52 protein-coding genes, 1 tRNA gene and 1 riboswitch (1 of these 54 running past the window's edge) are annotated in these 57,671 nt (G+C 43.3%); of the genes, 29 read left to right on the forward strand and 24 right to left on the reverse strand.

The annotated features are described in order from the left end of the window. Positions 1 to 194: 194 nt before the first annotated feature. The 7 genes from B3763_RS04470 to rfbC form a co-directional block, all read right to left on the reverse strand. On the reverse strand, positions 195 to 938 hold the full coding sequence (locus tag B3763_RS04470) for a shikimate dehydrogenase family protein (protein WP_286744139.1): 744 nt from the start codon (positions 936 to 938) through the stop codon (positions 195 to 197). Between the two features lies 1 nt (position 939). Further along, positions 940 to 1,878: a DUF368 domain-containing protein gene (locus tag B3763_RS04475; protein WP_286744141.1), complete on the reverse strand. Its 939-nt coding sequence runs from the start codon at positions 1,876 to 1,878 to the stop codon at positions 940 to 942. A gap of 3 nt (positions 1,879 to 1,881) precedes the next feature. Next, positions 1,882 to 2,649 carry a phosphosulfolactate synthase gene (locus B3763_RS04480; RefSeq protein WP_189628556.1) on the reverse strand — a complete coding sequence of 256 codons (768 nt, stop codon included), beginning with the start codon at positions 2,647 to 2,649 and terminating at the stop codon, positions 1,882 to 1,884. Beyond that, positions 2,650 to 4,053, reverse strand: a complete 1,404-nt coding sequence (locus B3763_RS04485) for a tetratricopeptide repeat protein (RefSeq protein ID WP_189628555.1) — start codon at positions 4,051 to 4,053, stop codon at positions 2,650 to 2,652. A gap of 104 nt (positions 4,054 to 4,157) precedes the next feature. Next, positions 4,158 to 5,144 (reverse strand): NAD-dependent epimerase/dehydratase family protein, encoded by a 987-nt coding sequence (locus B3763_RS04490; RefSeq protein WP_286744144.1) that lies wholly within the window; start codon positions 5,142 to 5,144, stop codon positions 4,158 to 4,160. A gap of 1 nt (position 5,145) precedes the next feature. After that, positions 5,146 to 5,883, reverse strand: a complete 738-nt coding sequence (locus B3763_RS04495) for a tyrosine-protein phosphatase (protein ID WP_286744145.1) — start codon at positions 5,881 to 5,883, stop codon at positions 5,146 to 5,148. Then, positions 5,880 to 6,425 (reverse strand): dTDP-4-dehydrorhamnose 3,5-epimerase, encoded by a 546-nt coding sequence (rfbC, locus tag B3763_RS04500; protein ID WP_189628552.1) that lies wholly within the window; start codon positions 6,423 to 6,425, stop codon positions 5,880 to 5,882. The genes B3763_RS04495 and rfbC overlap by 4 nt, the downstream gene beginning before the upstream one ends. A 154-nt stretch (positions 6,426 to 6,579) precedes the next feature. On the opposite strand from rfbC, the gene hflX reads away from it, so the two are divergent. Both hflX and B3763_RS04510 read left to right on the forward strand, forming a co-directional pair. After that, positions 6,580 to 7,776, forward strand: a complete 1,197-nt coding sequence (gene hflX / locus B3763_RS04505) for a GTPase HflX (RefSeq protein ID WP_286744147.1) — start codon at positions 6,580 to 6,582, stop codon at positions 7,774 to 7,776. 69 nt (positions 7,777 to 7,845) lie between these two features. Further along, a tRNA-Arg gene (locus B3763_RS04510) sits at positions 7,846 to 7,917 on the forward strand. A 64-nt stretch (positions 7,918 to 7,981) separates the two neighbouring features. Here B3763_RS04510 and B3763_RS04515 read toward each other — a convergent pair. Both B3763_RS04515 and B3763_RS04520 read right to left on the reverse strand, forming a co-directional pair. After that, positions 7,982 to 8,878, reverse strand: coding sequence for a nucleotidyl transferase AbiEii/AbiGii toxin family protein (locus B3763_RS04515; RefSeq protein ID WP_189628550.1), 897 nt, complete (start codon positions 8,876 to 8,878; stop codon positions 7,982 to 7,984). Beyond that, complete coding sequence (locus B3763_RS04520; RefSeq protein ID WP_286744152.1) at positions 8,862 to 9,638, reverse strand: type IV toxin-antitoxin system AbiEi family antitoxin; 777 nt, start codon at positions 9,636 to 9,638, stop codon at positions 8,862 to 8,864. The genes B3763_RS04515 and B3763_RS04520 overlap by 17 nt, the downstream gene beginning before the upstream one ends. 252 nt (positions 9,639 to 9,890) lie before the next feature. Between B3763_RS04520 and B3763_RS04525 the strand changes: the two genes are divergently transcribed. Then, positions 9,891 to 11,372: a hypothetical protein gene (locus tag B3763_RS04525; RefSeq protein WP_286744154.1), complete on the forward strand. Its 1,482-nt coding sequence runs from the start codon at positions 9,891 to 9,893 to the stop codon at positions 11,370 to 11,372. Between the two features lie 291 nt (positions 11,373 to 11,663). Beyond that, positions 11,664 to 11,945, forward strand: coding sequence for a hypothetical protein (locus B3763_RS04530; protein ID WP_189628548.1), 282 nt, complete (start codon positions 11,664 to 11,666; stop codon positions 11,943 to 11,945). A gap of 6 nt (positions 11,946 to 11,951) precedes the next feature. Here B3763_RS04530 and B3763_RS04535 read toward each other — a convergent pair whose 3' ends face one another. Beyond that, positions 11,952 to 12,599 carry an FKBP-type peptidyl-prolyl cis-trans isomerase gene (locus tag B3763_RS04535; protein WP_286744156.1) on the reverse strand — a complete coding sequence of 216 codons (648 nt, stop codon included), beginning with the start codon at positions 12,597 to 12,599 and terminating at the stop codon, positions 11,952 to 11,954. A gap of 26 nt (positions 12,600 to 12,625) precedes the next feature. Beyond that, a riboswitch (cobalamin riboswitch) is annotated at positions 12,626 to 12,824 on the forward strand. Between the two features lie 28 nt (positions 12,825 to 12,852). Here B3763_RS04535 and B3763_RS04540 point away from each other — a divergent pair. The 8 genes from B3763_RS04540 to B3763_RS04575 all read left to right on the forward strand — a co-directional run bounded on the left by B3763_RS04540 (position 12,853) and on the right by B3763_RS04575 (position 21,664). After that, entirely contained in the window at positions 12,853 to 14,052 is a 1,200-nt protein-coding gene (locus B3763_RS04540) for an ABC transporter substrate-binding protein (protein WP_286744159.1), read from the forward strand. 17 nt (positions 14,053 to 14,069) lie between these two features. After that, positions 14,070 to 15,122, forward strand: a complete 1,053-nt coding sequence (locus B3763_RS04545; RefSeq protein WP_229838489.1) for a FecCD family ABC transporter permease — start codon at positions 14,070 to 14,072, stop codon at positions 15,120 to 15,122. Then, positions 15,122 to 16,132 carry an ABC transporter ATP-binding protein gene (locus B3763_RS04550; RefSeq protein WP_286744163.1) on the forward strand — a complete coding sequence of 337 codons (1,011 nt, stop codon included), beginning with the start codon at positions 15,122 to 15,124 and terminating at the stop codon, positions 16,130 to 16,132. Before B3763_RS04545 ends, B3763_RS04550 begins: the two co-directional genes overlap by 1 nt. Further along, entirely contained in the window at positions 16,119 to 17,990 is a 1,872-nt protein-coding gene (locus B3763_RS04555) for a TonB-dependent receptor plug domain-containing protein (RefSeq protein WP_286744166.1), read from the forward strand. Before B3763_RS04550 ends, B3763_RS04555 begins: the two co-directional genes overlap by 14 nt. Further along, positions 17,991 to 18,659 (forward strand): diphthine--ammonia ligase, encoded by a 669-nt coding sequence (locus tag B3763_RS04560; RefSeq protein WP_229838488.1) that lies wholly within the window; start codon positions 17,991 to 17,993, stop codon positions 18,657 to 18,659. It abuts the gene before it with no gap. Between the two features lie 12 nt (positions 18,660 to 18,671). Further along, positions 18,672 to 19,376 (forward strand): diphthine--ammonia ligase, encoded by a 705-nt coding sequence (locus B3763_RS04565; protein WP_286744169.1) that lies wholly within the window; start codon positions 18,672 to 18,674, stop codon positions 19,374 to 19,376. A gap of 124 nt (positions 19,377 to 19,500) precedes the next feature. After that, on the forward strand, positions 19,501 to 20,271 hold the full coding sequence (locus B3763_RS04570) for a DUF547 domain-containing protein (protein ID WP_189628542.1): 771 nt from the start codon (positions 19,501 to 19,503) through the stop codon (positions 20,269 to 20,271). 106 nt (positions 20,272 to 20,377) lie between these two features. Further along, positions 20,378 to 21,664, forward strand: a complete 1,287-nt coding sequence (locus B3763_RS04575) for a serine hydrolase domain-containing protein (RefSeq protein WP_189628541.1) — start codon at positions 20,378 to 20,380, stop codon at positions 21,662 to 21,664. A 61-nt stretch (positions 21,665 to 21,725) separates the two neighbouring features. Here the strand turns inward: B3763_RS04575 and B3763_RS04580 are convergent, their stop codons facing one another. From B3763_RS04580 to B3763_RS04590, 3 genes are all read right to left on the reverse strand, one after another. Beyond that, complete coding sequence (locus B3763_RS04580; RefSeq protein ID WP_286744174.1) at positions 21,726 to 22,145, reverse strand: hypothetical protein; 420 nt, start codon at positions 22,143 to 22,145, stop codon at positions 21,726 to 21,728. Positions 22,146 to 22,429: 284 nt separating this feature from the next. Beyond that, the gene (locus B3763_RS04585; protein ID WP_189628539.1) at positions 22,430 to 23,779 is read right to left on the reverse strand and encodes a PhoH family protein; all 1,350 of its coding nucleotides are present in this window, start codon (positions 23,777 to 23,779) and stop codon (positions 22,430 to 22,432) included. A gap of 736 nt (positions 23,780 to 24,515) precedes the next feature. Continuing rightward, the gene (locus tag B3763_RS04590) at positions 24,516 to 26,579 is read right to left on the reverse strand and encodes a sodium:solute symporter family protein (RefSeq protein ID WP_286744259.1); all 2,064 of its coding nucleotides are present in this window, start codon (positions 26,577 to 26,579) and stop codon (positions 24,516 to 24,518) included. Positions 26,580 to 26,784: 205 nt separating this feature from the next. Here B3763_RS04590 and B3763_RS04595 point away from each other — a divergent pair, with 205 nt between their 5' ends. The 4 genes from B3763_RS04595 to B3763_RS04610 are packed head-to-tail and all read left to right on the forward strand — an operon-like array spanning position 26,785 to position 29,611. Beyond that, a complete protein-coding gene (locus B3763_RS04595; protein ID WP_286744177.1) occupies positions 26,785 to 27,675 on the forward strand; it encodes a nucleotidyltransferase family protein in 891 nt (296 codons plus the stop codon). After that, a complete protein-coding gene (locus tag B3763_RS04600) occupies positions 27,672 to 28,685 on the forward strand; it encodes a phosphotransferase enzyme family protein (protein ID WP_286744179.1) in 1,014 nt (337 codons plus the stop codon). Before B3763_RS04595 ends, B3763_RS04600 begins: the two co-directional genes overlap by 4 nt. 50 nt (positions 28,686 to 28,735) lie before the next feature. Beyond that, the gene (locus B3763_RS04605; RefSeq protein WP_286744181.1) at positions 28,736 to 29,242 is read left to right on the forward strand and encodes a cupin domain-containing protein; all 507 of its coding nucleotides are present in this window, start codon (positions 28,736 to 28,738) and stop codon (positions 29,240 to 29,242) included. Positions 29,243 to 29,287: 45 nt separating this feature from the next. After that, positions 29,288 to 29,611, forward strand: a complete 324-nt coding sequence (locus B3763_RS04610) for a heavy metal-binding domain-containing protein (protein ID WP_189628535.1) — start codon at positions 29,288 to 29,290, stop codon at positions 29,609 to 29,611. 117 nt (positions 29,612 to 29,728) lie between these two features. Here the strand turns inward: B3763_RS04610 and B3763_RS04615 are convergent, their stop codons facing one another. Beyond that, positions 29,729 to 30,280 (reverse strand): YSC84-related protein, encoded by a 552-nt coding sequence (locus tag B3763_RS04615; protein WP_286744184.1) that lies wholly within the window; start codon positions 30,278 to 30,280, stop codon positions 29,729 to 29,731. Positions 30,281 to 30,283: 3 nt separating this feature from the next. Further along, positions 30,284 to 30,931, reverse strand: a complete 648-nt coding sequence (locus B3763_RS04620; RefSeq protein WP_286744186.1) for a helix-turn-helix domain-containing protein — start codon at positions 30,929 to 30,931, stop codon at positions 30,284 to 30,286. Between the two features lie 157 nt (positions 30,932 to 31,088). Here B3763_RS04620 and B3763_RS04625 point away from each other — a divergent pair, with 157 nt between their 5' ends. Continuing rightward, entirely contained in the window at positions 31,089 to 32,483 is a 1,395-nt protein-coding gene (locus B3763_RS04625; protein WP_286744187.1) for a TlpA family protein disulfide reductase, read from the forward strand. 125 nt (positions 32,484 to 32,608) lie between these two features. Here the strand turns inward: B3763_RS04625 and B3763_RS04630 are convergent, their stop codons facing one another. Together B3763_RS04630 and B3763_RS04635 are read right to left on the reverse strand one after the other, a co-directional pair. Then, positions 32,609 to 34,132 (reverse strand): magnesium chelatase, encoded by a 1,524-nt coding sequence (locus B3763_RS04630; protein WP_286744189.1) that lies wholly within the window; start codon positions 34,130 to 34,132, stop codon positions 32,609 to 32,611. 1 nt (position 34,133) lies between these two features. Then, complete coding sequence (locus B3763_RS04635; protein ID WP_286744191.1) at positions 34,134 to 35,231, reverse strand: vWA domain-containing protein; 1,098 nt, start codon at positions 35,229 to 35,231, stop codon at positions 34,134 to 34,136. Between the two features lie 229 nt (positions 35,232 to 35,460). On the opposite strand from B3763_RS04635, the gene B3763_RS04640 reads away from it, so the two are divergent. From B3763_RS04640 to B3763_RS04665, 6 genes are all read left to right on the forward strand, one after another. After that, on the forward strand, positions 35,461 to 36,024 hold the full coding sequence (locus tag B3763_RS04640; protein ID WP_286744193.1) for an RNA polymerase sigma factor: 564 nt from the start codon (positions 35,461 to 35,463) through the stop codon (positions 36,022 to 36,024). After that, positions 36,021 to 36,767, forward strand: coding sequence for an energy transducer TonB (locus tag B3763_RS04645; RefSeq protein ID WP_286744195.1), 747 nt, complete (start codon positions 36,021 to 36,023; stop codon positions 36,765 to 36,767). The genes B3763_RS04640 and B3763_RS04645 overlap by 4 nt, the downstream gene beginning before the upstream one ends. Before the next feature lie 73 nt (positions 36,768 to 36,840). After that, complete coding sequence (locus B3763_RS04650) at positions 36,841 to 37,734, forward strand: MerR family transcriptional regulator (protein ID WP_286744197.1); 894 nt, start codon at positions 36,841 to 36,843, stop codon at positions 37,732 to 37,734. A 47-nt stretch (positions 37,735 to 37,781) separates the two neighbouring features. Next, complete coding sequence (locus tag B3763_RS04655; RefSeq protein WP_286744200.1) at positions 37,782 to 38,228, forward strand: hypothetical protein; 447 nt, start codon at positions 37,782 to 37,784, stop codon at positions 38,226 to 38,228. 26 nt (positions 38,229 to 38,254) lie between these two features. Then, the gene (locus B3763_RS04660; RefSeq protein ID WP_189628525.1) at positions 38,255 to 38,677 is read left to right on the forward strand and encodes a DUF1761 domain-containing protein; all 423 of its coding nucleotides are present in this window, start codon (positions 38,255 to 38,257) and stop codon (positions 38,675 to 38,677) included. A 152-nt stretch (positions 38,678 to 38,829) separates the two neighbouring features. After that, on the forward strand, positions 38,830 to 38,985 hold the full coding sequence (locus B3763_RS04665) for a hypothetical protein (protein ID WP_189628524.1): 156 nt from the start codon (positions 38,830 to 38,832) through the stop codon (positions 38,983 to 38,985). Here the strand turns inward: B3763_RS04665 and B3763_RS04670 are convergent. The 3 genes from B3763_RS04670 to B3763_RS04680 are packed head-to-tail and all read right to left on the reverse strand — an operon-like array spanning position 38,982 to position 43,868. Next, positions 38,982 to 39,767, reverse strand: coding sequence for an NAD(P)H-binding protein (locus B3763_RS04670; RefSeq protein WP_286744204.1), 786 nt, complete (start codon positions 39,765 to 39,767; stop codon positions 38,982 to 38,984). The genes B3763_RS04665 and B3763_RS04670 overlap by 4 nt on opposite strands. After that, on the reverse strand, positions 39,764 to 40,906 hold the full coding sequence (gene bshA, locus B3763_RS04675; protein WP_189628522.1) for an N-acetyl-alpha-D-glucosaminyl L-malate synthase BshA: 1,143 nt from the start codon (positions 40,904 to 40,906) through the stop codon (positions 39,764 to 39,766). Before bshA ends, B3763_RS04670 begins: the two co-directional genes overlap by 4 nt. A 43-nt stretch (positions 40,907 to 40,949) precedes the next feature. Beyond that, on the reverse strand, positions 40,950 to 43,868 hold the full coding sequence (locus B3763_RS04680; RefSeq protein WP_286744205.1) for a glycoside hydrolase family 3 N-terminal domain-containing protein: 2,919 nt from the start codon (positions 43,866 to 43,868) through the stop codon (positions 40,950 to 40,952). 82 nt (positions 43,869 to 43,950) lie between these two features. Here B3763_RS04680 and B3763_RS04685 point away from each other — a divergent pair, with 82 nt between their 5' ends. From B3763_RS04685 to B3763_RS04700, 4 genes are read left to right on the forward strand one after another with little or no spacing between them, the layout of a single operon-like run. After that, positions 43,951 to 44,307, forward strand: a complete 357-nt coding sequence (locus tag B3763_RS04685) for a hypothetical protein (RefSeq protein ID WP_189628520.1) — start codon at positions 43,951 to 43,953, stop codon at positions 44,305 to 44,307. A 13-nt stretch (positions 44,308 to 44,320) separates the two neighbouring features. Next, positions 44,321 to 46,165, forward strand: a complete 1,845-nt coding sequence (gene mutL / locus B3763_RS04690) for a DNA mismatch repair endonuclease MutL (protein ID WP_286744207.1) — start codon at positions 44,321 to 44,323, stop codon at positions 46,163 to 46,165. Between the two features lie 5 nt (positions 46,166 to 46,170). Continuing rightward, complete coding sequence (locus tag B3763_RS04695; RefSeq protein WP_189628518.1) at positions 46,171 to 47,007, forward strand: rhomboid family intramembrane serine protease; 837 nt, start codon at positions 46,171 to 46,173, stop codon at positions 47,005 to 47,007. Between the two features lies 1 nt (position 47,008). Then, positions 47,009 to 47,917, forward strand: coding sequence for a rhomboid family intramembrane serine protease (locus B3763_RS04700; RefSeq protein WP_286744208.1), 909 nt, complete (start codon positions 47,009 to 47,011; stop codon positions 47,915 to 47,917). A 119-nt stretch (positions 47,918 to 48,036) separates the two neighbouring features. On the opposite strand, the gene rlmN is transcribed toward B3763_RS04700, so the two are convergent. Next, complete coding sequence (rlmN, locus tag B3763_RS04705; RefSeq protein WP_286744210.1) at positions 48,037 to 49,083, reverse strand: 23S rRNA (adenine(2503)-C(2))-methyltransferase RlmN; 1,047 nt, start codon at positions 49,081 to 49,083, stop codon at positions 48,037 to 48,039. A 17-nt stretch (positions 49,084 to 49,100) separates the two neighbouring features. Further along, positions 49,101 to 49,523, reverse strand: a complete 423-nt coding sequence (locus tag B3763_RS04710; RefSeq protein ID WP_286744213.1) for an acyl-CoA thioesterase — start codon at positions 49,521 to 49,523, stop codon at positions 49,101 to 49,103. A 153-nt stretch (positions 49,524 to 49,676) separates the two neighbouring features. Here B3763_RS04710 and clpB point away from each other — a divergent pair, with 153 nt between their 5' ends. After that, positions 49,677 to 52,292 (forward strand): ATP-dependent chaperone ClpB, encoded by a 2,616-nt coding sequence (gene clpB, locus B3763_RS04715; RefSeq protein ID WP_286744215.1) that lies wholly within the window; start codon positions 49,677 to 49,679, stop codon positions 52,290 to 52,292. A gap of 305 nt (positions 52,293 to 52,597) precedes the next feature. Here clpB and B3763_RS04720 read toward each other — a convergent pair whose 3' ends face one another. Continuing rightward, positions 52,598 to 54,400 (reverse strand): M61 family metallopeptidase, encoded by a 1,803-nt coding sequence (locus B3763_RS04720; protein ID WP_286744216.1) that lies wholly within the window; start codon positions 54,398 to 54,400, stop codon positions 52,598 to 52,600. 145 nt (positions 54,401 to 54,545) lie between these two features. Further along, a complete protein-coding gene (locus tag B3763_RS04725; RefSeq protein ID WP_286744217.1) occupies positions 54,546 to 55,052 on the reverse strand; it encodes a RidA family protein in 507 nt (168 codons plus the stop codon). Positions 55,053 to 55,152: 100 nt separating this feature from the next. Between B3763_RS04725 and B3763_RS04730 the strand changes: the two genes are divergently transcribed. Further along, positions 55,153 to 57,671, forward strand: partial view of a VPS10 domain-containing protein gene (locus B3763_RS04730; protein WP_286744220.1) — the 5' portion only. Its footprint extends 601 nt past the window's final position; the window shows 2,519 of its 3,120 coding nt (coding positions 1-2,519); its start codon is at positions 55,153 to 55,155; the stop codon falls past the right edge of the window.

Consider the following 57,671-nt stretch of genomic DNA (forward strand, 5'->3'; position numbering starts at 1 on the left):
CTGTTAAAAGACGCTGTGAGGACATAGCTTGTGGCTAATAGCCTGAATTGTTGATAGTTCTCTTCCTCAATAATATTCTCGAAAAAATAGTTCAATGCCAATTGTTCATACTTTGTCTCTTGGCATGTCGAATTTTTTTCAATCAGAAATCCAAATAGAGTAAGAAGTAGGGCTCTCTTCATGGCAGAAGATACTTAGGAATTCCAAACCTCCCAAGCCGCTTCTGCCTGTCCGTGGAGCATTTCCAGTCCGTTTTTTACCCAGCATTTGGCATCAATTCCTTTTTGCATAAAAGCAGTTTTTAGCGGATTATAAACCAGATCATAAAGAAAGTGTTCTTTGGTAAGTTGTTCGTATGGTAGTGGTGGTAATGTGTCCGTATTGGGGGCCATGCCCAGCGGGGTGGTGTTAATAATGAGCTTCGTAGTATGGAGTATGGAGTATTGAGTATTGAGAAGGTCATAGCTCAATTGGCCTTCCTTAGGATTTCGGGACACAAACTGGTGTTCGATGCCCAGGTTTTCTAAAGCAGCTTTTACTGCTTTAGATGCTCCGCCTGTTCCCAGAATCAATGCTCTTTCAGGCATTGGGTTAGGGCCTACAAATTTGACAAGTGACTCTTTAAAGCCGCTATAGTCGGTGTTATAACCTATCAGTTTTTTCCCTTGAATTTTAATGCAATTGACAGCGCCTATTCGCTCGGCTTTTGGGTCTATTTCGTCCAAATATGCAATTACCTGCTCTTTATAAGGAATGGTAACATTTAAGCCGGAAAGCCCTTTCTCCGATTTGATAAGTTCCGGCAACTCTTCAATTGACTCTATGGGGTAGAGCTCATACTCAAGGTTTTGCAGGCCTTCTTTCTCAAACTTTTCACTGAAATACTTTTTGGAGAAAGAATGACCTAGTGGATAGCCAATCAGTCCAAAACGTTTCATATCAATTACCGGGTTTTAAATATGCTGCTACTCTGTCTATAGCCAAAACAAGCAGAAAACCACCTGCTGCGAAGCCAAGAGCTTCAACAAAGTGAGGCTCCATACCGGTTTGGGCCAGATAGTCGTTAGGCATTACGTTTATTTCATAGAGCGGTTTAATCTCACCGTGCCTGTCTACATAAGTTTCTACGGCTTTTTTCCATGGCCAGACTTTATAGAGAGAACCAATCATAAAGCCTGATAGTACGCCTACCGTAATGTTGTGAAACTTATTAAAAAGCCAGCTTACCAGGCGTGCAAAGCTTAGGAGTCCAACAATGCAACCTAAGGCAAAGATGATAATGTCTACCACCTTAAATTCCTTTATGGCCGTGAGCACGTATTCATATTTGCCAAATAGCAAGAGAATAAATGATCCGGAAATTCCCGGTAAAATCATGGCGCATATAGCCACCGCACCGGCTATGAATAAAAACCACTTTCCTTCAGGGGTTTCAGCCGGGGTAGAAGATGTGATTAGATAGGCAATACCAATACCAATAACGATGGCAATGGCCACTCCAAAACTCCACTGTTTTATTTCTCTCAGAATAATGAGGGCTGAAATAACAATGAGTCCGAAGAAGAAAGACCATACCTGTATGGGACTGTCGCTAAGCAAATGCGTAATAACCTTGGCTAAGGTGATTACGCTGGTGAAGATACCAACTAACAGGGTGAGCAAAAAAGAGCCGTTTATGTATTTCCAAAGCCCTTTAATGTCCATCCGTCTAAGGTAGCCAAGCGCGGTTGCATCCACTCTTTTAATACTAGTGAGCAATTGCTCATAAATTCCTGTGATGAAAGCTATGGTGCCTCCGGAAACTCCCGGAACCACATCTGCTCCCCCCATGGCTAGTCCTTTGAGGTAGAGGGTAATGTAATTTATGAGCTTGCTCATGGGTTAAACTTTGCGATCGAGAAAATGATCGAACGTGTCGCCCCGTAGTCCCAAACGCAGGGTTTCTAAAGGGATAACTTCCTCAGGAGCAATATTACCGAGGTTTACGTTGGCTCCCATTAGTTTAATGAAATATACCTGTTGGGCTTTCTGAGGTGCTTCCCAAATAATTTTTTCGAAAGGAATTTTGGTAAGGATTTCCTGTACTAGGCCGGATCTTACTTCGCCTGTAGATCTAAAGAGGCCTACATTGCCACTTTCTCTGGCTTCGCCAATTACCTTCCATGCTCCTGCATCCAGCTCTTTTTGCATCAGTTCTATCCACTTGTAAGGAGGGATAATTTTTTCAGCATCCTTGGAGCCTACTTCGGAGAGAACGGTTACTTGTTCTGCCAGTTTGGTTATGTATTCGCATTTTACATCATGGTCCAGCTCAATGGAGCCATCAGAAACTTCGGCAAAGGGCATATTGTATTTGTCGAGCACTTTTCGGTAATCATCAAATTGATTCCTCACAATGAATGCTTCGAACAGAGTTCCTCCAAAATAGAAGGGTATACCTGCTTCTCTATATACGTTGAGTTTAGCGTCTAAATTAGGTGTCACATAAGAGGTGGCCCAGCCCAACTTCACAATATCTACATAGTCACCGCAAACGCTGATGAAATCCTCGGCCTGTCTCACGCTAAGGCCTTTGTCCATAGCCATAGTGAAACCTTTCTCCCGTGGTTTTTGTGCCCTTTCAGGCACGTCTGTTAAAAAGTAATGCATTTAATTCTTACTTCTGTATTGATCGATAATCTTGAATAACGCTTTTTGCGTTTCCAGTTTAGGAAAAAATTCGAAGAGCACTTCGTGTTTTTCGAAGTCCAAAATTAAGGCATTTTCTAGATAAGTAAAGGCTTCGCGGTAATGACCTGCCGTGATTTGATAAACCACCATGCGGTATAATAGCTCAGCATCGTCAGGAACCTCCTCCAAGGCTCTATCAATGAGTGAGATAGCTTTTTTCATTTCGCCCTGCTCGTAATGAATAAATGACCAGTCGAGCCAAATTTCATTATTTACAGGCTCCAGTATGGCCGCTTCCTGATAGGCCTCTATGGCCGAAACTACGTTGCCAATGTTATACTCGGCAGTGGCCACGGCCATCCAGTAGTTAGCATTTTCTGGATCTAACTTTAGGGCCTTGTTTAAAAAGTGTATGGCCTCGAAGTATTTTTCTTGTGCCGAAAGGCAACAGCCTATGCCATACCAGGCATCTTCATAAAACTGATCGATTTTAGAAGCTTTACGGTAATATTTAATTCCGTATTCGTATTGCTCCATTTTTTCGTAGGCTGCCCCAATGCAACAGTAAACCTCAGAAGATGGCCCCTCGTTGCTGAGGGTGTTTTTATAAGCTTCCAGTGCGTCTTGGTAACGCTCCAGATTCATATATGAATTACCCAGATTGAACCAGGCAGAAGCGAAGGTGTCGTCAATTACCAGGGCAAAATCGTAGGCCTTTACGGCCTCTTCAAACTTTTCTAGCTTATTATATACAATGCCCAGATTATACCAGGCATAAGCCGAATAGGGGTCTCTGTCGATAAACTCTTTATAGTAGGCTACGCTATCTTCCAGCTTACCTGTAACGTCCAGACAGTATGCCAATTCGTAGAGTGCCGATTCGTGGTTGATGTCTGTCTCTATGGCTTGTTTATAAAAATCAATGGCGACTTCGTATTTGCCATTGGTTTGATAGGTGAGCCCTATGTTGTAGTAAACTTCTGCTTTATCTTCTGCTCCATCGAGAGTAGAAAGCAGAATTTCAACGGCCTTCTCAAACTCACCCAAAATAGAGTAAATGTTGCCTTTTACGGTCAGCAATTCCGGGTCGTTGGGATGAAGGTTTTCGGCTTCTTCAATTACCTTAAGGGCCTCGTCATATTTTTCTTTGCCCACAAGGCATTGAGAAATTAAGATGCTAATCTCTAAACTGAAGGGGTATTGTTGAAGGGCCATTCGTCCGGCCTTTAGCCCTTTTCCAAACTGTAGTCGTTCCAGGTAATAATGAATGATGGTCTCATATTCTTCGATGTCGAAGAAATGAAAACCTTTGTTTTTGAGAAGCTCCTCAAACTTGCTAATCAACCCACGTTCCTCTTCTCTACTCGGATAGTCTTCCTGCATTACGTCAATTGGTTTACTTAAACTACGAATTACGGCACATTTAATCCATACAGAACGATTAAAATTTTCCCGAATTCATTGGGATAACCGTTCAACTATTTGATTTACAGTTGATAGCGATTTTTGAGTTCGGCAATGGTCCAGTCTACCGATTCTTCGAAAGATCTAAATTCTACGCCCAGTGTCTTTTTTATTTTTTGATTACTGAAATGGAATCTGCTTCTGCTCAAAATGGCCGTGTCTTTAGTAATCATTGCTTCTTTTCCGGTTATTCTTGAGCGTACAAACTCAAGAGCTACGGCCACGCGCAGCATCCAGGGTTTCACTTCTTTAGCCGGAGGTTTCTTTCCGAAGCTTCTGGCAATGGTGCCAAAAAACTCTTTGTAGGGTAATGACCCGGCATTGAGAATGAACCGTTCTCCGTGAATGTCAGACTCCAAAAGTTTAACGGCTATTTCGGCTACATCGCGTACATCAACAAAATTGGCATGTCCGGCCGGATGGAAGGCCTTTTCGTTGTAGGCATAATGAAAAACCGAAGTGCTGCCTCCCTGCCCCCAAAGACCGGGTCCTAAAACTACTGAGGGGTTAATTATCTTGACCTCGAGCCCTTCCTGGGCTCCTCTCCAAACTTCCAGCTCTTGGAGGTGCTTGGAACGGGCATAAATGGAATCATATTTGGTGCCTTCCCAACGGTCCTTTTCTGTAATCTCACGTTGATTGGGCTTTCGGCCAATGGCGGCTACAGAGCTCACGTGTAAAAATCTTTTTACATTTAATTTGAGACAAGTGTTGACTAAATCTGCAGTACCCAAAACGTTGGTTTCGTACATTTTGCTTTCAAACCGCTTGTCGAAAGATATAATGGCGGCTCCGTGAATAACAGCATCTATACCGGTAAGAGCGCTTTCCAGAAATACGGTGTCATTCATATCGCCAATTACCCATTCAATTTGCCCCGCAATATCTTCTAGCAGAGTCATTTGACTTGTTGCACGCTTTACGGCTCTGATTTGGTGCCCCTTTTGCAATAACTCACGGCATATAAAGCTTCCTAACAAACCGGTAGCTCCCGTTATAAATACTTTCATTCTATAGCTGGTGATTTAATAAGTCTAACTCGAGCAGCTTTTTCCAATACTTGGTAGTGCTAGCTGTTTTTAGTAGTTCTATGTGTCCTATTTGATGACAATCGGTTCCGACCATTCGTATAGCCTTCATATCAATAAGTCGTTCGGCTAGTTTCTGAACAGGTTTAGAATAACAGCCGGTTAAAGAAATGGCGTTCAACTGAAAAATGATATCCCGATCTAAAAGTTCCTCAATAAGCTGTGGTTTTTCTAGCAAATAGAGGTAGCGCTCCGGATGAGCAAATACCATTCTATACCCTTTCATGGTTAAATGAAAGCTTGCTTCTTTAAGCTCAGGGGGCTCATTTATAAAACCGGTTTCAACCAGTATATAGTTTTTACCAAAAGTAAGCAGCTCTTCATCGGCCGAAAGCTTTTGCATAAAATGCTCGTCCAGATAATACTCAGAAGCCGCCTGAAGTTCAATAGAGATATTTGCCTGCTCAAGAGCTTCTTGCATGGTTTTAAGGCCTGAGCGTATATTTTTTGGGGTATTGTCGTAAGTGCCCCACATAGTGTGCGGGGTGGTAATCACCTTTTTATATCCCAGAGCTTCCATAGTACGCAAAATTTCAAGGCCTTCTTCAATGCTTTGAATACCATCATCTATGCCCGGAATGAGGTGCGAGTGCACATCGGTAGTAATACCGCCCAGGTTGGGAGCAGACTTCTTATTGCGCAAAAATGAAAAAAGGCTCAAAATGCAGGACTTTGCTTATAGGCCGCAAAGTTAGGTAAAACTTGATCCTTTTCTGAAACTATAGGGTTGCTGATTCCCCAGTCAATTCCCAGGGATGTGTCATTCCAGAGAATGCCTCCTTCAGACTCCTTGTGGTAATAGTTGGAGCATTTGTAAAAGAAGACAGAGTCTTCTAGCGCAACAAAACCGTGGGCAAACCCTGCAGGAATTAAGAACATATTGTGACGTTCGGCCTCAAGTAAAACCGTGTGATGCTTTCCATAAGTAGGCGAGTCTTTGCGAATGTCCAGAGCAATGTCTAACACCTTACCATGAATAACTCTAACCAACTTGGCCTGAGCATGTGGTGGCTTCTGAAAATGGAGTCCCCGAAGGGTGCCTTTTACGGAAAATGACTCATTGTCCTGAACAAAATCTTCCCGAATACCCAGCTCCTGATAAAGTTCTCTTCGGTACGATTCAAAAAAATAACCCCTTTTGTCGCCAAAAATATTAGGTTCTAGTTCGTATAAGCCATCAAAGCCGGTTTCTATAATCTTCATAACGGAATTATCAACTCAAATATGTTCAATATGTGCTTAGAGAGAAATAAAGTTAGGTGCAAATTTTATAGTTAAACCTTTGTTTCGACCACTGACTGATTTTAAAGGTCTGTTTCACAAATGATTCGATTAATGGTAACTTGCGGCATTATTTATGGGAGGATTCGAAACAAGACCGCAAGAAAACGATAAAGCTGTGCTGGTAGCTCTGGTGAACAGGGACCAGCCGGAAGAAACCGTTATAGAATATTTGGATGAACTGGCTTTTTTGGCCGAAACGCTAGGATTGAATGTGGTGAAGTCTTTTACTCAAAAGATGGACAAACCGGATATTCGTTCGTTTGTCGGGAAAGGCAAGCTAGAAGAAATCAAAACCTACGTGATTGCTGAAGAAGTACAGGTAGTGATTTTTGATGATGATCTTACCCCATCGCAATTGCGGAACCTGGAGAAAGACCTGAAGGTGAAAATCTACGACCGAAGCTTACTCATACTGGATATCTTTCTGGAAAGGGCTCAAACGGCTCAGGCCAAAACGCAAGTGGAGTTAGCTCGTTCTACCTACCTTTTACCCCGCCTTACCCGTATGTGGACTCACCTTGAAAGGCAGCGTGGAGGTACGGGAACAAGAGGAGGAGCCGGTGAAAAAGAAATTGAGACTGACAGGCGAATGATTCGAAATCAGATAGCAGTTCTCAAAAAGAAACTGGAGAAAATAGAAAAGCAAAACGAGGTGCAGCGCAAGTCCAGAGGCACCATTGTACGAGTGGCTTTAGTAGGCTATACCAATGTGGGGAAGTCTACCCTAATGAGGCTAATGACCAAAGCCGATGTATTGGCCGAGAATAAGCTCTTTGCTACGGTTGACTCTACAGTGAGAAAGGTGGTTATTGATCAGATTCCTTTCCTTTTGTCCGACACCGTTGGGTTTATAAGAAAGCTACCAACACACCTTATAGAGTCTTTTAAGTCTACCTTGGCTGAGGTAATGGAGTCCGATATTCTATTGCACGTAGTAGATGTTTCGCACCCCGGCTTCGAAGATCAGATGGCTACGGTTAACCAAACGCTGGTAGATATTGGTGCGGCAGATAAACCCACCATTTTGGTTTTCAATAAAATAGATCAGTTCAAAACTATTGATGAGGAGATGAGGGAAGAAATGGATAACCCTCCGCTTACACTAGACGAATTGAAGCGCACCTATATAGCTAAAGGGGAAGATGCTTCTGTATTTATTTCTGCAGTTAACAAAACGAATATAGAGGAGTTTAGAGAGGTGCTAATGGAAAAGGTGAAGAAGCGACACTTTACCATTTTTCCTAACTACCTTAAAGACGCGCGGTACTAAGGAAACTCTGAATTTCTTGCTTGTTGTCTTGGAATTTGATGGTCTATTGCAGAAAATTGAAGTCCTTTTGGCCCTGTAGTTCAATGGATAGAATAGAAGTTTCCTAAACTTTAGATCTAGGTTCGATTCCTAGCAGGGCTACTTTTTCTTAAACGATCTTCATAAAGAGGGTTTCCTAAAAGTTAAATAAAAAGCGCATGAACTCTTACGGCCATAGAGAGAGTAAGGCGTTGTGTTGTTCTTGATGCTTCTTAGGAATATCTTCCTTAAGCCTTATTAGATTCTGCAATTTCCACTGAACAGAAGGAAATTGCTCAAAGTTATAAATGCTCCAGTCTGGCTCTCCTTTGCTGAAACCTAGTAGGAATTGTTTGTCCCGGTCATCCAGAATTTGTTGAATTGCGCCAATAAGCTTTTGCCTGGTACTTTCATACTGATTATAGGGGAATAGCTCGGCAGTCATGCCCTCAAATTGGTTGGCCATTGCCGCCCGTTGATCGAGCAGGTTAGGGTTAAGAAGTTCATGGATTGGTCTTTTACTACTAAGAATGGTCAGAATTAAACCAGGTTTGATTTCCTCGGTCAGTCCCTCATTCTCCAGAAGTAGTTTGATATCAAATATATCTCTTGGATGCTGCCTATCTAGAGCTGCACAAATCTTGCCTCCATAAAGCTGGCTAAATGGAACTACTGGTACTTCGCAAAATGCATCAAACTCCTCCTGGGCTCTATCACATAGAATCCGTTTTTCAGGAGTATTGAGAACACCCCTGTTGATGGAGTTTACTTCAATTTTGATTTGTGCACCTTGATTAGATATCTGAAGTTTTGAATCGGCACTTTGATGTATTATAAAAGCTTTAGGAATAGCCTTTTCTACATTGCCCTTTATCCTAATTAGTGCGGTTGAAATATTCTCCAGAGAAGTTTGTCTATCCTCAATAGGAATATAGGTTAAGTCTATGTCAACTGATAATCTGGGCATCTCCCGGACAAAGAGATTGATGGCTGTTCCACCATGAAGGGCGAAGCAGTCTTCTTTGGCTACCTCCGGAAGAACCTGAAGTAAAAGATCGACTTGTCTTTTATATTGATCCCTCATTTTCTAGTGCTTGTGGTACGGTGATTTGATACTTGGGTACGTAGACCCCATGCCTTACCAGGCTTCTTTTACCCTTTCCCAGATCTATTTTGTCAAGCTGAAGATGATTGAACCAACTATGTCCCGATTTTTCAGCTAAATAGAGGAACAAACGTTTAACCTTTACAGACGAGCAGCTTTCCAGCAGTTCCTGCACCTGTTTAGGCCTCAGATTATTCAATGACTCCATGAGTTGGTAGCATTCTACCAGATCTTGCTTTTCCGGACTAAGGTATAGACACTCCAAAATTGCCCTCGCAGGGCTCGAGATTTTTATAGTAAACTCTTTTACTTGAAACTCGATGAGTCCATGTTTACTGTCCAAAAATTCAGTAGAGAAGTATTTAACTTGGCTTTCCCAGTCATATTTGCGAAACCAGGTAGGTATATTTTCTCCCTTGGTACCGAACAGATAAACCTTTTGACTGGAAAGCTCTAAGTAATGTGCTTTACCTTGCATGGCCAGGGCTGTTTTCCCCCCAAAATGTGTAGAAAGGCCTAATTGAGTTTGAAGTGAATAAAGAGCACCAGATATATCTACATGATCTCCGGTACGTATCATTGCTCCTGATCCTATAGATTCTAACCATTGACTTGCTCTGTATCTTCTTTGTAGGTCGAAACTATATCCCCTATCCACAAGCCATGAGGCAAGAAGTACAGTGCCTCTAGGTTGTATTTTAAGAAGTTGGTTTATTTTAGATGCATTGCTAGTACTCACAGTACGAATATATAGTTTATTTTAAACCATTGCTAAATGGTAGTTTATAAAACTATATATAAAAGTACTTACAGTACGATTATTTACACTAAAATAAACTCGTCTGTTTATTAGTGCTGTGGCTGATGTAGTTTAATTATCTTGAATTGTTGACTATATTGATTGACAAGTTGATCATAGCCATTCGAGGGATTAACTGTTGAAAATTCCTTTTGAGCTAGATTTTCTTTTTTATAAAATCAATATAACAGCATGCGTAGAAGGATATTAAATGTCTATTTCATTTTGACATTATTTCCAATAACCATTTCAGCCCAAAATAGAGTAGAAGAAAATAGGAATGGAAAGGATCCATTGGAGCTTTATTTTAATAGAATCAAATCGGACCAAATATTAGATACATCCTATGTTGTTAATCAAGATTCTTTTTTAATCAAGAGTACTAAATCTAGTGTTGATGTATACACTAGTTTTTTGGTAAAGTACAATTATGGTGATTTAAAATCCCTTATGGATGTTACATATGCCTCTGATACAATAACGATTTCTCTTGATCAATTGAGTATTAGAATGTACGATCTAACATATGATGGAGCATTATTTTATTTGGACACACATCAAACCCAAAGTGGTAGTCTCAGAATAGAAGACTGCACTTTTACTGGTCTATTTATAATTGTCGACTCCAAGATTGAGCACGACATATTATTCGAAGGGGCTCAATTAAATGGCGAACTTTTTTTAGTTGGGGGGGGAAGTGAAATTGAATCATTGAGAATTTTAAACACGGTATTTGAAATGAGACCAAATATGGGTAGTAATCTTTTCCATGAGTATCCCAATAGAGCTTTTTCACTAATTCCTGAAGTTGATATAACTTACAATCCATTCGAAGAGGATTATAAATATCCCCATTATAAAGGGTTAGTCTCATTTGAGGGTTCAACATTTAAAAAGGGACTTGATTTTGGAGGGGCAACATTACCCGAGAGATTAATTTTAAAAGACGTCAGGTCCAATGAATCGATTAACCTAACTAATACTAAACGTTCACTTGGATCGCTTAGGAAGGATGAATTTTGTAAAATAAATCTTATTGGAACTGACCTTTCAAAGCTTGAGTTCTCATATGAGAATTTCCAATTGGATATCCCAGAAGTGATTGGGAACGTATTTACATTTGACATTTGGAATAAGGAATATGAAAGATTGCTGCAGCATTTTAAGGAGCTTGGTCAGCTAACGAGTTATGAGAAAATTGATAAAGAGTACCGCGAATTTATATTTACCAAGGATCCAAGGTCCGGTTGGGGGTCTTACATACTAAATATTCTTAATCAGTACTGGAATGATTATGGGTACAACAAGTCATTAATATGGTGGTGGACGGCAATATTCTTTATTTTTTTCTGGGGGTACAATTGGCTTCGTTTACCTCACCTATACTTTAAAGCGTATAAACCTCGGTCTTTGCACGCTATAATAGATGAAAGAAGTAATACTGGGCAGTATCACCTCTATAAAGGGGTCGAAAAGAAGTTCAATTTGAGAGGGTTGGATATTTCTCTTTACTATACTACTATTATATTTTTTGGCATTAAACTGGATGCAAATAGCTTTGAGTTTAATAATCTGCGTGGAGTTCTCTACGTGGGTTTCCAGTATACAATTGGATTGATCTGCTTGGGCTATCTTGCAAATTTTGTAATAACCGCTGGAGTAATTGGTGGGTGATTCTTTGGGTATTCCCTATTCCCAACTTTATCTGGTCGCTACAACAATACCAACAATCCGGTATTGATCATCTTACTGAATTACAGGAGTTTAGAGTCATTAATTCCATACAACCCAAGACTCCTATAGGTTTAGTGAGTGTCGCGTGTTAGTGTGTAACCCCGAAAGTTTTTTCGGGGTTTGTTTTGAACCTCTATTTGAGTAGCGAATAACAGCTAAGCCTTTCTTAAAATATTTGACCATGCTTTTATTACTTTGCCTCTCTATTTCAATCTATCGAAAACGAATTACATGTTCGAAAGCAAAGAATACCCTGCCTCTCTTGATGAAAGCCAGTTTGAGCTATGGCTGGAACAGGGTCGTGAAAGCAAACTGAGTTATGAGTACATGCTTATTGTTTGGGACGATCTGGAGGCAACCTATCATCCGGAATATGTAGAGTCAAGAGACCTTATCAACAAGCATCCTTTTTGGGGGCAAGACTACGGCAGTTCGGTAACTATTGCGGTGTATGACCTCTACTCCGAAGCGCGAATTAGTATTTCTGATTGGCAAACCTCACAAGGCTTTTAGTTTCTGCTATTCGGCCTTCATTACAATAACCTGAAAGACAAGGGTGGAGTAAGCGGGTATGTTTTTGGTGCCTTCAGAACCATAGGCTAACCGATGGGGTATTTTTATAAAACCATTGTCGCCTTCGTTAAAGTGCTTCAGGCCAATCACAAACCCGTCAATCATGTTGTGTTTTTCCAGGTTAACCGGAATGGGCGTATTAGAATATAGCGAGCTTTCAATTTCACTTCCATCTTCTAAATAGATTGCGTAATGCACTATATAATTGGTAAGGTCGCTACTGGTTTTTGGCGAGTTGTTTCCTTTTATTTTGTAGAAGGAAACACCTTCTGGGAGTTCAATCCAGTTCATTTTGGCAAACTGCTCAACCCTCATTTTTGCCATTAGTTCTTCAGGTTTTTCATCTTTAGTCAGCTCCCCATTTTCATTCCATTCGCGCAGTCTTACGAGCACTCCATTTTCGTTGTACTTTTCTTGTTTCTTTTTTTGGCCATTCTCATACCAATAGGTATGTGTGCCTATTTTTTTACCATCGGCCATCCGACCCTGGTATTTTTTTTCTCCACTGGGGTAGTGCTCCACGGTTTTTTGGGCCAATGCCGGGCTAAGGGCAAGAAAAATCAGCAGTAGGGTAAGGGGGGTAACTAATCGCATTTCCAAATCTAAAATATATTTCTCTACCTTTGCATTACCGCAAGGGTTTCATGCTGAAGGTTTCGGTATGAATTAAAAGGGAATCAGGTGAGAGTCCTGAACAGTCCCAGCTGCTGTAATCCCATTTTTAGGTTTTGTTGAAAACGCCACTTTCTCGATATATCGGGATGGGAAGGCCGACAAAACAGGGAAAGTCAGAAGACCTGCCATTGTGAATGTTCACTAAAACGCTTTCTGAGGAAAAGCCTATAGTATGAAAAAACTGATCTCTATTCTGAACCACCGCAGGGCGGTATATACTTTGCCGTGGTTTGCCGTTTTTCTGTTATGCTTAAGCTGCGGTTCGGGCGATTCGAACTCTAAAGCTTCTGGCCCATTCGATCCGAACAAAGATTATTTCCCTGAGAAAGTAGCCATAGACTATGCCATTGGCTTTGATGTACAATACCATGGCCATTGGAAAGAGCTTAAGCTTTTTAGGCACTACAATGATTTTGTCGATACAATAGTCTATGCCCTAGTGCAGAGAGGCACCCCGGCACCAGCCGGCTTTGCGGCTAATCGTACCCTTGAGGTTCCGGTGCAGCAATTGGGGTCACTTTCAACAACCCATCTGGCTATGTTTGAAGTGCTAGATGCTTTGGACCACCTAAAAGGAGTAGAAACTGCGCAGTATGTTTCAAGTAATACGATTCAACAGCTTGTTAGCAAAGGAGAGGCCATAGAGCTAGCCCCTTCCGGCATGCTCAATACAGAAATTGTGCTTGCATCCGGTATTCAGGCATTGTTGGGAGTGGGTTATCCTAACTCTCAGAACGATAACTACCAGGTGTTAGAAAGTGCGGACATACCCGTGTTGCTCAATGCGGATTGGCAGGAAAAAGACCTTTTGGGTAGGGCAGAATGGTTAAAGCTGGTGGCTGTGTTATTGAACAAGGAGAAAGAGGCCAATGCCTATTTTGAAGAAATAGTAAAGGAGTACCAGAGAGTCTTAAATCTGGTTGAGAATGAAGTAGAAAAATCTCCCCTTACCATTACCGGAATTGCCAACGGAGATGCCTGGTATGTAGCCGGAGGAAATAGCTTCACCTACAGAATGTTGCAAACCGCCAAGGTAGCCTATCCGTGGAGCAACAATGAGTCTACGGGAAGTATCAAGCTCGATTTTGAAACGGTATATGCCTATGGTCTCAAAGCCGACTACTGGATGGTGCCCAGCAATGCCAAAACACTCGGAGAGGTGCTTCAAAGAGATAGTCGCTATGCAGACTTCAAAGCATTTAAAACCGGCAAGGTATACAATGTATATGGCAAATATACAGAAGGTGGAGGCAACGACTATTATGAGTCAGGCATTGTTCAGCCACACGTCATACTCAAGGATATCGTAAAGATTTTTCATCCGCAGCTGCTACCCAACCACGAGTTGGTCTATTACGCACCACTTCGTTAGTCAATTTTTCCAATCCTATGATGTATTCCAAACCCCTTGTTAGCCTTAAGGCTTTCTTACTGCTTCTGGCAGCAGTGATAAGTCTTTTTTTGCTCAATCTTGCTCTGGGTTCAGTGTCTATACCCGTAACTGAGGTGGCGAGAATTCTTTTGGGGTTTGAGGTAGACAATGAAGCCTGGCAAAATATTATCCTCAAAATCAGGTTACCACGAACAATCACCGCAGTGTTGGTGGGAGCAGCGCTTTCGGTTGGTGGGCTTCAAATGCAGACACTGTTTAGAAATCCGCTGGCAGGACCATCGGTATTAGGAATAACAGCAGGAGCCAGCCTTGGAGTAGCGGCTATAATGTTGGCGGCCGGCAGTGCTACTACCGCTTTTGCCATTCGTTCCCTGGGTATCGGAGGAAGCTGGCTGGTTGTTCTGGCGGCATCCATAGGGGCTTTTCTGGTATTACTCATCATTTTGGCCATCTCCTATAGAATTCGTGACAATGTTGTCATGCTCATTGTCGGTATCATGGTGGCCAACATTACCATAGCGGTAGTAAGCATATGGCAGTACTTCTCCGATCCGGAACAAATACAGGAATATATACTCTGGACTTTCGGTAGTCTTGGAGGAGTTACTAACCACCAGCTTGGTGTTCTGAGCCTTATTGTGGCTTTGGGTATTGTGGCCACTTTTCTTCTTTCCAAAACACTCAATGTGCTGCTTTTGGGAGAAGACTATGCACAAAGTATGGGGCTGAATGTGCGCATCTCCAGAATGCTCATTATTGCGGTAACCAGTGTTTTGGCAGGAGCTATAACCGGTTTTTGCGGACCAATTGGTTTTGTAGGAATAGCGGTTCCCCATTTAACCAGAAGCTTCTTAAACACATCGGACCACCGTGTTCTGGTGCCATGTTGTGTATTGGTTGGTGCTATTCTTATGCTGCTTTGCGACATTATTTCTCAGGTGCCGGGTAGTTCTACGGTGCTACCGGTCAATGCAATCACCGCTATGATTGGTTCTCCAATAGTCATCTGGATCATTGTGAAAAGAAGAAACCTAAAGTCGAGTTTTTAATGAAAGAACAGATACTAAGTACTCGGCAGTTGTGCGTAGGCTATACTTCCAAGGCAAAAACAAGCAAGGTTCTGGAAAACCTGAATCTAACGCTCGGCCGAGGAGAGCTTACCTGCCTTTTGGGTCCCAATGGTAGTGGCAAATCTACGCTCATAAGAACCATTGCCAACATTCAAAAACCGCTGGAAGGAGAAACCTGGCTCAACGGAGCAAGGCTTTTAGAGGTGTCGGCCAAACAGTTGGCCAGGCAACTGGCGCTGGTACTTACCGATAGGGTTAGCCCTGGTAACCTCACTTCCTATGCACTGGTTGCCCTTGGGCGCTTTCCATATACCAGTTGGATGGGCAACCTTACCGAAGGCGACAAAAAAATAATTCGATGGGCTTTAGAGGTGACCGGAACACTACCTTTTGCTGATAGGCACATTGGCGAATTGAGTGATGGTGAAAGACAAAAAGTGATGATAGCCAGAGCATTGGCTCAGCAAACCGACCTGATTATTCTGGACGAACCCACCGCTCATTTGGACTCTCCTAACCGAATAGAAATTTTTCATTTACTCAAATCGCTGGCCAGAGAGGCCAATAAAGCAATTCTTCTTTCTACACACGACATCGAATCGGCCATTGGTTATGCCGACAGACTATGGCTTGTTCATAGCCACTCGGTAGAAGAAGGTACTCCCGAAGACCTGGTGTTGAAAGGGAAGCTGGAAAAGGCCTTTGCCCGCGAAGGGTTGGTTTTTAATCATGAATTGGCACGTTTTGAAAAGCCTTTGGTCTTACCGGGTCTGGAAATAGAGGTAGAAGGTGCTCAACCCGGTGTTACCTGGACAAAGAGAGCCTTACAAAGAGCAGGTCATCAGATTGCAGAAGGCGAAGCCCAAATAGTGATTAGAGTAAACAAGCACAAAGAGACATGGACATGGACTCTTGATGCAAAATCATTTAAAACTGTTGAAGAACTACTTAAACAACTAGATAATCTATATGGAAATGAAATGGACTAAAATTCTCGGATTGGGCGCTCTACTGGCAGTTTCCGGCCACACCATGGTTGCTCAGGAAAACAAGGCCAAGGACCTCGGTGAGGTTGTGGTAACCGGCAATCGTTTTGAGACACCAATCGAAAAATCCGGAAAAGTAATTTATAAAATTACTGCCAAAGATATTGAGCACATGGCCGGCCGCACCGTAGCCGATCTCATTAATGCACTTCCGGGGATCAACGTGAATGGTGTTTTTGGAACTCCCGGTAGCAACCTGGAATATAGCATAAGAGGAGGCCGCAATCGTCATACACTAGTGCTCATCGATGGGTTGCCCATTAATGATGCCTCTTCAATTGCCAATGACTACGATCTCAGATTACTCAATGCCAGCGCCATTGAATACATAGAAGTACTCAAGGGAGGAGCCAGTACGCTTTATGGTACCAATGCTGCTGCGGGTGTGATTAATATTAAACTAAAAGAGGCCAATGGTGACGCACCAAAAGCTACGCTTTCTCACGATGTAGGTTCTTTCCGTACAGCAAACTCCAACCTTACGGTTCAGGGCAAAGAGGGGAACCTTAGTTATTTGGCCGCAGGGGGAATTTCAACTAGCGAAGGTATAAGTGCTGCGGAGGATAATGACCCCAATGTGGAGTTTGGGAATGACGGATTTTTCAGGTATTCTGGCCGCACCAGATTAGGCTATCAGTTCAATGAATCCTTTAAGCTAGAGGCCAATCTGGCCTATGAAAACCTGGAAGCGGAGTATGACAACGGAGCGTTTTCTGATGGAGACAATCGTTTCGATATTAGACAGGTGAGTTTTGGGGTTCATCCGGAATACAAGTACGATGGCGGTACCATAAGTCTCAAAGCAAACTTCAACCGAATCAGAAGAGAGTTTATTTCGGCCTTTCCTTCAGTAGCAAAAGGAAAAAACCTACAAATGGACTTAAACAACCAGTATGTAATTGCAGGTAAAATAAAAACCATTGCCGGAGTGCAGTATCAGTCTTACGAATTCGAGAATGGTGATGAACAGCCCGGCCAGTCAAATATAGACCCTTACGTTAACGCTTCAGCCGACCTCACTGAACGGCTTACTCTCAATGCCGGTCTTCGCTTAAACAACAACAGCGAATATGGAAGCAACCTTGTGTACATGATTAATCCTGTTTATACCTTCAATCTGGATCAGGAAAACAAGTTAAAGCTCTTTGGTTCTTACTCAACAGCTTTTGTAGCTCCCAGCCTGTTTCAATTGTTTGCCAACTTTTACGGAAACCCAAATCTTGAAGCCGAATCTACCGAATCGTTAGAGTTTGGTATCTCTCTCTATTTGTCAGATAAATTCACACTCAATGCGGAGTACTTCAACAGAACGGAAGAGAACGCTATCGATTTTGTTTCTCGCTTCGACAATCAGGGTAACTACATTGGCGGTGGTTATGAAAATGTGACGGGAGAGCGTAAAATTGATGGTTTTGAAGCAGATATTACCTGGCAAGTAATTGAGCCATTACAAGTTTCAGCTCACTATGCCGACTACAATTTTGGAGACCCCTCGCAGTTTTACAGAATACCCAGTCAGAAGTACGGACTCAGTGCTACCTACCGTTTCCAGCAAGGAACCAGAGTTGGTGTAGTTTACAATCGTTTTGGCGAACGTCAGGCGGCTATTTTCTCCGATCCTTTTTTAGTAGAACTAGAGGCATTCAATATGTTGGACCTCAACATTTCTCATGAATTGTTTGGTGGAGATGTTCTCCTATCGGGAGCAGTATACAACCTTCTGGACGAAGATTTTGTGGGTACCTACGGGTTCACTACCCGTCCGGTTAATTTTTCGTTGGGAGTAACCGCTCGGTTTTAAGTGAGCCGATTGTCGTCCAACCCTAGCTGGCCTTTCCTCTGCTCATGGAGTGGAGGAAAGGACAGCTACCTTGCCTACTGCAAAGCGCTCACCTCAGGGGGCTGCCCCAAAGTATTGCTCAATGTACTCAACGAATCAGGAAAACGCTCGCGATCTCATGGTATTCCCAGAGAGCTATTGCAAATGCAGGCCATGAACATAGGGCTACCTATAACTTTTATTGAGACAGAATGGACAAACTATGAGAGCAGGTTTGTGGCCAGGCTTCAAGCCGTGAAATCCGAATATGATCTTACCCATGCCGTATATGGCGATATAGATATAGAGGAGCATAGAAGCTGGGAAGAAAAAGTTTCTAAAGCGGCCGGGCTTCAGGCCTATTTACCATTGTGGAAAAAGGGCAGAAGAGATTTAGTACTGCAAATGCTCGAACTGAATATGCAATGCCTTATAGTCTCGTGCCAGGAACAATGGGCCGATGCTATTTTGGGTAAAACCATAGACCATAAGCTGCTGAATAAATTTGGGCAGTTGGGTATTGATGCCTGCGGGGAGAATGGAGAATATCACACCTTTGTAGTGAATGGCCCCTTGCACAACAGTAAAATGGAGCTGACCATAGGGGGTGTTGAATACCATAATGGATACGCCTTTTTAGAGATAAGCTGAACAACCCGAGACATGGAGCAGATAAAAGCCTTTTTTAATTGGAGTGGAGGAAAAGACAGTGCCCTGGCACTCTACCGTGCCTTGCAAGACCCTCAACTAAACATAAGTGCTTTATTAACTACAGTCAATGCTCAAACCAGGCGTATTTCTATGCATGGAGTAAGAGATGAACTATTGAAAACTCAGGCCCAAGCCATAGGACTACCCCTTCGCATGGTAGAATTATCGGCACAAGCCACTATGCATGAATATGACTCCCTCATGCAACAGCAACTCAAGGCTTTTAAAGCCGAGGGAATAAGTACTTCTGTTTTTGGAGACATTTTTTTAGAAGATTTAAAGACCTATCGAGAAAACAAATTGCAAGAGGAGGGCATGAAGGCTCATTTCCCTCTATGGCAACATCATACCCCTACACTAGTCCGTGAGTTTCTGAGTCTGGGTTTTCGTACAATCGTGGTAGCTGTAGACGGGCGCAAACTTGATGCTTCTTTTGTTGGCAGAGAGCTCAATGAATCCTTTCTGAATGATTTGCCCGCCAACGTAGATCCATGCGGAGAAAATGGAGAGTTTCACACCTTTGTATTTGAAGGCCCACTTTTTAAAGAACCCATTGCCTTCGAGAAGAAGGAGGTAGTGGCCAAAACGTACGACATAAACCGACAAACAGGCGAAAAAGCTACATATTACTTTCAAGAGCTGGTTCCTGTCTTGTAGTATGCAGTCAGGCAACCGTTTTTCATTGTAGCATAGAGGTCAATAAGCCGACACTTTACTGGTCGCATTTAAGTCTGTCGCAACCACTTACTGCGTATATCAGTTATCCTTTCAAATGAGAGTTATGAGAAACAAGAATATACTCCTTCTATTGGTGATAATACTGTTAATGGCCTGCACCGGTAAGCAGAATAGTTTTGCCAGCGCCAACGAACAAAAGCCCAATCACTCCCTGTGGACCGACTTACTTCAAAAACACGTGAATAAAGAAGGTTTTGTAAACTATAAGGGCATGTTGAAAGACAAAGATAAACTCAACGCCTATACCCGGGAACTAAGCAACAATCCTCCATCTGCCAGCTGGACCGACAAAGAAAAACTGGCCTATTGGATCAACGCCTATAATGCCTTCACGGTGAAGTTAATTGTAGACAACTACCCCATTGAAAGCATCAAAGATTTGAACCCAACCTTAGCCATACCTACCGTAAACACAGTGTGGACAAAAAAGTGGTTTCAAATTGGGGGTGAAGACTTTAGCCTGGACAGAATAGAACACAAAATATTGAGAAAAGACTTTGAAGAGCCAAGAATACACTTTGCAGTGAACTGTGCTTCCTTTTCCTGCCCTCCCTTAAGAAACGAAGCTTTTGTGGCCGAAAAAATAGACCGGCAACTCGATGAACAAGCTCGCCAGTTCATCAACGATTCGGTGCGAAACAAAATCGCTAAAGACAAAGTTACTATCTCACAAATTTTCAACTGGTTTAAAGGAGATTTTACCAAAGGCCAAAGCCTGATAGAGTTTTTGAACCGATACGCCAAGACCAAAATAAATGCCGATGCCGATGTAAATCATATGGATTATAACTGGACGCTAAATGAAATTAAATAGTTGAAAGTAGAGTGATATATTGTTTAAGAAAGACCGTAAGACCTGCGGTCTTTTTTCATGCTTTTATTTCTTATAATTGTAGCTTTCGAAAAGGTCGAAACGAACTATGCATAACAAAAAATGGCTGATTTCAGCACTCTTTTTACTAGTTGCGGTTTTCCTGTTCACCGCAATAAAAAGAAAGCCCAATACCCCGTATAAGCCTGAATCAATCACTGAAGCACCTGCCCGGGTGCCTCTCACTAATAAGCACTCCAGCCTTCCTGCTCTCGCTCCAATGGACTCTATGGTAAACCGGGTTATGAGAAACCTGCGTATTGAAGGAGCCACGGTAGCACTGGTTAAAGACGAGCGACTGGTATATGCCAAAGGTTTTGGATATGCCGATAAAGAAAATAAAGTAAAAGTTGAGCCCTATCACCGGTTTAGAATAGGTTCTGTTTCCAAACTTATTACAGCCATTGCAGTGCTCAAATTGGTAGATGAAGGCAAACTCTCCTTAGATGACTATGTGTTTGGCGAAAAAGGAATTCTAAAGGGGAAACCTTACGATAAGATACAGAACCGGAACGTATATCAAATTAAAGTAAAGCACCTGCTCAATCATACCGGGGGCTGGAGCCTCATCACCTACGGAGACCCTATGTTTATTCCCCATAAAATCCACAAGATGGATAAGGTGAGCTACCCCATAGAGTTCGATGATGTGGTAAGGTTTGTACTCACAAGACATTTGCCTTACAGGCCCGGCACACGCTTCGACTATTCCAATTTTGGTTATTGTCTTTTGGGCAGGGTTATAGAGGAAGTAACAGGCGATGACTATGAAGAATGGGTAATTGACCATATTTTGGAGCCCAACGGTATTAAAAACATGGCCATTGCCGGCAACTTTGAGAAAGACCGTAAGAAAAACGAGGTAAAGTATTACGACTACAGTGTAGACAACCAACAACTGTCATTTACCGGCTCCGGTAAAATGGTGTATAAGCCCTATGGTGCCGATGATATTGAGATGCTTGGGCCTGCGGGTGGCTGGTTGGCCAACTCGGTAGACTTAATGAGGGTGCTGGTGTTGGTAGACGGTTATTCAAGAAGATACAAAGACATTCTTAGCAAAGATCTGATTAACAAGATGGTCAATGGAGTAGGAGGCATAAACCAGCCACTTGGCTGGAGAAGCACTAGAGGAGAGCACTGGTGGAGAACCGGAACACTTTCCGGAACCTCGGCCCTGCTTACCCGCGATGAAAAAGGATACTCATGGGTAATTGTGGCCAATACTACTCCACGAAGAGGGAGTTTTCCGGGTACCAGCCGATGGGCCATTCGGGAAGGAATAAAGCTAGTGAAAAGCTGGCCCTCTCACGATTTGTTCGAGGTATCAGAATAGGAAAAGCCAGTCTTTGCAGACTGGCTTCAACCAAAATTAACCCTAACTAAAACGGTGTTTTTTATTCCGCCAGGCGGTAGTATTTTTTGCTGCCAAAACTGGCTAAGTAGTCAGCTTTGTTTACCAAGCCTCTCAAAGAAGAATCTGTTGTAGGATTGCCAGAGGCAAGAAGTTCACCATTGCTATCGAAAACCTTCACCCCTTCAGTAGATTCTAAGGCAAGTTCTTCCAACACAATTTCTTCCAGACTCATCTCTTCTGCCTCATTGAAAGAAGCCTCAATTTCTAGCAAGGTGCTGCTTTCCAGTGCAGACATTCTAAGGTCTGCTTTACCGGGCTTATCAGCACTTGCCTGAAACAGAGTGACCATGGCTAAAGCCATTGCAATTAGTGAGCTGATGTTCTTGATTGTTCTTCTTGAGTTATTTTGAGTATTGACCTTTGAGCTATTCATGACCGTACTGTTAATGTTGTTTTTCATTTTTTGACCTATGCCACTATTTAGTCAAGCGCTGTGCCAATACTTGCAAGTCACTGAAAATCAACAATTAATAAATGATTGTACGATTGTGAACGAAAAATTGTGTACGATTATCGTACACCCTTTGGTTGAAAATAGTACACAACTGTCCGGGTGGGCCGGCTAATTGTAGGTGACGGCATTAGGTTTTTTGTGTTGAAAAGGACACGGTCGGCTTAGAGGAGCAACCAGCACTATTCAGATTTCAACTACCCTTTTAGCCGATTGTTTAGAGTCTCATAAACCTAGAGTAACTCATTCGCTAAGTTGGCCAGCTCCGATCTCTCACCTTTTTCAAGTGTAATATGAGCGTATAAAGGGTGGTCTTGTACCCTGTCAATGAGATATGAAAGCCCATTGGATTGAGAATCGAGATAGGGCGTATCTATTTGATGAACGTCTCCGGTAAACACAATTTTGGTGTTTTCACCGGCCCGGGTAATAATAGTCTTGATTTCGTGCGGTGTAAGGTTTTGAGCCTCATCTACTATAAAGAAGATATTCGAGAGGCTTCTACCTCGAATATAAGCCAATGGGGTAATCAAGAGCTTTTCCTTATTCACCATTTCGGTAATGGCCTTAAACTCTTTGTCCGTTTCCTTATACTGGTTTTGAATAAACTTTAGATTGTCCCAAAGAGGCTCCATATAGGGGTTCAGCTTAGACTTAATGTCTCCGGGTAGGTACCCTATATCTTTGTTGCTCAAAGGTACTATGGGCCTGGCCAGATATATTTGTTTGTATTCTCTGCGCTGTTCCAGGGCTCCGGCAAGGGTAAGCAACGTTTTACCGGTACCCGCCACCCCCTGAATAGTAACGAGCTTTACTTCGGGGTTCATAATGGCATGAATGGCAAAGGTTTGCTCAGCATTTTTGGGCTTTATTCCGGATACAGGTCGTTTATCTACTTTCTCAATGGTTTGTTCCATTGAGTTATAATAGGCCAATACCGAGTTTTTATCGCTCTTGAGTATAAAATACTGATTGGGCTGCGGCTTCTTAGATTTAAGAACCTCTTTGGGTGCTAAAGTGCCATCTTCATACAAATGATTGATGAGTTCAGAGTCGATCTTCTCAATTTCAATCTTGCCTTTGCGAAGTGAATCGACATTTTTAATTTTTCCGGTTTCGTAGTCCTCGGCCGGTAAGCCAATAGACTTGGCCTTCATGCGCAGGTTAATGTCTTTAGATACCAATATAACCTTACGGTCCGGGTGTTCCTCCTTGAGCCGCAAAGCTGCATTGAGTATTCGGTGGTCGTTCTTTTTTTCTCCAAAAATCACATTAGCATCGAGGGCACTTTCACCGCTTCCGGCCTCCATTACTACCTTAAAACTGCCGCGGGTTTTTCCATTTAGAGGAATCCAGTCCTGGAGCGACTTGTCTTTAGCCAGCTTGTCGAGCAAACGAGTAAACTCGCGGGCTTCAAAGTTTTTGGTGTCGTTTCCCTTTTTAAACTGATCCAGTTCTTCAAGCACGGTAATGGGGAGCCCAATGTCGTGCTCCTCAAAATTCATGATGGCAATGTGTTCGTAAAGGATAACGGAGGTGTCTAAAACAAATATCTTCCGGTCGGTCTTCTTCGCTCTCGGCATACTACAATTTGGAAATCAACAATGAATAGAACGTTGTTTTAAATTAGTAAATATTCGGAGCAAACAAGCATATCGATCACTATTAACATAGAAATAATTTGACCTCGTCCAGCCTGTATACCTGCAGCCTGCTGGCTGCGTGAGGCCAGACTCATGACGAGATATAATTTTGAATTTCTTTGATAGCGTTTTCCATCTCAAACTCAATCTGTTGATTATTAGACCTTAGAGAGTGGTAGTCAAACTCCTTCAATTCTTTATCTCTGATTCTGTTATTTGATGAAGGAGATGGTTGAGTTATGACGGTTTAAGTAATCCTTGAAGTTTGCGATTCTCTTTAAAATGAAAATCAGTAAGACAATGGGTAATAGAAGTCCAAAAAACAATAGAGAGATGGATTTATTGAATAGGAGAACATCTGGTCTCCAATAATTTTCATAGAGGAAACTCACGAGAAGGTAATCAGAAAGAAGGAATATGCTCACGAACAGAATCATCCAGAAAGGGTCAATTACAGCATTTAGTGCCTTAATTCGAACGGGTTGTTTCTCACGGCACTTTGAACAAACCAACTCTAACCTATCGCCCAACTCCTGCTCAAGTAAGAACTTCGATCTCACCTTGAGTTTTGTCTTAGAGGTTCTTCCGCAGCTTTTACAATCAAACTTAAACTTGAACAGGAGGCCCATGTCTTATCGTTTTTTTTAACCCTCCCTTGCTAAGGAGCTCGTGGAGGCTAGAAGCTCAGTTTCTTCCAGGCATTTCTTAACAACAGGGTAGCTGCCAGAGCAATGATCAATAGCACTACGGCATTCAGGGTTTCGCCATAAATGAACATGCCAACCGAGAAGAGAGCAGCATATACGATGATAATTCCCAGGAAGATTGCCAAAAGGTCTACGCTAAATTTACCGGTGCCCTCAGCAGGTTTCTCACCTCTATCAAAGGCTTGTTTTTTCAGCCCGTTCCAGCCAATACCGTAGGGTTTTACCAAATTGAAGAATTGTAACAAGGTTTGGTAATCGGTGGGTTTGGTAAGTAGTGTTACACTCACCCAGGCAAGAGTAGTAATGCCTACGCTAAGCAGCAACTGGTATTCGCTGGGAATAGAGGTAAGAGACTCAGGGCCAAACTTAAATAACAGGGCCAGGATAAATGAAACCACCATTCCTGCAATTTCTGAATAGGCATTAATTCTCCACCAAAACCAGCGTAAAATAAAAATAGAACCGGTACCGGCACCAATGGATAAGAGAATCTGGAAGGCATCGTAGGCACTGGTGAGTACCAAAGCAAAAAGGCCCGCCAGAACCATAAGCACCACAGTAGAAATACGCCCTACATTTACCAGTTCCTTTTCTGTCGCATCCGGTTTTACAAACCTCTGATAAAAGTCGAAAGCTACATATGAAGAGCCCCAGTTGAGGTGGGTTGAAATAGTAGACATATAGGCCGCAATAAGCGAAGCAATGACAATACCCAAAAGTCCTTTGGGAAGCTTTAGCAACATGGTTGAATACCCCAAATCATGCCCTAATTTGCCAATTTCGACTGTTGGATTTGCCAAGTGTAGATGCACTAGTTGCTCATCTTTTAACGGATCACTCCATTCTTCTCCCTTTTTCTTTTTTAAGTTTTTCCCTATATGAACATAAGCTAGTGACTTAATTTCAAGTGATTCCTTGTTGCTTTCTACTATAGATAAAAGCCTTTGATAATCCTCTTTTTGTTTAACATTCTCTGTTTTAGCCTGCTTCTCATGAATTTTATTGATCAGGGTCTCAATATCTTGTGGTGAAGTTTCTTTTTCAAGAAAGGCTCGGGCTTCTGAACTGATAGGAGTAGTACTAATTCTATTATTATCAAGAGACATTGGATATATGAGAATCGATGCCAAGGCAATCAATATCCAAGGCCATGGCCTAAGGGCATAGTGCGTTATGTTGAACAGAAAGGTAGCCGAAACGGCATGTTTTTCATTTTTTGACGAAAGCATTCTTTGAGCAATATAGCCTCCTCCGCCAGGTTCAGCTCCGGGATACCACACGCTCCACCATTGAACCGCCAGCGGAATTACTAAAAGGGTAATGAAGAGCTCACGATTCGAAAAACTTGGAATTAAGTTGAGCTTAGAAGCAACCTCCGGTTTTTCCAACAAGGCAGTTAGGCCGCCAACTTCAGGTAGGTTAACAATGTAAATGGCTGCCGCCACCGAGCCCACCATGGCCACTAAAAATTGCAGGAAATCTGTGAGTATTACCCCACGAAGCCCGCCAAGAGAACTGTAGGCTACTGTGATTACCGAGGCATATACCACTGTTTTCCAGGGCTCCAGCCCAAACATAACTTCTCCTATTTTAATGGCCGCCAAAGACACTGAGGCCATAATCATTACATTAAAGAATACACCTAGATAGATGGCTCTGAAACCTCTTAAAAAGGCAGCTTCTTTGCCGGAATAGCGTTTTTCGTAAAACTCCAGGTCTGTAAGAACCCCAGATTTACGCCACAGTTTTGCATAAATGAATACCGTGAGCATACCGGTAATAAGGAAGGCCCACCAGGTCCAGTTGCCGGCCACACCGTTTTGTCTTACAATATCTGTCACCAGATTGGGCGTATCGGCCGAAAATGTTGTGGCTACCATAGAAACACCCAGCAACCACCACGGCATATTACGGCCCGATAAAAAGAACTCTTTAGAAGACGAACCGGCTTTGCGAGAGACCTTTAAACCAATGGCCAAAAAGACAAGAAAGAAAAGAACAATAATGATCCAGTCGATGGTGGAAATATTCATAGCTGCAAATAAAAAGTGGTTGGCCTTTTGAGAAACAAGGAATACCTGAGTATGCCCCCTCAATTCCTCTTGGGCGGTGTTCAACTTACAAGATTAACTTCATTTTATTAAAACCCCGACAGATTTTATCAAAGCTTAAATTGATTTGTCTGAAGTTTTTGTTCATTTTCGAACCAACAATAATAGAAATTTTTAACAGCACATTATGGATTTAACACTAGTGGTATTAGCAGCAGGTATGGGTAGCCGTTATGGAGGAAACAAACAGCTAGACGGTATTGGCCCAAATGGTGAAATCATAATGGATTACTCCATACACGATGCCATTGAGGCAGGCTTTACCAAAGTAGTGTTTATTATAAGAACAGATCTGAAAGAAGCTTTTGAAAACCACTATAAGGAAAGGTTCAAAGGCAAGATAAAAATGGAGTACGCCTTTCAGAATGAATATACTAAGCACACGGCAGCTTATGAGGCCAATCGGAAAAAGCCATGGGGAACTACTCATGCGGTGTTGGCTGCCAGGCACCTCATCAATGAACCTTTTGTGGTAATTAATGCCGATGATTACTATGGGCAAGAGTCTTTTGCTGAGGTAGTGGCCGCCATGAAAAACCTCAAGGACAATGAGTACCTCATAATGGGTTATAAATTGGAAAACACACTTTCAGATCATGGCACCGTAAACCGTGGAGTGTGTCAGGTCGATGATAATATGCATCTCATTGGTATTAAAGAGACGTTGGCAATTGGTAAAGAAAATGGAGTTATTTCTTACCAGGAGGGTGGCCAGCGGTATGAATTAAGCCCCAACACTTATGTGTCTATGAATTTCTTTGGATTCCCTCCTTCGGTTTTGCCCCTCTTCGAAGAAAAGTTTATTGAGTTTGTGCAGCAAAACAATGAAGACCCAAAAGCCGAATGCTTTATGCCCGTAGAGGTTGGTAACTTAATGAAAGAGGGCAAGGCTGTGGTGAAGGTAGTGCCAACTACGGCCTCCTGGTTGGGCGTGACCTACAAGGAAGATAAGGAACACGTGGTTGCGGGAATCAACAAGATGATTGCCGATGGACTATACCCGAAAGAAATAAAATGATGGAAAATGCCCTAAAGGGCTTACAATACTTTGCCTTACAAGGAGCAGTCGATTCGATTGCTCCTTTTGGTTTGGGGCACATTAACGACTCTTTTTTGGTTCAGGCAGAAGGTAAGTCATATTTGCTCCAGCGTTTAAATACCAGCGTTTTTAAAACACCTCAGGTGATTGAAGGCAACCTGAGGGCCCTACTAGCCCATGCCCCCGAGCTTTTTGCTAAACATTTGCGGGGAACCGGAGGCAACTATCATGAATTCGATGGAGAACACTGGTGGCGCCTGCAGGAATTTGTACCCAACAGCTATTCTCCCAATGAATTACAACCCAATGAGTTGAGAGAGGTTTCAACAGGTTTTGGATGCTTTACCGCACAGTTTGGCTCCCAGCCCCTTGAAAAGTACACAGAAAGTATTCCGCATTTTCATGACCTCCACCTTCGTTTGAGGCAATTGCAGGCTGCTGTAGAAGCTAATGCAGCAGGGCGATTGGAAAGCGTATTGGCCGAAGTAGGGCAGGTGCAACAATTCAATTGGATCGCGGCCCGCTTCGATAAACTGGTGGATGAGGGCTTGCCCCTCAGGATTTGTCATAATGATGCCAAGGCCGGCAACTGTCTGCTTTCTAAACCCGACAGCCGATTTTTGAAAGTGGTTGATCTCGATACGGTTGGCCCCGGATATGCCTTGTTCGACCTGGGAGATATGCTAAGGTCTATGCTCTTTAATGTGCCGGAAAACAGGGAGAACCTGGAAAGTCTATCCTTTAGCAAGGAGCGTTTTCATGCCATTGTCAACCCCTTTGTGGAAGCGTGCAGCGGGGTTTTAAAACCCATAGAGATAGAGTCACTTCCTTTTGGTGGTCTGTATATGACTTACATTATGGCCGTTCGTTTCTTAACCGACTACCTCAACGGAGATATTTACTATAAAGTGAGCCACGAAAAGGAAAACTTAAGCAGAGCCCGAAACCAACTGACCATTTTGGAACTGATGGCCTCTTCTATGGCCTAGCAAATCTGCGTTTCATTTAGCATCTTTCAAGCCTCTCAACTCATGTATAAATGAAAAACGCGCAGTATTGGATTGAAAAACTCAATCTTGAAAAGCATCCCGAAGGAGGTTTTTTTGCAGAAACCTATCGATCTAAAGAAAAACTCCATGAAACTAAGCTTCCGGACCGGTACAAAACAGGGAGGGTATTTGGTACGTCTATTTATTTTTTATTGACCGTAGAAAGTGTTTCTAACTTTCATCGGTTGGCGTCAGATGAAATCTGGCATTATCATTTCGGAGGATCAGTAAAGGTGCATTTTATTCATAAGGATGGCACTACCTCTGAGCACGTATTGGGGCCTGACCTGGAGAGGTCGCAAAGCTTTCAGTTGGTAATTCCGCGTGGCACCTGGTTTGCAGCAGAGGTCATAGAGGCAGACTATGTGTTGGTGGGTTGTACTGTTTCTCCCGGCTTTGAGTTCGAAGATTTTGAATTGGCCGATCGCACCGAACTATCGTCCGCTTATCCGCAGCATCAAACCCTAATTGCCCGGTTCACGAATAATCAGTCATAGTTTTCTGCTAAAGAGAACCCAGAAAGTAAACAAAATAGCTAACAGATGATTTTATCTACAACCCCTTCTATAGAAGGACACACCATTACCAAATATCATGGAGTAGTAACGGGCGAAGCCATAATAGGTGCCAACTTGTTTAAAGACATTTTTGCCAGTATTACGGACTTGGTAGGAGGGCGTTCGGGCACTTACGAGCGGGTTTTGAGAGAAGCAAAAGATGGGGCTCTTAAGGAGCTTCAATACAACGCTCAATCTTTAGGAGCCAATGCAGTAGTGGGCATTGATTTGGATTATGAGACCATTGGTCATAACGCAAGCATGCTAATGGTAACCGCCAGCGGCACGGCTGTGACTTACGAAAAATAACTTGTGATATAGTCTAGTTTAACAAGTGTTTTCTATCCGTAAAGCCACTCTGAAAAGAGTGGCTTTTATTTTGGGATGGAGCCGTTCTGCTTCTCAAAGCGGTCGGACGACTCCATTTTATCTCATTTTATCGAGCGGAATAAACTTAAACTTCTGTCCACCAATAGAGGCTTCATACATCAGACCTCCTTTAGCCATAGTGAACACGGCTACCCCATCCGTATATTTGGCATTCGCACTTATTCCGGATTTTAGTGCAACAGCCGATGCCTGGGCGGCCAATTGCAGCTCGTTTTCAATGAATCGAGTATAGGCATCAGCATCTTCAAAAAAGATCACCTCACTGTAGGCTTGTCCGCCAAACTGAAAACCTATAGAAATTTGGGTCATGTTTACCCCTCCGGTAACCTCACCATTGCGATAGACAACTCCCTTACCGGCTGCACCTCCAACCCCTATGGCTCCTTTGCCAATAGAGGGAAACACCGCGTAGCCATAGGAGTTATTGAAGAAGGCCGCAATGCCCGCATCGGCTTTCTTGAAATCAGCTATGGTAGTTGCAGCCGCTTTCACATCATATTTTTCCTTTTTTCTCCTCTGCGCCACAGAGGTGTTAAGGGCCGAGAAAAAAAAGCCTACAACAAGAATTAAAACAGTAACCTTTCTCATGATTTAAGTTGTTTTAGCCATATAAATATCTCCTTTTGGGGTAGGAACAATGTCAATAACATTGGCCAGTACCAGCCGTACCAGAGTTCTGGAGGCTACAAATTTAGGCACGCGCACCAACCTAACGAAATCAATCAGGCTAACGTGTTCATGCTCGGCCAAATAGTTGAGCAGAACTTTTTCCTGCTCGCCATAGGTAAATTGAATGTCTTTGTTGCGGAGCCTCCTTTGCATAATCTCGCGCATTTCACGACTAGCCTTTATGCTCTCATCTTTCACCCGCACATAAGCCACTCCTTTTCGTGTGCCGGGGTGCTCCCTTACAAAATGAGGTTTCTTCCGACTTTCCGGAATTTTAAATACGGCCACTCCCTTTTTTTCGGTGAGAGCAACAAGCGATACCTCATACGGAAGTTGAGGCCTGATGAGCTCTTTAATAGCCTTCTCAATCACAAATGCCTCGCCCTCAATATCCCGCGTTCCACTGAGAGTGCCATCGTCATCTACCCCCAAAAGCAATACACCTCCTGCAGAATTGGCAAAGGCTACCAACTCCCTCACTATCTTATCGGGGTGGTTGGCCTTTTTTTTAAACTCCAGACTTTGTCCTTCGCCCTGCCGGGCAAGTATGTTCAATTCTTTTGGATTCAAAGCATTTGGATTTTGATTTTTGAGTTTTTCTTGTGCCTGATTATTAATAACTTATAGAATGTTTTCACACAATTACATCCCTATGTTTAAGCTAAACCTATTTTTTATACTGATCGTTTTGATTTTTTCGGCCTGCCGGCACAAACCTAAGAATGAAATGACACTTATCATTCAGGTAGAAGAAGCAGACCCTAAAAAAGAATACTATGTGCGGCTGGCATCGAGCTTTATGGCCGAGCCGGAGATTAAGTTTCATTTTGAGGAAGGAGCTAATGATCAGCACATTTCCATACCTCTGAAGGGCCCTAAAATGGTTGTGCTGGGAGGTGAGTTTTTTAAGATTTTGTATTTAGAGCCGGGCAAAGACCTGGTTTTGAAAGTGAATAAGCAAGAAGACGAATTTGACTTTAGCTATGATGGCGATGGAGCTGTTTTTATGAAACTAATGGATCAGATGAGTCTTCTGGACGATTCGTTGAAAAAGGCGGTCGCTGAAAAAGAGCTGGAGCATGGTATATATTCTCTGCCATGGGAAGAGTTTCAATCGGCAATGCACGAAGTGAAGGTCAAAAAGGAAAACCTGATTGCGGAGAGTACTGAGGTGACAGGTGAATTTAAAACAGCAATGATGGCCGATGCCTGGGCCAGATATATTATGCAACTTGGCTCTTTTGAGAGTTACTATAATTACAGAATTAAAAAACCTGAGGATCCGGAATTTAAAGCTCCTATAGAAGACCGATATGAACAGGCCTTTAAAATGGACGATGGCGCAGTGGTGTCATTGACTTTTGGTAATCTTATTTCCGGGTATGTTACTCACAGCGCTGCCGATCTTGGGACAGAGGAGGTGCCTTGGTATAGCGACCAATCCAACTGGGTAAAACTCTACGAACGCACTCGCGATAATGCAGAAATTCCGCCTAAGTTTAAAGAATACATATTGGGCTCTTATGTGAGTCAATTACTGATGTCGTTGGGTATTGATGGGGCCTGGGAGGTTAAAGAGGAGTTTCTGGCCAATTATCCCAATGGAGAAGTGGCTGATGAAATTATTCCTCTCTATGCTTCATGGGAGCCACTCAGAAAGGGGCAGCCGGCTCCCGATTTTACATATACCTCCATAGAGGGCAAAGAGGTTTCATTGAGCGATTTTAAAGGGAAAGTGGTGTATATAGATGTTTGGGCTACCTGGTGTGGGCCTTGCATTGCCGAGTTTCCCAGCTCCAAGAAACTAAAAGAGCGCTTGAAAGATGCCGATGATGTGGTTTGGCTGTATGTCTCTATCGATGACCCAAAAGCTAAGGAAAAGTGGGAGAAAGATGTGGTAAAGTATGAGATTGACAAAGGTGTTAACCTCTTTGGCGGTGAGGGTTGGGATACGTCTATCACTGACCTGTACAAAATCAAGGGCATTCCGAGGTATATACTTGTAGACAAAGAGGGAAGGATTTTTAACTCCCAGGCTTCGCGGCCATCGTCAGGAGATATTATCTACAATGAAATTCAACAGCTAAGAGGAGTGGGATTAGACAAGGCCATGTCTCCTTAAATAAAAGAAAGAGGCTACCTCAAAAGCCATGTGAGCGTCATCCTCAACTTGCTTGCCTGTTGGTAGACAAGTTCAGAATAACGAGTCTTGAAGCTTTTGAGGCAGCCTCGTTTTATGCCAATGCCTTAGTTATCGTTTTCGTCCTCGTCAAAGTCATCAAAATCGGGCATTGAAAACATGCTGCTGAGCAGGTCTTTGAATCGTGTGCCGGTATCCAATGGAGACTTGCTGAGCTTACTGTACTCGGCTAAACCATGCAGCACAAATTCCATTAGAAAAAGTTGTTCATGCTTGTTTGCCTTAGGGTGATGTTTCTTTACCAATTCCTGAAGGCCGGGTATTGCCTTTAGGGCTTTTGCGTACTCTGTTTGGTTCAAATCATGGGGAAGGTCTAGTGTGTAACCTTCTCCAAACCAGTCGATAATGCTCTTGTACGGATTACTTTTTTGTTCCTTGTTTTTATCGTCCGGTTTAGGAAAATAATCTGTAAACAAAGTGCGAACGGCTTTACCCACCAGACTATGAGCCACCAGGCCTGCTCCCTCTTGTTCTCCTTCATAAACAAGTTCTACCTTTCCTGTTATGGCCGGTATAATGCCTATGAAGTCAGAAATCCTTACATAAGTCTGGGGCTCATTGTTTAGGAGAGCCCTTCGTTCGGCAGCACTAACTAGGTTTTCGTAGGCAGAAATAGTGAGTCTTGCCGAAACACCACTTTTTTCGTCTACGTATTCGCTGCTTCTGGCCTCAATGGCCACCTGTTCGATAAGGTCTTGCGACAGCTCGTTTACCACCACTATTTCTTTCTGAAGAGCCTTTATGCGCGCCTCTTGTACGGTAATTTGCTTGCCTATGTCTCTCGATTTTGGGTAGTGTGTAATAATCTGACTATCAATTCTATCTTTTAAGGGTGTTACTATGCTGCCTCGGTTGGTGTAATCTTCAGGGTTGGCTGTAAACACAAACTGAATATCCAGAGGCAGACGTAATTTAAACCCTCGAATTTGTATATCTCCTTCTTGCAGAATATTGAAAAGGGCCACCTGAATTCTAGCCTGAAGATCGGGCAATTCGTTAATCACAAATATGCACCGGTGCGAACGCGGCACCAGTCCGTAATGAATCACGCGCTCATCAGAATAAGGGAGTTTGAGAGAGGCCGCTTTAATAGGGTCGACATCTCCAATTAAGTCGGCAATGGATACATCAGGAGTGGCTAGCTTTTCGGCATATCGTTCGGATCTGTGTAACCAGTCTATCTCGGTGTTGTCTCCGTTGGCCAGCACCTGCTCACGGCCAAACTTACTAATGGGCATTAGTGGGTCATCGTTCAGTTCAGCTCCTTTTATTACGGGAATGTATTCATTGAGAAGTTCAGTCATTTGTCGGGCAATGCGTGTTTTAGCTTGCCCTCTGAGACCCAGAAGGTTCATGTTGTGCATGGAGAGAATTGCCCGTTGAATATCCGGGATTACGGTGTCTTCATAGCCCCAAATGCCCTCAAACGTAGGCTCCTTTTTTCTCAGCTTGTCAATCAGGTTATTTCTTAACTCTTCTTTCACCGACTGGCTGCGGTAGCCAGCGGCCTTCAATTCGCCCAGGGTCTTTATTTTCAGTAATTTATCTGGGGTCAATGCTTTGTAGTTCATGCTAGAAATTTTTTCTACGGTTGCGTTTGTAGTCTTCGAAAATCAAATGTCCTAAACCTTTCAGGCTGCTGTAGTAGGCGTTGCCGTTGTTAGTTTTGGTAAACTCCTGTACAAATTCTTTCAGATATGGGTCTGAAGCAATCATAAAGGTGGTAACAGGAATGTGTAACCTTCGGCATTGCGTAGCCAGGTTTAGGGTTTTGTTTAAAATTTTTGGGTCTAAGCCAAAAGCATTTTTGTAATACTTAATACCCACCTTCATGCAGGTAGGCTTGCCATCGGTAATCATAAAAATCTGCTTATTGGCGTTTTTCCTTCTCCTCAAAATATCCATGGCCAGCTCAAGGCCGGCAATTGTATTGGTATGGTAAGGCCCCACTTGCAGGTAGGGCAGGTCTTTAATGTCTATTTGCCAGGCATCGTTACCAAATACTATTACATCGAGCGTATCTTTTGGATACTTGGTGGTAATCAGTTCGGCCAGTGCCATGGCTGTTTTTTTAGCAGGCGTAATACGATCTTCTCCATAAAGGATCATGGAGTGAGAGATATCGATCATCAGTACGGTAGAAGTCTGCGTTTTATACTCTGTTTCTACTACCTCCAGATCGTTTTCGGTCATTAAAAAGTCTCCGAACCCATGGTTGATCTGCGCGTTTTTCAGGGAATCGGTCATGGCAATTTGCTGAAGTGAGTCGCCAAACTCAAAGGGCCTTCTGTCCGTGCCTAGTTCATCACCAGTACCCGAAAAGTTAGTTTTATGTTGCCCCTTGCCCGATTTTTTAAGCTTACCAAAGATCTCTTCCAAGGCCGATTTTCGAATCTGTTGTCCGGTTTTTCCGGTTACCTCAAACTTACCCTCCTGATTTTCTTCGGTAATATATCCCTTGTCTTTAAGGTCTTCAATAAAATCACCAATTCCATATTGGCCATCCGTCAGGTTGTACTGTTTGTCCAGGTTGGTCAACCAGGCCAGAGCTTCAGCCACATCGCCACCGGTAATACTGACTAGCTGCAGAAAAATATTCAGCAGATTATCGAAAGCAGATTCTCCCTGAGCTTTTTGAGGAATGTATTTTGAGAACCGATATCCCTTCATGAGTTTTAGTCTTCGCTATTGGTTGTTTGAGCAGCCACAGGGGTGCTGCTCCGGTTTCGAGTTCTTACACAACGCCACTCTTACATTTTTGGTTTAACTTGAACATATATTACTAACATGGGGCTGCAATACCAACCTCAATTAGTTATTTACCGACTGTTTCTTTTAATGGCGCGGGCGTTATTCTAGCAAAATCTCAAACGAAGACTCTACTACCCTGATCGAGACATTGACCAAAACAAAATATTCTGAGCTTACTGAAATAGAGCTGATAGAGAAGTCGAAGGAAGACAAGGCCTACTTTAAGCCCTTGTATGAGAAGTACTATGAGCAGATTTTTCGGTTGGTTTTTGCCAGGGTTCAGGATGTGGAGCTAACTGGCGAAATTACCTCGGAGGCTTTTAGCAAGACCTTGGCCAATATTCACAAGTTCGAATATAAAGGCTATCCGTTTTCTGCCTGGATTACCCGAATAGCCATTAACTGTTGTTATGACTACTTTAGGGCTAAGCAGAAAAATAGGATGGTGAGCCTGGAGAATTACACCACGCATGATATTGCTTTTGAAATAGAGCTGGAAGAAAACGACAAAGAACTCTGGCTTACCCTGTTGCCCGATATTCTGGAAAAACTTAAACCCAAAGATCTTGAACTTGTGGAAATGAGGTTTTTTGAAGGAAAGAGCTTTGCGGAGATTGCCTTTATTTTGGATATCACGGAAGGCAATGCCAAAACCAGAACTTACAGGGTGTTGAAGCGAATGAAAAAGTTATTTAGACAAGGTACACGATGAAGTACAAGTTTGTAAGTAAGGCTAAGATGCCGAGTCCGGCTGAAATTAAAAGCACCATGAACTTTGGTAAGGTGGTGGCGAACTCCAAGGTTTTGGCCGGAGCTAAAATCACTTCTGCAGTACTCAAAGGTACGGCAGCTGTTAAATCGGCTGTAGTAAGTACGGTTTCTGTGGCTGTAGTGGCTACTTCAACCTATGTGGTTTATCCGGAGCTGTTTCAAAAAACAACCCCCGAACCGGAGATAATGACCGAAACGCCTTTTGTGATCCCTGCAGATACGGTAGCTACCGAAGAACCAGTGGTTGTCGATAGTTCGGGAGTTCAGCCTTCTGTTTTGGCCGATACCTTATCGTCAGTGCCTGCCGCAACTAATACACGAAGCAATAAAAAAATACCCAGACAAAGCCCTACACAGAACGACAATCATTTGGTGGATAAGAACATACTGATTAGGGCTAGCCCTTTGCCAGATACCGATGCACTAATGAGCCATATCCATAGCCAGCTGAAGTATCCTATTCAGCACTTGGGAGATTCCATTCAGGGTTATGTGAAACTTCTTTTTAAAGTGAATGAAGAAGGACAGACGGAAAACTTCAAAGTGTTGGAGTCGCTGGGTAAAGCTTTTGATTCTGAGGCCATACGTGTAATTAGATCCTATAAAAAATGGAGGCCGGCCAGCTACAACGGTAAACCCCAGGAGGGCTTTTTTCAGATCGACATTAAGTTTGAAATTAAGTAGAAGGCTTCTCTAACCTACCATTTTCTTGATAAATAGGTAGACTTCTGTCTATATTGTCACTTGGGAGCTACCTATGATCAAGTACTCAATCAAGGATTTAGAAAAATTTTCAGGCATAAAAGCCCATACCATACGTATTTGGGAGCAGCGCTATCAATTGCTTACCCCCAAATGCACGGAAACCAATATTCGCTATTACGATGAAGACCAGCTCAAGTACCTACTCAATGTAACTCTCCTGCTCGAACATGGTTTTAGAATTTCGCAAATCTGCGCCATGACCGGAGCCGAGTTTAATGCGCATTTGAAAGAAGTAGCTGGGAAGGGGCTAAACTCCAAAGAAGATAACATGCTGAATGCGGCCGTCAATGAATTGGTTTTGGCCATGTTGGAGTTAGATGAGCAACGTTTCGAAAAAATAATGAGTAGTAGCCTTTTACAGCGCAGTTTTGAAGAGGTGCTCATTAAGGTGATATATCCGTTTCTCAAAAGAATTGGTGTAATGTGGCGAATTGGAGAAGTTTCTACAGCCCAGGAACACTTTATATACCAGCTCATAAGGCAGAAAATTATAGTGGCCATAGACTCTCTGATTGTGCGCTCTAAGTCTTCTGAAAAGTATTTGCTGTTTTTGCCCAAATCGGAATTTAGCGACTTGCTCATTCTACTTTTTACATACATTCTCAAAAACAGGGGCAAGCAGTGTATCTATCTCGGGGCCGATATTCCATTCAAAGATTTGCAGCAAGTGGCTCAGATCACAAAGCCGGATGTGCTATTTACGTTTGTAAAAGCTCCGGCATCTAAACTAGATACTCAGGCTTATATTTATGAACTCTCCGAGAAGTTTGGCGATAAGCAAATTCTCATTAGCGGGAATCCCTACTTTATGGAAGAGCTGGAGTACCCAAAGAATGTTCTGCTAATTCTTGAAGCGAACGACTTAATTGAAATGCTAACGGACTAAATAGGGTATAATCGGCTGAAATCCGTATATTCCCTAAATTTTTAGAAATGGGTCAAAGGTCAAAATTTCTAGGGTTGCTGGCATTGGTTCTAGCGGCCTGTTCGAGCAACAACCGTGAAGAATACTTATTGGGCGAATGGTACAATGAGTCGTTGCGAGTGGATATCGATGCGCTGGACGGAACACCTGATTCAATTTTTTCTGTGCCGGCCGGTCAATGGGAAGAGATTCTTCAGATTCAACCAATACGCACAACTTACAAGGCAGATGGAACCTATGAGTCGGTTTACACCGAATTGGATGGTACTTTATTGCAGAAAACCTCTGGTCAGTGGGCATTGAAAGGTGATTCGCTTTTTTTAACCTCTCAAGGCTTAACGACCAGCTATTATTTTGAGTGGAAAGGTGGGAAGGGGCTGTTTGAAGGCTTCCTGGATTGGGACACCGATGGTAAGTCAGACGACTTTTACTCGGGTGTTCAAATTAAAAAGTGAATCATCTTTAACTAAATCATATCATTATGGATTTTTCTGCTATTAATTGGCTGGCTGTTGTAGTAGCGGCCGTTGCATTTTTCGCCTTGGGGGCTATCTGGTATGGCCCAATTTTCGGTAAGGCCTGGCAAAAAGGCGTTGGCCTTTCTGAAGAGGAACTAAAGAATGCCAACATGGGCAAAACCTTTGGAATCTCGTTTGTTTTGGCCCTCATAATTTCTGTGGGTATGGCCATATTCTTTTTTGGTTTTGGCACAGATCCTAACAACCCGATGACCGTTTCTACCGGTGCTATGTATGGCGCTATGACGGGTATTTTCTTTCTATTGCCCACTATTTGTATGAACTATTTATTTGCTCAAAAGTCGGCTGCTCTTATGTTTATCGATTCAGGCTATCATATTGTGGCTTATACCATAGTTGGTGTTATACTGGCGGCCTGGCAATAAGTACTTTGGCCATCTGTAACGGATGAATTGCAGGTGGCCTTTATTTTATTTTTCCCTTTTGAACCTTTTTTTGCCAATCTTTCGTTGAGTGCCTAGGAAAACTTTCAGCAGCTTATTCTAGTTAAGAAACGATGGCAGTCAACGGTAAAAGAATGGTACTTTCCCCCAAGGTGTACCAAAGAGGTTTTCAGGAAGCTATTCAAGAGTTCGATCGGTACGAACAAATTAAGAGGAGGCTCAATCAAATTAAGGCTTGTCAGCAGTTAAAGAAAGGGGAGGCTTTTTTGAAGCTGATAGAAGCTGCTTAAAACTCCAAAGGCGATTTTAAACCAAAATCGCTGAAATTACTCTCCACCCTTTTGAAAGGTATTGTATGCGGTTCTTCCCAAACAGGTGGTGTAAAATTGTATTTGCAAGCCATGGCTTCGTGAACCTGCCTTCGGGTTGGATGCTCGGGAGAAACCAGATTCATTATAGGGTCGTGGGAAATGCTTTTGTTCAGTATAGCCGTAACTACTCGAATTACGTCTTGTTGGTGCACGTAGTTTACCGGAGTATCTCTACCGGTGGTGTGCTTCCCTGCAAACCACTTACCCGGAATTCTATCATCTCCCATTAAGCCCCCACATCTAAGAATAGTTAGGCGTTGTCCAATTTGTTGTATTTGTTTTTCGGCCTGGACTACGGCCAGGGAAGAGCCTCTTGCAAAGTCTGGGGCTGTATGGGTACTTACGATACCGTTGGTGTTTGGATAAAAGGAGGTTGAGCTAATAAACAGTACTTGCTCAACCGGGCTATTGGCCAGCATGTATTTAAGGTACTTTATCTGCTCCTCATAGAAGTGAGGAGGATTCTTTTTTCTCCCCGGAGGAATATTAATAATGAGGGCATCAGCCAATAGCAGCTTCTGAAAATGTTCGCCTACTGGCATAGGGTCAAGCTTTAACAAGACAGGTTCTATGCCCTCTGCTGCCAGTATCGGGAGTTTGTTTTGGCTGGTAGTGCTGCCTGTTACCAAGTGGCCTGAGGCCACCAGGTGCTTTGCCAGTGGAAGCCCCAGCCAACCACAACCTATAATGCCTATCTTCATTGGCCTGCCGCAGAAAACACGGTGGATGCAATGTGACTATAATACTCTTCATAGATAGGGAGTATTTTCACAATGTCGAACTCTTTAGCTCTTTCTAAAGCATTTCGCTTAAATGTTTCCAGGTGTTCTTCGCTCAACACGTGCAAGGCATTTTGGGTCATTTCTTCTATGTTGCCAATGTTAGAGGTAAAGCCCGTTTGACCGTTTATGTTCAACTCAGGAATTCCTCCGGCATTAGAAGAAATAACAGGAACCTGACAGGCCATGGCTTCGAGAGCTGCTAAACCAAAGCTTTCTTTTTCAGAAGGCATTAAAAATAAGTCGGCTACAGAAAGTACTTCTTCTACCGCCTCTAGTTTTCCTAAAAACCGTACTTCATCGTAAATTCCGAGTTCGCGACAAAGCCCTTCTATATGGCCTCTTTCCGGCCCATCGCCCACTAGTAGCAAGCGAGCCGGAACGGTTTCGGACACTTTTTTAAATATTCTCACCACATCATCAACCCGTTTTACTTTTCTGAAGTTGGATGTGTGCACAATCAACTTCTCTCCGTTGGGGCAAATGGCCATTTTAAAATGATCTTTTCGCTGCCGCTGAAATTTTTCCAGATCGATGAAGTTGGGGATTACCTTAATTTCTCGCTGAATATTAAAGTGTTTGTAGGTATCTTTTTTTAAGTCGTCAGAAACCGCAGTTACACCATCAGAGAGGTTTATGCTGTATGTAACCACCGGTTCATAAGAAGGGTCTTTACCCACCAGGGTTATGTCGGTCCCGTGTAAGGTAGTTACTATGGGAATTTCAATGCCTTCAGATTTTAATATCTGCTTTGCCAAAACGGCAGCCGAGGCGTGCGGAATAGCGTAGTGCACATGAAGTAAATCCAGTTTTTCGAATTTTACCACATCTACCATCTTACTGGCTAGAGCCAGCTCATAAGGGGGGTATTTGAAAAGTGGATAAGAACGAATATTTACCTCGTGGTAAAACAGGTTTTCGTTGAAAAAATCAAGGCGAGTGGGTTGAGAGTAGGTAATGAAGTGTACTTCATGCCCTTTTTTAGCCAGCCCTTTGCCCAGTTCAGTAGCTACAACCCCGCTACCACCAAAGGTGGGGTAACATACAATTCCGATTTTCATTAAGTTTCTCTAAGCAGTTGGTGGTTAAACTCACAAAGTGTGCCTAAGGTTCCAAAATGGATTGATAGACCATGTCTTGTATTCTGGTGCGTATATTTTCTTCTATCAGTTTAAAATTAGAGCTGTCCGGATATGTTCTGTTGCACAGAAAGACAAAAACCAATTCTTCGGCCGGATCGGCCCAAATGGCAGCACCGGTAAAGCCTGTATGACCAAAGGTACTTGCAGAGGCAAATTTGCTGGTAGGACCTTCTTCTGTACCGGTTATGGGTTTGTCCCAACCCATGCCTCTGCGGTTTTCTACACTTTGAGGAGTGGTGAAGATGGGTATAGTCCAGGGCTCAAAGTATTTTTTGCCGGCATAATATCCCATTTGCAAGTTCATTTGCAATAAGATGGCCAGGTCGTTTGCCGTACTAAAGAGGCCTGCATGGCCTGCAATGCCACCCATTAATGTGGCGTTTTGGTCGTGCACATCGCCACAAACTATGGTGTTTCTAAAATAAGAGTCTACTTCCGTAGGGGCTACATCTTTATAATACCCCTTGCTTCGGGGTTGGTACATAGTACGGCTCATTCCCAAAGGGGCATAAAACTCGCGCATGAGGTAGTCTTCTACCGGCTCATCGATTAACTTTTCCACAAGGCGAAAAATGAGGGTATAACCCAGGTCGGAATAGAGGTAGTCGTATTTCTTTTTCTTTTTGGGGAGCTCGCGCAGGCTCGATTCTACGGTCCATTTCCAAATGGAGTCGTTGAGCGAAACGGGCAGGTTGTGTTCCTGTATACGATAGTTATGGCTTGGCCCCCGGGCATCCGTAAAATAATCGGTATTGAGCTGTCCTTTGGTAACCGTTTTCTCCCAAAAGGGGATGTAGGGTTTAAGGCCGGCCTGATGGGCAAGAACATCTCGTATAATAAGCCCTTCTTTATTGGTGCCTTTTAGTTCTTTCAAATAGTAACCCAGCGGTTTATTAATGTCCAGCTTCTTTTCATCGTATAAACGCATTAAGATTTGGGTAGTGGCGGCCACCTTGGTTACTGAGGCTATATCGTAGATAGTATGCTGGTCAACAGGCCGCTCTTCGTTGTAGGTTTGAAAACCGTACTGTTTTTCATAAACCACCTTACCCTTTCGGGCAATGAGTAGTTGAGCCCCCGGAGTGGCCTTGTTTTTAATAGCTTGCTCAATCAAGCCGTCAATTTTGCGCAGTGAGTCCCAACTCATGCCTGCTTCTTCCGGAAGGCCATAGCTCAACCGGCCGGTGGTGAGTGTTTCGATGCCAGTACCTGCTTTAAAGCTAGAACCTGCCGTAATGGGTAGCTTGCCCTCTGCCCGCAAAGCACCAAAAATTATTTGTGGGGCTACTTGTTGCGTAATATCATTGTTTTCATAGGTACAAATCAGGTTTTTAACCCCTTCAAAATATTGGAGGGAGTAGGCATTGCCCATTACCACCACAATTACATTGGTCTTTTTCTGTAAGGCCTTTATCCATTCTACTGTCTGAGTGTCTACACCATGTTGGTTGCGTGGCGAGTTGGTTATGCCCTGATAGGCGATAATTACCTGGCTAAATTGGGCAGCCGAGTCTAGGGCCTGGTTGCTGAGCGAGTCAAAACTCAAAGGGGTAACCTTTGTGTACCTGTTCAGCATGTTCTGGAAAACATCGGCATTAGTTTCTCCAATACTTATGCTGGCAAACGACTTTTTGTCTACGCTTATAGTGGGTATGAGTAAGTCGCTATTGTCTACAACTGTTATGGCTTTTTGATAGAGCAATTTGTTCAGAGCAATGGCATAATCGTTATTTATGCGTTTGCTAAGGTTAGCTGTATCAATGGGCTTATACTCATTTAAGCCAAACCAATACTTGGCTTTAAGTATTTTCATTACCCTCTCATCGAGCATGGCCTGAGTGAGGGTGCCCTTTTTCAAGGCTTTTTGTATTTGCTTTATGGCTTTGGGTACATCGAGAGGAAACAGAATTACATCGTTTCCGGCCTGAAGAGCCTTTACATCGGCTTCGCCTGCATCGTAATATTTAGCTACCCCTTGCATGTTCATGGCATCGGTAAATGCCAGGCCTTCAAAGCCAAGTTCCCCCTTTAGCAGGTCGGTTACCACATTTTTAGAAAGAGTAGTGGGTGTGTTTTCCGAACTATCGTAGGCAGGAACTTGCAAATGAGCTACCATTACGCTCATTAGACTGTCGTTCATAAGGGCTTTGAAAGGATAGAGTTCAGTTTCGCTCATTCGGTTTTTCGAATGGGTGATCACCGGCAAATCATAATGAGAGTCTACCTCCGTATCGCCATGGCCGGGAAAGTGCTTGGCATTGGCCATAATACCATGGTGTTGCAGGCCTTTCATGTACTCAATGCCTCTGAGGGCCACTTCTTCTTTAGTCTCGCCAAAAGATCTATAGCCAATTACCGGGTTTTTGGGGTTTACATTGACGTCTACCACCGGAGCAAAATTGATGTGCATGTTCATGATTTTGAACTGGTTGGCTACTTCTTTACCCATTTCGTAAATCCACTTTCTGTCCCGAATAGCACCAAGTGTCATTTGTTTAGGAAAGTCATAGACACTGTCCAGTCGCATACCAACACCCCATTCTGCATCCATGGCTACTGCCAGTGGTACCTTGGCCAGTGCCTGGTACTCATTGCTAAGTTTAGCCTGACGGTATGGCCCTCCTTGAAAGAAGATAAGTCCGCCAATGTTGTACTCTTCAATGAGCCCGCGTATTTCTTCTACGTGCTTTTGATCTCTGTTGGAATAGGCCGCTACCATAAATAACTGCCCAATGCGTTCTTCCGGGCTAAGCGACTGAAATACACTATCGGCCCAGGCCTGTTGTGCTACAGTGTCTATGGTATGATAAAATTTTTGTGCCGAAAGCGCACTTACAGAGAGGCTACAAACAAAAAGGTGTAGAATAACTTTTTTAAACATGAAGGCGTTAGGCTTTTAGTAAGAACAAATAAACTATATTTTTACGTATTAACAGAACGCTGAGGGGGCAGTATTGATTATAATGAACTTACCAGGACTCTTCAAAAAAGCCAGATATCAGAGGTTTCACATCGAACCGCGTTACTACGATCCTATTAAAGAGGACATCGAGAACCGTACCGCCCGCATAAAAGCGGAGATGGGTTTGAGCGATACTGAAACCATAGACCCGGGCTATAAATCGAAAATAGAAGGTTCTTTTCGCAAAAACATGAAGCATGCCACCGGCAGTGGTGTAGACCAAACGGTAATGCTCCGTCTGCTCATAATGGTAATATTGGTGATGATGATTGCCGGCTACGTTTATGTGGGTATAGAAATCTTTTATCTGGTCTTACTAACCATTCCGTTCTATCTTTGGAGGCGTTTTAAGCGATAACGCCCTGCGATAGATGTCCGACATAATTAAATTACTTCCTGATAACATAGCCAATCAGATAGCTGCCGGAGAGGTTGTTCAGCGACCTGCTTCTGTAGTGAAGGAACTGTTGGAGAATGCCATTGATGCCAAGGCAACAGATATTAAGCTCATCATAAAGGAATCAGGAAAAGCGCTCATTCAGGTAGTAGACAATGGTGTGGGTATGTCGCACATTGATGCGCGCATGTGTTTTGAACGTCATGCTACCTCAAAAATCCGCTCTACCGAAGATCTTTTTGCAATTAAAACCATGGGTTTTAGGGGAGAGGCTATGGCATCGATAGCTGCCGTGGGTCAGGTAGAGCTCAAAACCAGAAGACAAGAAGATGAACTGGGTACCCTCATACAGATAGAAGCCTCTGAAATCAAAAAACAGGAACCGGTTTCTACGCCTGTGGGTACTTCTACCTGCGTGAAAAACCTCTTTTTTAATGTGCCGGCCCGTAGAAATTTTCTCAAGTCGAATGCGGTCGAAATGCGGCATATTGTCGATGAGTTTCAGCGGGTAGCCTTGGCCAACCCCGAGGTGGCCATGTCGTTGTATCAGAACGATATGGAGGTGTATAAACTGCCGGCAGGAAAGCTTAGTAAAAGGGTGGTGGGCATATTCGGCAAAAAATATCAAGACCAAATGGCTGCTTGTGAGGAGACCACCGACTTACTGAGAGTACATGGCTATGTGGGCAAACCCGAATTTGCCAGGAAAACAAGAGGAGAGCAGTTCTTCTTTGTTAATAACCGCTTTATTAAAAGCAACTATCTCAACCATGCCGTAATGACAGCCTTTGAGCAGTTATTGCCCGAAGGTAGCTTTCCGTTTTATACGCTATTTATTGAAATAGACCCCAGGCATATCGATATTAATGTACACCCTACCAAAACAGAAATTAAGTTTGACGATGAGCGCACCGTCTATGCTGTGGTGAGGGCGGCAGTTAAGCAGGCGTTGGGAACCCACAACATTGCCCCGGCTATTGACTTCTCACACGATGTGAATTTTGCAAGCTTTCGGCCCCAAAATTCTCCTCCTGAACAAAGTAGGAAGGCCGCTGAGAGGGACTATGCACAGTTCAAAACCTTTGAGCGCAAGACCAATGCCAGCCATTGGGAAAAGCTCTATGAAGGTTTGAAAACGGAAATTTCTCAACAGGAGGAGAGTAACCGCCAAATGGAAATACACCCGGAGACTCAAAGTACGATAACTCTGGGCAGTGCGGCCAACTCGATTTCGGAGCGTACGCCTGTGGCTAAACCGGAGAAGTCTTATTTTCAGATACATAAAAAGTATATTGCCACTCAGGTGAAATCGGGGCTTATGCTCATAGCCCAACAACCCGCCCATGAGCGCATTTTATACGAAAAGTTTTTAGATCACATATCCAGAAGAAACGGGGCGTCACAACAGGCGCTTTTTCCGCAAACCCTTAAGCTCAATGCGGCCGACTTTGCCTTGGTACATGACATTCAGGCAGAGTTGAATGCGATTGGCTTTGAATTTGCCGACTTTGGAGACCACTCCATAGTAATAAATGGAGTTCCGGCCGATTTAAAATCGGTGAATGAAAAAGCGTTGTTCGAAGGCTTTATAGAGCAGTTTAAACTAAACCAGTCGGAATTGAGTATATCAAATGATGAGAATATAGCCCGGGCTATTGCTAAGCGTTCATCTATTAAGGTAGGTAGTACTCTCAGTGCCGAAGAGATGAGCTCTATAATAGACCAGCTTTTTGCCTGCAAAAGCCCTAATTATTCTCCCGATGGCAGAAAGACAACGTTCATTCTGGAATTAGATAAGATAGACCAGTTTTTTAACTAGAACTTATGTTTGGAAGACTTACACCCCTGGTAAAGAATTTACTGATTATTAATATAGGCTTATTTTTCATAAGCTATTTCTTCCTTAGAAAGGGAATCTCTCTCAACGACTTGTTTGGGCTCTATTATATTGGGGATCCAGCCTTCAAACCCTTTCAATTTGTGACTTACATGTTTTTTCATCAAGTAATCGTTCCGGGTAAAGGGCTTTATTTATGGCATATTTTCGGAAACATGTTTGCCCTTTTCATCTTTGGGCCACTACTTGAGCAGTTTCTAGGGCAGAAGAAATTCTTGATTTTATATATGGTTGCCGGAGTAGGGGCAGGCCTATTTTATACTGGGGTTAACTACTGGGAAGTTCGGGGCTTAGAGCGTGACTATGAATCATACATTGCCAATCCAAGCCCCGGGGGCTTTGTGATTTTTATTAGTGAGCATGCAGATGGGTTATCAGAAAAATCAAAGTCAATGCTTTATAACCATGCTGATAGTTATGAGAGAAATCCAAACAACTATGAAATCATTGCGCAATCCAAGAAATACGCATATGATATCTATCGAATGTTTGGCACCTATAGTATGGTAGGCGCCTCGGGTGCGGTTTTCGGAATTTTGGCTGCATTTGCCCTATTCTTTCCTAATACCGAACTTTTCTTATTGTTTATACCGTTTCCCATCAAGGCCAAGTATTTGGTCACTGTCTATATTCTTTACGAAGTTTTTGCAGAGTTACAGCGGGCTCCGGGCGACAACGTGGCTCACTTGGCCCATATCGGAGGAGCACTGATTGCCTTCTTTATGGTGAGGTATTGGAAAAAGCAGAGGAGAGATTTCTACTAACATGAATAGCATTTTAGACGATTTTAAGATAGCCTTCAGGTCGGGCAATATTCTTAACCAAATTATCATCATTAATGTGGTGATTTTTGTGGGTGTAGGGGTGCTTGGGGTATTGCTCACCTTGGTCGGAGAGCGATCAGCTTACTTTGCAATATCGAACCACCTTATGTTGCCCTCCAATACCGATGAATTGTGGAGACAACCCTGGACCATAATTACTTACTTTTTCTTCCACAAACAGTTTTTTCACATTCTTTGGAATATGCTGTGTATGTACTGGTTCGGTAGAATCATAAGTGAGTACATAGGTCAGAATAAATTACTAGGTCTATATGTTTGGGGCGGTATTGGCGGAGGTGTTCTGTACCTAGTCGCCTATAATTTTCTTCCATATTTTGAGAGTGTGGTAGACAGCTCCTATCTACTGGGAGCTTCTGCAGGAGTTATTGCAGTAGTGGTTGGTGCGGCCACATTTTACCCCGACTATACTGTTCACTTGTTGCTTCTCGGGCCCGTTCGCCTAAAATACATTGCGGCAGCAATAATTATACTTTCATTTATACAAAGCACCGGTTCGAATGCAGGGGGAGAAATAGCTCACTTAGGGGGCGCACTGGTAGGTTATATAAGCGTTAGGCAGTTGCAAAGAGGCAATGACTGGAGCAGGCCAATTGTGAGTTTTATGGTATGGGTGAAGAGTATCTTCAAACCGCAGCCAAAAATTAAGGTGAGCTACAAAAACACCAGACGAAGTACAAGCTCTAAAACCTCGGGTAAATCAGAGAAGAAGGCTAAGTCTAAAAGTGCACAGGAAGAAATAGATGCTATTCTGGATAAAATCTCTGAAAAAGGCTACGATGCTCTAACCAAAGAAGAGAAACAGAAGCTTTTTAATGCCAGCAAAGACTAGTTAATAGTTATCGGCTAACGGGTATCGAAGTCTTTGTCTTGTTCTGATATAGGTTGACCGTTGGTTTATCTAATTTCTAAAGACCATCCTCCCAGGTAGAGCTTCAGGCTTTCCTGCTTCTAACTCTTATTTGCCAATTGTCCACAGGCCGCATCAATGTCTTTTCCACGGCTTCTGCGCACATTTACAACGATTCCCTTCTCTTCCAAAACCCGTTTGTACATGTCCAGGCTGGCCGGGTCGGCTTGTTGAAACTCTCCATCATCAATCGGGTTATACTCAATGATGTTTACCTTAGAAGCCACTTTGCCGCAGTACTTTGCCAAAGCGCGGGCATGCTTTTCGTCATCATTAATGTTTTTCCAAACCACATACTCAAAGGTTACTTTGCGCTTGGTTTTACTGTACCAGTATTGAAGCGATTCGGCCAGTTCGGCCAAATTGCTTTTTTCATTAATAGGCATCATTCGGGTACGAGTTTCATCAATGGCCGAGTGCAATGAAACCGCCAGGTTAAACCGTACTTCATCATCGGCCAACTGCTTGATCATTTTTGGAATGCCAACTGTAGAAAGCGTAATTCTTCTTGGAGACATGCCCAGACCCTCCGGAGAGGTAATCTTTTCTATAGATTCCAGCACATTTTTATAGTTGAGCAGGGGCTCGCCCATGCCCATATACACAATGTTGGTCAGGGGACGGTCGAAGTACAGCTCTCCTTCTTCTTTAATGGCCACCACCTGGTCGTATATCTCATCGGCACTCAGGTTGCGCATTCTTTTTAGCCTGGCCGTGGCACAGAAGTTACAGTCGAGACTGCAGCCTACCTGAGAAGAGATGCAGGCGGTAATTCTGGTTTCTGTAGGAATAAGTACCGATTCAACAATCAGGTCATCGTGCAGTTTTACAGCATTTTTAATGGTGCCGTCAGCACTGCGCTGCATCTGATCTACCTTAATATGCTTTATTTCGAACCGCTCCTTGAGTAGCTCCCGGATAGAAAGCGAAATGTTGGTCATTTGGTCAAAATCTTTGGCCGATTTCTTCCAAAGCCATTCATATACCTGCTTGGCACGAAATGGTTTTTCGCCAATAGAAACAAAGAAGTCTTGAATTTCTTCCAGGCTTAGTTTGCGTATGTCTTGCTTCTTAGCGGGAGTTTGCATGCTACAAAGGTAGCACTCTAGTTTTGAATCTTAGCCAGAAAGCCCTCGGGTATATTACACACCTTACTCTGGTCATAGTCGAACATTACAATACCCGTTTTTGCTTGCGCAATTTCTTTCTCACCACACCAAAGGTGGTAGTACACATCAAAACTCTTTCTTGTAATGTTGTCAATAGCCAATTGGATGTCTATTTGGTCGCCATGAAAGGCCTCTCCTTTATAGACCACAGCCGCATCGGCCTGAATAGTGCCCATGCCTTCAATACTTTTCTCGTCTTTATAACCCAAAGAGTTGAAGAATTGATAGCGAGCCTCTTGCATCATGGCCAATATTCTGTCGTTGCCCAAATGGCCGCCATAGTTTATATCAGAAATTCTTACCAGAATAGAGGTCTTGAAAATGAAGCGGTCGGGTAGCTCAATTTTAACTCGGGCCATAATACTATTTTGCTGCGAATCTAAGACAATATGGCCGAATTAGAGCCTTTGGGGCCATTTTTTCGGTCATAATTTCCGATTTATTGGCTTGGATTATCATTTGATGCAGTGCCCACGAGCATAGATGCTCATGGAGGAGAAAAAAATAGAACAATGGATTTTAAGAAATATACAATCAAATCGCAGGAAGCCATTCAGAAGGCAGCAGAGATAGCCAGCGGAAATCAACAGCAGGCCATTGAGCCAGGCCATCTTCTGAAGGCCATACTGCTAACCGATGAGAATGTAGTATCATTCTTATTAAAGAAGTTAGGCATAAACAAAGGGCAGTTGGATGCTCGGCTTGAGGAGATAATTAATAGCTACCCGAAAGTGAGTGGTCAACAGCCTTACTTATCGAACGATGCCCACGCTGCTTTGACTAAGGCTCTGGATCATTTGAAGGAGTTTGGCGATGAGTTTGTAGCTATTGAGCACATTATGCTTGGTCTGCTCAAAGGGAAGGAAAAAGTAGGTATTCTACTCAAGGAGCTTGGTTTTGCAGAAAAGCACTTGGTTGCGGCTATTAAAGAGCTGAGGGGTGGCAATTCGGTAACAGACCCTAATGCCGAAGCCAAATATCAGTCACTCAATAGGTATTCTAAGAATTTGAACGAATTGGCGCGTTCCGGAAAAATCGATCCGGTGATTGGTCGCGATGAGGAAATAAGAAGAGTGCTGCAGATTCTTTCCAGACGCACCAAAAACAACCCTATTTTACTGGGCGAACCCGGAGTTGGTAAAACTGCCATTGTAGAAGGTATGGCTCAGCGCATAGTAGATGGTGACGTGCCTGAAAATCTGAAAAGTAAAACCCTGATTTCTCTGGATATGGGTTTGTTGGTGGCAGGAGCCAAGTATAAAGGAGAGTTTGAAGAAAGGCTCAAAGCGGTGATCAAGGAAGTGCAGGATTCTGATGGAGAGATTATTCTTTTTATCGATGAGATTCATACTTTGATTGGTGCCGGAGGCGGTGGTGAAGGGGCCATGGATGCCGCCAACTTGTTAAAACCCGCCTTGGCCAGGGGAGAACTCCATGCTATTGGGGCCACAACACTCAAGGAGTATCAGAAATATATCGAAAAAGACAAGGCTCTTGAGCGAAGGTTCCAGTCGGTAATTGTAGATGAACCCAACCAGGAAGACGCCATTTCTATCTTGCGAGGCATTAAAGAGAAATATGAGGTTCACCATGGGGTGAGAATTCAGGACGATGCGGTGATCGCTGCGGTGGAACTTTCCAGCAGATATATTTCGGACCGCTTTCTTCCGGATAAGGCCATTGACCTGATGGACGAGGCCGCCTCTAAACTGAGAATTGAGATTGACTCGCTTCCTGAAGAACTGGATGAACTGAACCGCAAGATTATGCAGTTGGAAATTGAGCGGGAGGCTATTCGCAGAGAGAAGAATAAAGACAAAGAATCCGTGCTCTCGAAAGAGATAGCCGAACTTTCAGAAAAGCGCGATAGCCTCAAGGCCAAGTGGGAGAATGAGAAAGAAGTGATTGTTGGTATTAGGGCCGAAAAAGAGAATATAGACAGGTATAAGTCTGAAGCTGAGAAAGCCGAACGTGAAGGAGACTTTGGCAGAGTAGCCGAAATACGCTATGGTAAAATTACTGAGGCCGAACGAAAGCTCGAGGAGTATAAACAAAAGATGAAAGAAATGCAGGGTGAAAAATCTCTGCTCAAAGAGGAGGTAGATTCTGAAGATATTGCGGAAGTAGTTGCCAAGTGGACTGGTATTCCGGTTTCTAAAATGCTTCAATCTGAGCGCGATAAATTACTGCACCTGGAGGAAGAACTGGGCAAAAGAGTAGCCGGTCAGAAAGAGGCGATTGCCGCTCTGTCTGATGCAGTGCGAAGAAGCCGTGCCGGATTGCAAGACCCTAAACGCCCGATTGGTTCCTTTATATTTCTCGGCACAACAGGGGTTGGTAAAACGGAGCTGGCCAAAGCACTGGCGGAATACCTGTTCAACGATGAGAACAATATGGTGCGAATCGATATGTCAGAGTATCAGGAGCGCCATGCCGTATCGCGATTGATTGGAGCACCTCCGGGCTATGTGGGCTACGATGAAGGTGGTCAGCTCACAGAGGCCGTGCGCAGAAAGCCATACTCTGTCATTCTGCTCGATGAGATTGAAAAAGCTCACCCGGACGCTTTCAACATTCTTTTGCAGGTGCTAGATGATGGAAGATTGACGGATAACAAAGGCCGTGTGGCGAACTTTAAGAATACCATCATCATTATGACTACCAATATTGGTTCAGGTCTTATTCAGGAAAACTTTGAAAGGATTAATGAAGAGAATGTGCTGGACATTATCGATGAAACCAAGCTTCAGGTGTTCGACTTACTGAAGAAATCAGTGAGACCGGAGTTCCTCAACAGGATCGATGAGACCATTATGTTTATGCCACTGAACAAAGACAATATCCGTCAGATTGTTAGAATCCAGTTCGGACTCATTCAAAAACAGTTGCATGAAAATGGAGTTGAAATTGAGGCGACTGATGAAGTACTTGATTATCTGGGAGAACTTGGTTGGGATCCACAGTTTGGTGCCAGGCCATTGAAACGAGTGATTCAGCGAAAAGTGTTGAATGAGCTGAGTAAGCAGATATTAGCCGGCAAGATTACCAAAGATTCGGTAGTGAGTGTTGAACTCAACCCCGATAAGGAAATTGAGTTTGTAAATATTGAGAAGGTGGAGGAGCTTTAGGGTCCGCTCTTTTTCTATCCTGAGTGTAACAGAGGGATCGGCCAGGTGGTATTCTTGGCTGATGCTTTGGCTTCGCTCAGCATGAACAACATCATAATGACCCGTTACTTCTGCAATGGAAGTTAAACGAAGCCGTCCGGCCGCTCCAAGCGGTCAGACGGCTTTTTTATTTTCTGCGGAGATTATTGGATAACAAAAAAAGCTCTGAATCACTCCAGAGCCTTTGGTCTAATATCTAGTGTCTAAAATCTGATGTCTGGCATCTAGCATCTTGGTACCAGGTACTTTGTACCCAATACTCTGTACTATTTAGCCTTTAACCACTCCTCTCTTCTTTTTTGAGCAGCGGCATCGGCATTATTATCCCATCGGGTGCGCAAGTTTTTATCTGCGGCAAGTGTCACTTTTTTTGTCATTCGCTTACCCCATCGGTCTATTTCTACCTCTACCACATCTCCCGGCTTTCTGTCTCCAATTAGTTCATCAATATTTCGTCCTTTAAAATCGGCCAGAGGCTTGCCATCAATACTAATTATCTCATCCTCGCTCTCAATACCGGCCTCGTACATTGGGCTACCTACTATGGCATTTTGTACCATACGACCAACACCATTGTTCACTCGTACGAAGGCACCAAGCGTTGGGCTGTTCGGGTTGGGGTCTTCGAAAATAACTCCCATTTTATGGAAGAGACCAGCGTAGTCCGGCATTTCGCTTTTAAAGATGTATTGGGCAAAAAAGCTTTTAGCAAATGCCTCTCCAGCATATTCCTCCAGGCGTGCTTCCAGGTCTCGCACGCTATAACCTATCTCTGTTTTACCATGAGTTTGCCACACATGCCTCATGTAGCCATCGAGCGATTTGCCATTGTCTTGGGTTCTTAGCATCATGTCTAAGGCCAAGCCAAGTACAGAGCCATAGGTGTAATATGAAATAAAAATATTGGCATTATTGTCTGGGTCTATAGAAGAAGCGGCATCCACAAAAGGAGCTCTATAACTCATTTCAATAGGGTTAAAATACTTTCTACCCGGAGCATTCATCACATAGTTGACCGCACCTCCCAGTCCGTTTACATAGTCTTCGGCACTCATGTTGCCCGACCGGGCTCGGAAAAGGTTGGTGTAATAGCTGGTGAAACCCTCAGCAAACCAAAGTTCGCCACTCATGTTGGCATCTTCAAAATCAAAGGGCTCTAGCGAGGCAGGGCGAATGCGCTCCACATTCCAGGCATGAAAAAACTCGTGAGACATAGTTCCCATAGAGGTGTTGCCCAATGGGCGATCGTGGGGTTTGCTACTCACTACAAAGGTGGAGTTTCGGTGTTCCATGCCATCGCCACTGGCATTGGGAACATAGCAAGAAAGGAAAGTATATTCACCGTAATCGAACCGCGGAAGCTCACCGAATACAGCTTTTTGTTGTTCCACTATCTTTATTACTTCTTCAAAATAAGCATCTACTTCTTGAGCAGTAGCAGTAGTGTGCAAAGCTAACCTGATATTTTGACCATCTATTTTGCGCTCACGCATATGAAGATCTGCAGCTTCTACAGGGCTGTCCATAAAGTAATATGTATCCTTTGCTTCAAAGGTATTATTGCCCAGATCCTTCATTTGGGTCGCTACCTTCCAGTTAGAACCTTCGGGCAGATTGAATTTTACCCGAACCGGACGATGGCGAATATTTCTTGCCCAAACAAACGTAGCCGGAATGTTTAGATGAGCATGAGTTTCATCAATGCCTGAGTAGGTACCACCTGCCCGGTTGGCGTAAAGGGTGTATTCAAAAATAACTGTACCATCATGACCCGATACATTCCATTGGTGCGGATTGGGTCTTGTTACCGGTAGTTCATTGCCTTTACTGTCTGTGGCCCTTACGGAATAGACGTTCTTGGCAAACTCATGCACCGCATAACGCCCGGGAGAGCTGCGGCTCATGCGTACTTCCAGAACCTTATTCTCCAGCTTTAAAAATTTGGCCTTTATTCTGGCTTCATGATGAACCCGGTTGTCAAAAGAAATTTCGTACAAATTGTAGGTCTGAGACAACAGGAAGTTGGTGAAGCAGGAAATTAGAAAAGTGGTAAGCAGTAGTTTTTTCATTTTATTTTTGTCTTGAACTGGATATTGGGTTTGCTAAAATAGAATTTTAGTTGATAACGTTATGCAGAACTTGTCTGACGATATGAAGGCTTGTTTCAGCATCTCGTTCTAAACCCCTTAAATAAACTCAGGGTGACGAAAGGCATTAAGGGTAAACCGCCCTCACCTCAATTTCTATCAACATATCCGGGTTCACCAAAGTATATACCCCAATGGTCGACCGAGCCACTTTGTTGGGGTTGCTCTCATTGTTGAAGAATTCGGCATAAGCCTTAAACCAACCGTCAAAGTCTGGTTTGTGGTCATTCTGCGGATCGGGTGCTACATAAACTTTCATAGCAACCACGTCTTTCAGGCTTAGGCCCTCTTCGCCTAAATATGCTTCAATTCGCTTTAAAGCACTCACACTTTGCTCGTAGGTGTCGCCAAACCTGTTGGGATCGCCATTGGGTAGGCTGGCATCTTTTGGGTTGGCCACAATACCGCTGGCAAAATACATATCGGCTCCTGCCGGTACTTTCACACCTTTTAAGATAGAAGATCCTTCGCGCTCAAAACGTTCGACCGAAGTAGATAACGTTTGCTGTTGTGGAGAAGAGCAGCCTGGTAGAACAAAGCTGAGAATGAGTGGAAATAGGATTTTAAGCCTCATGAGTTTTTTTACCAATATACAAAGACAAGCCAGCAATTTCTGCTTGGTAAATGTGAAGCGCTATCCTTAACTTAAACGCTCAACCTTAAACAAACTCATCATGAAAACCTTACGCCCTCTCTTGTGGCTAATTGCTTGCCTCTTGTGTTTGTCTACTAATGGACAGGCTCAGAAAAGAAAAAAGAACAAAACGGAACCCAATGGTCCAATGTATGCATCTGAGCTCTACAACGCTATGGAGTTTCGCTTGGTTGGTCCCTTTAGAGGTGGGCGAGCAACTGCCGTAGCAGGAGTTGTTCAAGACCCCATGACCTACTTTATGGGTGCTACGGGTGGCGTTTGGAAAACTGAAAATGCTGGTGAAAGCTGGTTCAATGTATCTGATGGATTTTTCAATACTGCCTCGGTTGGCGCTATTACGGTGGCAGAATCAGACCCTAATGTGGTTTATGTGGGAATGGGTGAGGCTCCCGTAAGAGGTGTTATGACCTCCCATGGAGATGGGGTGTATAAATCTACCGATGGTGGAAAGACCTGGACACACATGGGGCTGGAGAAGACCCTGCATATTTCAAAAATTGTAGTAGACCCGAGAAATCCTGATTTAGTAATTGTTGGAGCGCAGGGCAGCCCATATGGGGCAACAGAAGACAGAGGTATTTATCGTTCGGCAGATGGTGGTAAAACCTGGACTAAAGTACATTATGTAGATGCCAATTCGGGTGTTAGCGACCTGAGTATGGACATGACCAACCCAAGAATTATTTATGCAGCTTATTGGGATCATAGAAGATTTCCCTGGAAAGTGCAAAGCGGGGGGCCGGGCAGCGGTATTTATAAGTCTACCGATGGGGGGCTTACTTGGAGTAAACTTACCGAAGGTCTTCCCAAGGGCGTTATGGGCAAAATTGGAGTTTCTGTTTCACGAGCCAACCCCAATAAAGTGTGGGCTATTATTGAAGCCGATAATGGTGGCTTGTACCGATCGGACAACGGAGGTAAAAACTGGCGACTGATTAATCCCGACCGATTGTTAAGAGCCCGATCGTGGTACTATATGCACATTTTGGCGCACCCTACCGATGAAGAAAGTGTGTATATAATGAATGCACCACTAGTACAGTCTACCGACAACGGTAGAACTTTTGTGAATCTCAATACTCCCCATGGAGACAACCATCAATTATGGGTTAACCCCATACACCCTCAATACATGGTCAACGCCAACGATGGTGGTGCTAATGTTTCTATTGATGGAGGAAAAAATTGGTCTACCCAAAGCAATCAGCCCACTGCCCAGTTTTATAGAGTAAATGTAGATAACCAGTTTCCATATAGAATATATGGTGGGCAGCAAGACAATAGCTCCGTATCCATTGCCTCTCGTGTAGATGGCGGAGGTATTACTAATAATGATTTCTTTGCAGTTGGTGGATGCGAGAGCGCATATTCAGCTTTCGATCCGGACGACCCTAAGTATGTTTATTCAGGTTGTTACCAGGGCATTATCGATGAGTGGAATGCCAAAACCAGGCAAACCAAAGATGTTATGGCCTACCCTTTTCAGGGCTTAGGTACCAATCCGGCTGATATTAAGTACAGATTCAATTGGAATGCGCCCATCATTGCCTCCAGGCACAACCCGGGTGTTATTTATCATGCCGGAAATAAACTACTAAAAACCAGTAACCGAGGAATTACCTGGGAGGAAATAAGCCCAGATCTTACTAAAAATGATTCTACCCACATAAGCTGGGGAGGTGGGCCAATTACCAATGAGGGTGCCGGTGGAGAAATTTACCACACCATATATTATGTGGCGGAGTCTCCTCATACACCAGATGTAATCTACACAGGGGCAGATGATGGCCTTTTATATGTGACCACAGACGGAGGTAAGAACTGGAAGAACATTAGCATACCGAATGTAGAAGAAGGTATGGTCAACCAGATTGAAGTATCGCCTCACGAACCGGGAACAGTATATGTTGCCTATAACCGATACAAGTTCAATGACTTCACCCCACACATATTCAAGTCTACCGATTATGGAGTCTCCTGGACCCGGCTTGTGAAAGGTATAGAACCAGATGCTCACGTGCGTGTTGTTCGTGAAGATCCTAACAAAAAGGACTTACTATATGCAGGAACAGAAACAGGCCTTTATGTCTCTTTCGATGGAGGACTGAGTTGGAGCAAGTTTCAATTAAACTTGCCGGTTGTTCCAATTACAGATTTGATGATTAGGGAAAATGACATGATTGTGGCTACCCAAGGCAGGGCTTTTTGGGTGCTTGACGATCTCAATCCTTTGTATGAGTTAGATAAGGCAAAAAGTGCAGACTTCTACGTCTATCAGCCGGAAAATGCCATTCGAGACAATGCCTTCAGAACAGGAAATGCCAGCATAGGCCAAAATCCTTATCCGGGCTTCTCTATTATGTACTATATCAAAGACAATAAGGATACTGTCGATTTGCAGGTTGAGTTTAGCGATGCAGAAGGCAATGTGGTAAGAACTTTCGCCAGCAATGCCGATAAAAATCAGGAGAAGCTCCGTAAAAAATCGGGCATGAATCGGCTTAACTGGAATCTTTCAGTGTTGAATCCGGAAGGAGT

The sequence above is a fragment of the Roseivirga sp. UBA1976 genome, from assembly GCF_002336325.1.
GTDB lineage: Bacteria > Bacteroidota > Bacteroidia > Cytophagales > Cyclobacteriaceae > Roseivirga > Roseivirga thermotolerans.

Bases quoted from the DNA above. Each gene is read 5' to 3' on its own strand.
- B3763_RS04605 (WP_286744181.1), top strand. From the start codon at position 28,736: ATGAAAAACGCGCAGTATTGGATTGAAAAACTCAATCTTGAAAAGCAT.
- B3763_RS04485 (WP_189628555.1), bottom strand. From the start codon at position 4,053: ATGCAGGAAGACTATCCGAGTAGAGAAGAGGAACGTGGGTTGATTAGC.
- B3763_RS04515 (WP_189628550.1), bottom strand. From the start codon at position 8,878: ATGAGGGATCAATATAAAAGACAAGTCGATCTTTTACTTCAGGTTCTT.
- B3763_RS04535 (WP_286744156.1), bottom strand. From the start codon at position 12,599: ATGCGATTAGTTACCCCCCTTACCCTACTGCTGATTTTTCTTGCCCTT.
- B3763_RS04645 (WP_286744195.1), top strand. From the start codon at position 36,021: ATGAAGTACAAGTTTGTAAGTAAGGCTAAGATGCCGAGTCCGGCTGAA.
- rlmN (WP_286744210.1), bottom strand. From the start codon at position 49,083: ATGCAAACTCCCGCTAAGAAGCAAGACATACGCAAACTAAGCCTGGAA.
- B3763_RS04550 (WP_286744163.1), top strand. From the start codon at position 15,122: ATGAAAGAACAGATACTAAGTACTCGGCAGTTGTGCGTAGGCTATACT.
- hflX (WP_286744147.1), top strand. From the start codon at position 6,580: ATGGGAGGATTCGAAACAAGACCGCAAGAAAACGATAAAGCTGTGCTG.
- B3763_RS04720 (WP_286744216.1), bottom strand. From the start codon at position 54,400: ATGAAAAAACTACTGCTTACCACTTTTCTAATTTCCTGCTTCACCAAC.
- B3763_RS04665 (WP_189628524.1), top strand. From the start codon at position 38,830: ATGGTACTTTCCCCCAAGGTGTACCAAAGAGGTTTTCAGGAAGCTATT.
- B3763_RS04580 (WP_286744174.1), bottom strand. From the start codon at position 22,145: ATGAAAAACAACATTAACAGTACGGTCATGAATAGCTCAAAGGTCAAT.
- B3763_RS04555 (WP_286744166.1), top strand. From the start codon at position 16,119: ATGAAATGGACTAAAATTCTCGGATTGGGCGCTCTACTGGCAGTTTCC.
- B3763_RS04625 (WP_286744187.1), top strand. From the start codon at position 31,089: ATGACACTTATCATTCAGGTAGAAGAAGCAGACCCTAAAAAAGAATAC.
- B3763_RS04680 (WP_286744205.1), bottom strand. From the start codon at position 43,868: ATGTTTAAAAAAGTTATTCTACACCTTTTTGTTTGTAGCCTCTCTGTA.
- B3763_RS04530 (WP_189628548.1), top strand. From the start codon at position 11,664: ATGTTCGAAAGCAAAGAATACCCTGCCTCTCTTGATGAAAGCCAGTTT.
- B3763_RS04725 (WP_286744217.1), bottom strand. From the start codon at position 55,052: ATGAGGCTTAAAATCCTATTTCCACTCATTCTCAGCTTTGTTCTACCA.
- B3763_RS04670 (WP_286744204.1), bottom strand. From the start codon at position 39,767: ATGAAGATAGGCATTATAGGTTGTGGTTGGCTGGGGCTTCCACTGGCA.
- B3763_RS04660 (WP_189628525.1), top strand. From the start codon at position 38,255: ATGGATTTTTCTGCTATTAATTGGCTGGCTGTTGTAGTAGCGGCCGTT.
- B3763_RS04685 (WP_189628520.1), top strand. From the start codon at position 43,951: ATGAACTTACCAGGACTCTTCAAAAAAGCCAGATATCAGAGGTTTCAC.
- B3763_RS04600 (WP_286744179.1), top strand. From the start codon at position 27,672: ATGATGGAAAATGCCCTAAAGGGCTTACAATACTTTGCCTTACAAGGA.
- B3763_RS04475 (WP_286744141.1), bottom strand. From the start codon at position 1,878: ATGAGCAAGCTCATAAATTACATTACCCTCTACCTCAAAGGACTAGCC.
- B3763_RS04585 (WP_189628539.1), bottom strand. From the start codon at position 23,779: ATGCCGAGAGCGAAGAAGACCGACCGGAAGATATTTGTTTTAGACACC.
- B3763_RS04525 (WP_286744154.1), top strand. From the start codon at position 9,891: ATGCGTAGAAGGATATTAAATGTCTATTTCATTTTGACATTATTTCCA.
- B3763_RS04470 (WP_286744139.1), bottom strand. From the start codon at position 938: ATGAAACGTTTTGGACTGATTGGCTATCCACTAGGTCATTCTTTCTCC.
- B3763_RS04565 (WP_286744169.1), top strand. From the start codon at position 18,672: ATGGAGCAGATAAAAGCCTTTTTTAATTGGAGTGGAGGAAAAGACAGT.
- mutL (WP_286744207.1), top strand. From the start codon at position 44,321: ATGTCCGACATAATTAAATTACTTCCTGATAACATAGCCAATCAGATA.
- B3763_RS04480 (WP_189628556.1), bottom strand. From the start codon at position 2,649: ATGCATTACTTTTTAACAGACGTGCCTGAAAGGGCACAAAAACCACGG.
- B3763_RS04610 (WP_189628535.1), top strand. From the start codon at position 29,288: ATGATTTTATCTACAACCCCTTCTATAGAAGGACACACCATTACCAAA.
- B3763_RS04540 (WP_286744159.1), top strand. From the start codon at position 12,853: ATGAAAAAACTGATCTCTATTCTGAACCACCGCAGGGCGGTATATACT.
- rfbC (WP_189628552.1), bottom strand. From the start codon at position 6,425: ATGAAGATTATAGAAACCGGCTTTGATGGCTTATACGAACTAGAACCT.
- B3763_RS04700 (WP_286744208.1), top strand. From the start codon at position 47,009: ATGAATAGCATTTTAGACGATTTTAAGATAGCCTTCAGGTCGGGCAAT.
- B3763_RS04545 (WP_229838489.1), top strand. From the start codon at position 14,070: ATGATGTATTCCAAACCCCTTGTTAGCCTTAAGGCTTTCTTACTGCTT.
- B3763_RS04490 (WP_286744144.1), bottom strand. From the start codon at position 5,144: ATGAAAGTATTTATAACGGGAGCTACCGGTTTGTTAGGAAGCTTTATA.
- B3763_RS04570 (WP_189628542.1), top strand. From the start codon at position 19,501: ATGAGAAACAAGAATATACTCCTTCTATTGGTGATAATACTGTTAATG.
- B3763_RS04595 (WP_286744177.1), top strand. From the start codon at position 26,785: ATGGATTTAACACTAGTGGTATTAGCAGCAGGTATGGGTAGCCGTTAT.
- B3763_RS04615 (WP_286744184.1), bottom strand. From the start codon at position 30,280: ATGAGAAAGGTTACTGTTTTAATTCTTGTTGTAGGCTTTTTTTTCTCG.
- clpB (WP_286744215.1), top strand. From the start codon at position 49,677: ATGGATTTTAAGAAATATACAATCAAATCGCAGGAAGCCATTCAGAAG.
- B3763_RS04710 (WP_286744213.1), bottom strand. From the start codon at position 49,523: ATGGCCCGAGTTAAAATTGAGCTACCCGACCGCTTCATTTTCAAGACC.
- B3763_RS04655 (WP_286744200.1), top strand. From the start codon at position 37,782: ATGGGTCAAAGGTCAAAATTTCTAGGGTTGCTGGCATTGGTTCTAGCG.
- B3763_RS04575 (WP_189628541.1), top strand. From the start codon at position 20,378: ATGCATAACAAAAAATGGCTGATTTCAGCACTCTTTTTACTAGTTGCG.
- B3763_RS04590 (WP_286744259.1), bottom strand. From the start codon at position 26,579: ATGAATATTTCCACCATCGACTGGATCATTATTGTTCTTTTCTTTCTT.
- bshA (WP_189628522.1), bottom strand. From the start codon at position 40,906: ATGAAAATCGGAATTGTATGTTACCCCACCTTTGGTGGTAGCGGGGTT.
- B3763_RS04635 (WP_286744191.1), bottom strand. From the start codon at position 35,231: ATGAAGGGATATCGGTTCTCAAAATACATTCCTCAAAAAGCTCAGGGA.
- B3763_RS04650 (WP_286744197.1), top strand. From the start codon at position 36,841: ATGATCAAGTACTCAATCAAGGATTTAGAAAAATTTTCAGGCATAAAA.
- B3763_RS04695 (WP_189628518.1), top strand. From the start codon at position 46,171: ATGTTTGGAAGACTTACACCCCTGGTAAAGAATTTACTGATTATTAAT.
- B3763_RS04630 (WP_286744189.1), bottom strand. From the start codon at position 34,132: ATGAACTACAAAGCATTGACCCCAGATAAATTACTGAAAATAAAGACC.